Annotated in this window: 52 protein-coding genes (1 of these 52 cut by a window edge); 23 read left to right on the plus strand and 29 right to left on the minus strand. The window is 71.4% G+C overall.

From position 1 onward, the window contains the following. The 8 genes from QCZ28_RS09720 to QCZ28_RS09755 all read right to left on the minus strand — a co-directional run. On the minus strand, nt 1–752 hold the 5' portion of the coding sequence (locus QCZ28_RS09720) for a class I SAM-dependent methyltransferase (protein ID WP_279516272.1). The gene continues 7 nt to the left of window position 1, outside the view; only the first 752 of its 759 coding nucleotides appear in the window; its start codon is at nt 750–752; its stop codon lies off the left edge, out of view. A 74-nt stretch (nt 753–826) separates the two neighbouring features. Beyond that, entirely contained in the window at nt 827–1,021 is a 195-nt protein-coding gene (locus QCZ28_RS09725) for a helix-hairpin-helix domain-containing protein (protein WP_279516273.1), read from the minus strand. Between the two features lie 136 nt (nt 1,022–1,157). Continuing rightward, nucleotides 1,158–1,643 carry a DUF2231 domain-containing protein gene (locus QCZ28_RS09730; protein ID WP_030332709.1) on the minus strand — a complete coding sequence of 162 codons (486 nt, stop codon included), beginning with the start codon at nt 1,641–1,643 and terminating at the stop codon, nt 1,158–1,160. A gap of 342 nt (nt 1,644–1,985) precedes the next feature. Then, nucleotides 1,986–2,726: a GAF and ANTAR domain-containing protein gene (locus QCZ28_RS09735; protein WP_279516274.1), complete on the minus strand. Its 741-nt coding sequence runs from the start codon at nt 2,724–2,726 to the stop codon at nt 1,986–1,988. A 182-nt stretch (nt 2,727–2,908) separates the two neighbouring features. Beyond that, the gene (gene secA2, locus QCZ28_RS09740) at nt 2,909–5,200 is read right to left on the minus strand and encodes an accessory Sec system translocase SecA2 (protein ID WP_279516275.1); all 2,292 of its coding nucleotides are present in this window, start codon (nt 5,198–5,200) and stop codon (nt 2,909–2,911) included. Between the two features lie 75 nt (nt 5,201–5,275). After that, on the minus strand, nt 5,276–7,081 hold the full coding sequence (locus tag QCZ28_RS09745; protein WP_279516276.1) for an ABC transporter ATP-binding protein: 1,806 nt from the start codon (nt 7,079–7,081) through the stop codon (nt 5,276–5,278). A 55-nt stretch (nt 7,082–7,136) separates the two neighbouring features. Beyond that, on the minus strand, nt 7,137–8,225 hold the full coding sequence (locus QCZ28_RS09750; protein WP_279516277.1) for a zinc-binding alcohol dehydrogenase: 1,089 nt from the start codon (nt 8,223–8,225) through the stop codon (nt 7,137–7,139). Continuing rightward, on the minus strand, nt 8,218–9,228 hold the full coding sequence (locus QCZ28_RS09755; RefSeq protein WP_279516278.1) for a Gfo/Idh/MocA family oxidoreductase: 1,011 nt from the start codon (nt 9,226–9,228) through the stop codon (nt 8,218–8,220). The genes QCZ28_RS09750 and QCZ28_RS09755 overlap by 8 nt, the downstream gene beginning before the upstream one ends. 227 nt (nt 9,229–9,455) lie before the next feature. Here QCZ28_RS09755 and QCZ28_RS09760 point away from each other — a divergent pair, with 227 nt between their 5' ends. From QCZ28_RS09760 to ctaD, 5 genes are all read left to right on the plus strand, one after another. Continuing rightward, complete coding sequence (locus QCZ28_RS09760) at nt 9,456–10,436, plus strand: glucosyl-3-phosphoglycerate synthase (RefSeq protein ID WP_279516396.1); 981 nt, start codon at nt 9,456–9,458, stop codon at nt 10,434–10,436. 80 nt (nt 10,437–10,516) lie between these two features. Then, nucleotides 10,517–11,656 (plus strand): glycosyltransferase, encoded by a 1,140-nt coding sequence (locus QCZ28_RS09765; RefSeq protein WP_279516397.1) that lies wholly within the window; start codon nt 10,517–10,519, stop codon nt 11,654–11,656. A 112-nt stretch (nt 11,657–11,768) separates the two neighbouring features. Further along, entirely contained in the window at nt 11,769–12,212 is a 444-nt protein-coding gene (locus QCZ28_RS09770; RefSeq protein ID WP_279516398.1) for a DUF4383 domain-containing protein, read from the plus strand. 130 nt (nt 12,213–12,342) lie between these two features. Then, nucleotides 12,343–13,071, plus strand: a complete 729-nt coding sequence (locus QCZ28_RS09775) for an ATP-binding protein (protein ID WP_279516279.1) — start codon at nt 12,343–12,345, stop codon at nt 13,069–13,071. A 125-nt stretch (nt 13,072–13,196) separates the two neighbouring features. Next, the gene (gene ctaD / locus QCZ28_RS09780; RefSeq protein WP_279516280.1) at nt 13,197–15,188 is read left to right on the plus strand and encodes a cytochrome c oxidase subunit I; all 1,992 of its coding nucleotides are present in this window, start codon (nt 13,197–13,199) and stop codon (nt 15,186–15,188) included. Nucleotides 15,189–15,269: 81 nt separating this feature from the next. On the opposite strand, the gene QCZ28_RS09785 is transcribed toward ctaD, so the two are convergent. Together QCZ28_RS09785 and QCZ28_RS09790 are read right to left on the minus strand one after the other, a co-directional pair. Further along, nucleotides 15,270–16,412, minus strand: coding sequence for a SigB/SigF/SigG family RNA polymerase sigma factor (locus tag QCZ28_RS09785; protein WP_279516281.1), 1,143 nt, complete (start codon nt 16,410–16,412; stop codon nt 15,270–15,272). Nucleotides 16,413–16,634: 222 nt separating this feature from the next. Next, nucleotides 16,635–18,077, minus strand: coding sequence for a hypothetical protein (locus tag QCZ28_RS09790; RefSeq protein ID WP_279516282.1), 1,443 nt, complete (start codon nt 18,075–18,077; stop codon nt 16,635–16,637). A gap of 145 nt (nt 18,078–18,222) precedes the next feature. On the opposite strand from QCZ28_RS09790, the gene QCZ28_RS09795 reads away from it, so the two are divergent. After that, complete coding sequence (locus QCZ28_RS09795; RefSeq protein WP_279516283.1) at nt 18,223–18,453, plus strand: CDGSH iron-sulfur domain-containing protein; 231 nt, start codon at nt 18,223–18,225, stop codon at nt 18,451–18,453. A 176-nt stretch (nt 18,454–18,629) separates the two neighbouring features. Here QCZ28_RS09795 and QCZ28_RS09800 read toward each other — a convergent pair whose 3' ends face one another. The 3 genes from QCZ28_RS09800 to QCZ28_RS09810 are packed head-to-tail and all read right to left on the minus strand — an operon-like array spanning nt 18,630 to nt 22,648. Further along, on the minus strand, nt 18,630–19,727 hold the full coding sequence (locus tag QCZ28_RS09800) for an iron-containing redox enzyme family protein (protein WP_279516284.1): 1,098 nt from the start codon (nt 19,725–19,727) through the stop codon (nt 18,630–18,632). 49 nt (nt 19,728–19,776) lie between these two features. Then, nucleotides 19,777–21,531, minus strand: coding sequence for a thiamine pyrophosphate-binding protein (locus tag QCZ28_RS09805; protein WP_279516285.1), 1,755 nt, complete (start codon nt 21,529–21,531; stop codon nt 19,777–19,779). After that, the gene (locus tag QCZ28_RS09810; protein ID WP_279516286.1) at nt 21,524–22,648 is read right to left on the minus strand and encodes a Vms1/Ankzf1 family peptidyl-tRNA hydrolase; all 1,125 of its coding nucleotides are present in this window, start codon (nt 22,646–22,648) and stop codon (nt 21,524–21,526) included. Before QCZ28_RS09810 ends, QCZ28_RS09805 begins: the two co-directional genes overlap by 8 nt. A 142-nt stretch (nt 22,649–22,790) precedes the next feature. On the opposite strand from QCZ28_RS09810, the gene QCZ28_RS09815 reads away from it, so the two are divergent. Further along, nucleotides 22,791–23,339: a hypothetical protein gene (locus tag QCZ28_RS09815; protein WP_279516399.1), complete on the plus strand. Its 549-nt coding sequence runs from the start codon at nt 22,791–22,793 to the stop codon at nt 23,337–23,339. A 34-nt stretch (nt 23,340–23,373) separates the two neighbouring features. On the opposite strand, the gene QCZ28_RS09820 is transcribed toward QCZ28_RS09815, so the two are convergent. Then, nucleotides 23,374–23,712: a DUF3817 domain-containing protein gene (locus tag QCZ28_RS09820; protein ID WP_279516400.1), complete on the minus strand. Its 339-nt coding sequence runs from the start codon at nt 23,710–23,712 to the stop codon at nt 23,374–23,376. 152 nt (nt 23,713–23,864) lie between these two features. Here QCZ28_RS09820 and QCZ28_RS09825 point away from each other — a divergent pair, with 152 nt between their 5' ends. Next, nucleotides 23,865–25,343 carry a glutamate--cysteine ligase gene (locus tag QCZ28_RS09825; RefSeq protein ID WP_279516287.1) on the plus strand — a complete coding sequence of 493 codons (1,479 nt, stop codon included), beginning with the start codon at nt 23,865–23,867 and terminating at the stop codon, nt 25,341–25,343. Nucleotides 25,344–25,373: 30 nt separating this feature from the next. On the opposite strand, the gene QCZ28_RS09830 is transcribed toward QCZ28_RS09825, so the two are convergent. Continuing rightward, on the minus strand, nt 25,374–25,760 hold the full coding sequence (locus QCZ28_RS09830; protein ID WP_279516288.1) for a DUF2267 domain-containing protein: 387 nt from the start codon (nt 25,758–25,760) through the stop codon (nt 25,374–25,376). A gap of 396 nt (nt 25,761–26,156) precedes the next feature. On the opposite strand from QCZ28_RS09830, the gene QCZ28_RS09835 reads away from it, so the two are divergent. After that, the gene (locus tag QCZ28_RS09835) at nt 26,157–27,176 is read left to right on the plus strand and encodes an LD-carboxypeptidase (protein WP_279516289.1); all 1,020 of its coding nucleotides are present in this window, start codon (nt 26,157–26,159) and stop codon (nt 27,174–27,176) included. Here QCZ28_RS09835 and QCZ28_RS09840 read toward each other — a convergent pair. From QCZ28_RS09840 to QCZ28_RS09850, 3 genes are all read right to left on the minus strand, one after another. Next, nucleotides 27,173–27,748, minus strand: a complete 576-nt coding sequence (locus tag QCZ28_RS09840) for a GNAT family protein (protein ID WP_279516290.1) — start codon at nt 27,746–27,748, stop codon at nt 27,173–27,175. The genes QCZ28_RS09835 and QCZ28_RS09840 overlap by 4 nt on opposite strands. A 322-nt stretch (nt 27,749–28,070) precedes the next feature. Next, the gene (locus tag QCZ28_RS09845) at nt 28,071–29,243 is read right to left on the minus strand and encodes a glutathione-dependent formaldehyde dehydrogenase (RefSeq protein WP_279516291.1); all 1,173 of its coding nucleotides are present in this window, start codon (nt 29,241–29,243) and stop codon (nt 28,071–28,073) included. 27 nt (nt 29,244–29,270) lie between these two features. Then, nucleotides 29,271–30,221: an SRPBCC family protein gene (locus QCZ28_RS09850; RefSeq protein ID WP_279516292.1), complete on the minus strand. Its 951-nt coding sequence runs from the start codon at nt 30,219–30,221 to the stop codon at nt 29,271–29,273. Nucleotides 30,222–30,461: 240 nt separating this feature from the next. Between QCZ28_RS09850 and QCZ28_RS09855 the strand changes: the two genes are divergently transcribed. The 5 genes from QCZ28_RS09855 to QCZ28_RS09875 all read left to right on the plus strand — a co-directional run bounded on the left by QCZ28_RS09855 (nt 30,462) and on the right by QCZ28_RS09875 (nt 35,774). Then, nucleotides 30,462–31,472 carry a carboxypeptidase-like regulatory domain-containing protein gene (locus QCZ28_RS09855; RefSeq protein ID WP_279516293.1) on the plus strand — a complete coding sequence of 337 codons (1,011 nt, stop codon included), beginning with the start codon at nt 30,462–30,464 and terminating at the stop codon, nt 31,470–31,472. A gap of 72 nt (nt 31,473–31,544) precedes the next feature. Next, nucleotides 31,545–32,081 (plus strand): sigma-70 family RNA polymerase sigma factor, encoded by a 537-nt coding sequence (locus tag QCZ28_RS09860; protein ID WP_279516294.1) that lies wholly within the window; start codon nt 31,545–31,547, stop codon nt 32,079–32,081. Further along, nucleotides 32,068–33,276, plus strand: a complete 1,209-nt coding sequence (locus QCZ28_RS09865; protein WP_279516295.1) for a hypothetical protein — start codon at nt 32,068–32,070, stop codon at nt 33,274–33,276. Before QCZ28_RS09860 ends, QCZ28_RS09865 begins: the two co-directional genes overlap by 14 nt. A gap of 80 nt (nt 33,277–33,356) precedes the next feature. Continuing rightward, nucleotides 33,357–33,719: an SCP2 sterol-binding domain-containing protein gene (locus QCZ28_RS09870; RefSeq protein ID WP_279516296.1), complete on the plus strand. Its 363-nt coding sequence runs from the start codon at nt 33,357–33,359 to the stop codon at nt 33,717–33,719. 12 nt (nt 33,720–33,731) lie between these two features. Then, nucleotides 33,732–35,774: a glycogen debranching N-terminal domain-containing protein gene (locus QCZ28_RS09875; RefSeq protein ID WP_279516401.1), complete on the plus strand. Its 2,043-nt coding sequence runs from the start codon at nt 33,732–33,734 to the stop codon at nt 35,772–35,774. Between the two features lie 8 nt (nt 35,775–35,782). Here QCZ28_RS09875 and QCZ28_RS09880 read toward each other — a convergent pair whose 3' ends face one another. Continuing rightward, nucleotides 35,783–36,736, minus strand: a complete 954-nt coding sequence (locus tag QCZ28_RS09880) for a helix-turn-helix domain-containing protein (protein WP_279516297.1) — start codon at nt 36,734–36,736, stop codon at nt 35,783–35,785. A gap of 93 nt (nt 36,737–36,829) precedes the next feature. Between QCZ28_RS09880 and QCZ28_RS09885 the strand changes: the two genes are divergently transcribed. Next, nucleotides 36,830–37,858, plus strand: coding sequence for a saccharopine dehydrogenase NADP-binding domain-containing protein (locus QCZ28_RS09885; RefSeq protein WP_279516298.1), 1,029 nt, complete (start codon nt 36,830–36,832; stop codon nt 37,856–37,858). A 70-nt stretch (nt 37,859–37,928) separates the two neighbouring features. On the opposite strand, the gene QCZ28_RS09890 is transcribed toward QCZ28_RS09885, so the two are convergent. Then, nucleotides 37,929–38,432, minus strand: a complete 504-nt coding sequence (locus QCZ28_RS09890) for a hypothetical protein (RefSeq protein WP_279516299.1) — start codon at nt 38,430–38,432, stop codon at nt 37,929–37,931. Nucleotides 38,433–38,465: 33 nt separating this feature from the next. Continuing rightward, nucleotides 38,466–39,080 carry a hypothetical protein gene (locus QCZ28_RS09895; RefSeq protein WP_279516300.1) on the minus strand — a complete coding sequence of 205 codons (615 nt, stop codon included), beginning with the start codon at nt 39,078–39,080 and terminating at the stop codon, nt 38,466–38,468. A gap of 210 nt (nt 39,081–39,290) precedes the next feature. On the opposite strand from QCZ28_RS09895, the gene QCZ28_RS09900 reads away from it, so the two are divergent. Beyond that, a complete protein-coding gene (locus QCZ28_RS09900; RefSeq protein WP_279516301.1) occupies nt 39,291–40,382 on the plus strand; it encodes a winged helix DNA-binding domain-containing protein in 1,092 nt (363 codons plus the stop codon). Here the strand turns inward: QCZ28_RS09900 and QCZ28_RS09905 are convergent. Both QCZ28_RS09905 and QCZ28_RS09910 read right to left on the minus strand, forming a co-directional pair. Further along, entirely contained in the window at nt 40,379–41,017 is a 639-nt protein-coding gene (locus QCZ28_RS09905; protein WP_279516302.1) for a TMEM175 family protein, read from the minus strand. The two genes, QCZ28_RS09900 and QCZ28_RS09905, sit on opposite strands and share 4 nt — an antisense overlap. A 20-nt stretch (nt 41,018–41,037) precedes the next feature. After that, nucleotides 41,038–41,805 (minus strand): MBL fold metallo-hydrolase, encoded by a 768-nt coding sequence (locus QCZ28_RS09910; protein WP_279516303.1) that lies wholly within the window; start codon nt 41,803–41,805, stop codon nt 41,038–41,040. A gap of 229 nt (nt 41,806–42,034) precedes the next feature. Here QCZ28_RS09910 and QCZ28_RS09915 point away from each other — a divergent pair, with 229 nt between their 5' ends. Continuing rightward, nucleotides 42,035–42,730, plus strand: coding sequence for a DUF4396 domain-containing protein (locus QCZ28_RS09915; RefSeq protein WP_279516304.1), 696 nt, complete (start codon nt 42,035–42,037; stop codon nt 42,728–42,730). A gap of 169 nt (nt 42,731–42,899) precedes the next feature. After that, nucleotides 42,900–45,518: a rifamycin-inactivating phosphotransferase gene (rph, locus tag QCZ28_RS09920; RefSeq protein WP_279516305.1), complete on the plus strand. Its 2,619-nt coding sequence runs from the start codon at nt 42,900–42,902 to the stop codon at nt 45,516–45,518. Nucleotides 45,519–45,808: 290 nt separating this feature from the next. Here rph and QCZ28_RS09925 read toward each other — a convergent pair whose 3' ends face one another. Then, on the minus strand, nt 45,809–46,723 hold the full coding sequence (locus QCZ28_RS09925) for an SDR family NAD(P)-dependent oxidoreductase (RefSeq protein WP_279516306.1): 915 nt from the start codon (nt 46,721–46,723) through the stop codon (nt 45,809–45,811). Between the two features lie 102 nt (nt 46,724–46,825). Between QCZ28_RS09925 and QCZ28_RS09930 the strand changes: the two genes are divergently transcribed. Continuing rightward, entirely contained in the window at nt 46,826–47,491 is a 666-nt protein-coding gene (locus QCZ28_RS09930) for a TetR family transcriptional regulator (RefSeq protein ID WP_279516307.1), read from the plus strand. Nucleotides 47,492–47,564: 73 nt separating this feature from the next. On the opposite strand, the gene QCZ28_RS09935 is transcribed toward QCZ28_RS09930, so the two are convergent. Both QCZ28_RS09935 and QCZ28_RS09940 read right to left on the minus strand, forming a co-directional pair. Next, nucleotides 47,565–47,906 carry a GlsB/YeaQ/YmgE family stress response membrane protein gene (locus QCZ28_RS09935; RefSeq protein WP_279516308.1) on the minus strand — a complete coding sequence of 114 codons (342 nt, stop codon included), beginning with the start codon at nt 47,904–47,906 and terminating at the stop codon, nt 47,565–47,567. Between the two features lie 97 nt (nt 47,907–48,003). Then, nucleotides 48,004–48,660, minus strand: coding sequence for a methyltransferase domain-containing protein (locus QCZ28_RS09940; RefSeq protein ID WP_279516309.1), 657 nt, complete (start codon nt 48,658–48,660; stop codon nt 48,004–48,006). 61 nt (nt 48,661–48,721) lie between these two features. Here QCZ28_RS09940 and QCZ28_RS09945 point away from each other — a divergent pair, with 61 nt between their 5' ends. From QCZ28_RS09945 to QCZ28_RS09955, 3 genes are all read left to right on the plus strand, one after another. Continuing rightward, the gene (locus tag QCZ28_RS09945) at nt 48,722–49,360 is read left to right on the plus strand and encodes a helix-turn-helix domain containing protein (protein WP_279516310.1); all 639 of its coding nucleotides are present in this window, start codon (nt 48,722–48,724) and stop codon (nt 49,358–49,360) included. A gap of 44 nt (nt 49,361–49,404) precedes the next feature. After that, nucleotides 49,405–49,569 carry a hypothetical protein gene (locus QCZ28_RS09950; RefSeq protein WP_279516311.1) on the plus strand — a complete coding sequence of 55 codons (165 nt, stop codon included), beginning with the start codon at nt 49,405–49,407 and terminating at the stop codon, nt 49,567–49,569. Between the two features lie 142 nt (nt 49,570–49,711). Beyond that, on the plus strand, nt 49,712–50,074 hold the full coding sequence (locus QCZ28_RS09955) for a nuclear transport factor 2 family protein (RefSeq protein WP_279516312.1): 363 nt from the start codon (nt 49,712–49,714) through the stop codon (nt 50,072–50,074). 36 nt (nt 50,075–50,110) lie between these two features. On the opposite strand, the gene QCZ28_RS09960 is transcribed toward QCZ28_RS09955, so the two are convergent. The 3 genes from QCZ28_RS09960 to QCZ28_RS09970 all read right to left on the minus strand — a co-directional run bounded on the left by QCZ28_RS09960 (nt 50,111) and on the right by QCZ28_RS09970 (nt 52,807). Continuing rightward, nucleotides 50,111–51,343, minus strand: coding sequence for a helix-turn-helix domain-containing protein (locus QCZ28_RS09960; RefSeq protein WP_279516313.1), 1,233 nt, complete (start codon nt 51,341–51,343; stop codon nt 50,111–50,113). After that, a complete protein-coding gene (locus QCZ28_RS09965; protein ID WP_279516314.1) occupies nt 51,330–51,491 on the minus strand; it encodes a hypothetical protein in 162 nt (53 codons plus the stop codon). Before QCZ28_RS09965 ends, QCZ28_RS09960 begins: the two co-directional genes overlap by 14 nt. A 125-nt stretch (nt 51,492–51,616) precedes the next feature. After that, entirely contained in the window at nt 51,617–52,807 is a 1,191-nt protein-coding gene (locus QCZ28_RS09970; protein ID WP_279516315.1) for a helix-turn-helix domain-containing protein, read from the minus strand. 687 nt (nt 52,808–53,494) lie between these two features. On the opposite strand from QCZ28_RS09970, the gene QCZ28_RS09975 reads away from it, so the two are divergent. Continuing rightward, nucleotides 53,495–55,195, plus strand: a complete 1,701-nt coding sequence (locus QCZ28_RS09975) for an AIPR family protein (protein ID WP_279516316.1) — start codon at nt 53,495–53,497, stop codon at nt 55,193–55,195. The last annotated feature ends 201 nt before the right edge of the window (nt 55,196–55,396 follow it).

Genomic DNA, 55,396 nt, shown 5'->3' on the forward strand with positions numbered 1-55,396 from the left:
CGGGTGGCCTCGATGAGGAAACGGTGGGCGTGGGCGACGAAGGGGCCCTCGTCGACTATGCGGCGGTGCAGGTTGGCCAGGGGTGCGCGGTAGCGGTCGACAGTGAACCCGGGCACCGTCCAGATCACCTTGCGCAGGAACCAGACCACCGCGCCGATGTCGGCGAAGGTCGCCCGCAGGGTGGCCCGCCGCAGGTCGACCACCCGCAGGCCAGCGGCCTCGGCAGCGGCGGCCGCCTGCTCGGGGTGGCGCTGCGTCGGCGGCGGCAACGGCCCGAGCATCGCCTCACTCAGCTCCCGCATGGTGCCGGCCCCGATCTGCTGCGACAGGAACGTTCCGCCCGGCCGCAGCACCCGGGCCGTCTGCACCCAGTCGGTACGCACCGGATGCCGACTGACCACCAGGTCGAACGAGGCGTCGCGAAACGGCAGCGGCCCCTCCGGCGCGACCGCCACCACCGACGCACCGATCCGACGCAGGGTCCCTCGGGCGACCTCGACGTTCGGCGGCCACGCCTCGGTCGCCGTCAGCAGCTTCGGTCGACGCGGCACCTCGGCGAGCACCTCCCCGCCGCCGGTGTCCACGTCCAGTGCCGCATCGGCGTACGCCATCCGGTCGGCGACGAGCCGGGCGTACCCCCACGGTGGACGTTCCTCGGTGGCCCGGCCGGCCAGCCAACCGAAGCCCCAACCATCGACGGGCGCCGCGGCGGCCTCCGCTATCAGGTCCTCGGCGTCACGCTCGACAGTCATGGCGCTCAGCCTCGCGGCCGGTCACCCGGGCGGCAACCCATTTGCCGCCGGCCGGGCGGGGCGTCGGCGGTGGCTCAGCCGAGACCGAGCTCGTGCTCTTCGAGGGCGGCCTGCAGGATGTCGAGCGCCTTCGGACCCATGCCGTGCAGCCTGGCCAGATCCGCCCGGGGTACGCCCGCGAGCTGACGCAACGCGGTGTAGCCGGCGCCGTGCAGAGCCCGGGTGGCCGGCGCACCGATCTTCGGCAGCGTGTCCAGCGAGGAGGTCATCGGCGGATGGTAGACCGCCGACCGCCCGGATGCTCGACCCCGGTGCGGGCGACTCGACGCCATGCGGGCAACTCGACGCCATGCGGGTGATCAGCGGCCCGGCTCACGCGCCCGGCGGTCCTGGCAGGCGGTCGGGTCAGGGGCGGGCGATCTCGCCGGTGGAGCCGGCGAGCGCGTCCAGGCCGCCAGCCTCGACACGGCCGCTGTCGAACTGACGCATCAGCCGGGCGCCCAGGTGCACGCCGACCCCGCCGACGGCCAACGCGACCAGCTCGGTGACCAGGATCGCGACCGACGCGCCGCGCTGCGGGGAATGTGACCGGACCAGGCAGGTGAGCAGGAACATGGCGGCCATCACCGCGTTCACCAGGTTGAACGCGACGGCGGTGCGGCGGGTACGGTCACCCGGCACGTCCCACAGGTCGACCATGCCGGCCACGGCGGTCAGCGCGGCAGCGACGAGCGCGGCGATGCCCGTCCAGTAGCCGACCTCGCCGAAGAACGCGGGCCCGCCGACGACGTCGGTGAGGTCGAAGACGGTGGCACTGACGAACAGCCCGAGCGGGAACGTCACCAGCATCGGTTGGATCGGATGCCCCTGCACCCGCAGCCGGCTCTGCATCGGTCCTCCCCCGGGTCGGCGCAGCTCACCTGACCAGAGTGCTACCCGGGGTCGGTCGAGACGAAACGAAACGGTCCGACTCGCCGCTGACCGGACGAACGGACACCACCCGCCCTGATCCACTCGCGTTTCAGGAAACCGCGCCATCCGGGCGGCCGGGACACCCCGCCATCCGGACTGATCCACTCGGCTTTCAGGAAACCGCGCCGTCCCACCGGCCCGGACACCCCGACTTTAAGAAACGCGAGTCGATCACGCGGGGACCGCGCGGAACGCGGGGACCGCGCGGAACGCGGGGACCGCGCGGAACGCGGGGACCGCGCGGGACGGCGGGCGGGGTGGTCAGGTGTCGCGTGAGCGGGAGACCGTCCGGACCAGCCGTTCGGCCACCTCACGCAGCGGTATGTCCAGTGATGACGCGGCCGTCCGCAGCACGTCGAGGGCCTCGGCTGGCGGGCAACCGCGCTGCGTCATGATCACGCCGACGGCCTGGCCGACCACTCCGTCCTGCAGGAGCGAGGCGTCCCGTTCGCTGGCGAGGGTGAGCTGCCGGCTGCGGTCGCGGACGGCGGCGAGCAGCAGTCCGGCGTGTTCGGCGAGCAGCATCGCGGTCAACTGGTGTTGCGGGGTCAACATGTCCGGCGCGGCGGCGTACAGGTTGATCGCGCCGATGACCTGGTCGTCGATGTCGACCGGCGCGGAGATCACCCCGCGTACGCCGAGGTCGCGGGCGCGCGCCGTCCAGGCCGGCCAGCGGGGCTCACCGTCCAGGTCGGCGGCGAGGATCATCTCGCGGCGGCGGATCGCGCTCATCGCCGGCGAATCCGGATCGTGTCGCAGGTCGTCGAGCCCGGCCAGTCCTTCGTCGGAGGCGGCCACCCCGGCCGGCTCGCCGGCCCGCAGCGCGGTGAACCCGCACCAGCGCACCCCGGCGACGGCGTCCCGGGTGACCCGGACCAGGGCCAGCAGAGCCTCATCAAAGTCGGTCAGGGCGATCAGCCCGGCGGTCAGCTCCCGTAACAGCGCGGCTGCTTCCAGGACGCCGAGGGTCTGCACCACCGGTTCCCGCGTGTCGAGGTTCACCGGTGTGCAGCCTCCGTGCCGTCTCGCGCCTGCCCGGCACGCATCGTCACCTGTGTCATCGTCTGCTCTCTCCCGACTCGACCGACCAGCCCTACTACCCTAGGAAACCTGGGTCGAAACGGCGTAAATCGGGGCCCCTGCCGCGCCTGAAGGCGCAACAGGGGCCCCGGACGTCCGGTAACTCAGCGCGAGGTGCCGCTGAGCCGCCGACCGATCGACGCGATCAGGCGGTCCAGCTCCGACCCGAACGGGTTGTCGTGCACCAGGTACGTCCACGTGGCGGTGGGCCGGACCAGGGTGCCGTCGTCGGGCTGCCAGTCCTCATCGAATTCGGTCTCGTTGAAGGTGGCGATGGTGCGGGCCTCGATCTCCGGGATCAGGTCGTTGAACGCGGGCACCGCCGCCCGGTGGAACTCGTCCAGCGGGTCGAGCCGGCCCAGGGCGCGCAGGTGCACGCCCTCACGGACCTCCGACAGCTCGGCCAGGTGCTCGGCCCAGAGCCGGTCGAGGTGGTAGAGCGCGATCGACCGCGCGGCACGGGCGAGCAGGTCCTCGTCCATCTCGCCGGCCTTCTCGGGCTCCTTCTCGAGCAGCATCACCGCTGCCACGTCGCTGGTCAGCAGTCGCTCCCGGCGCGCGGCGAGGGCCTTGCGCTGCTGCTCGATCACCACGCTGTATCGCCAGGTGTTGCGGTGGATCTCGTGGTTGACGCCCTCGGCGACCCGCTGGGCGTGCTCCACCGCGTAGTCGACCTGGTCGTCGGTCACCAGGCCGTCGGCGTTCATCCGCGGCGAGGCCGGCACCGAGTCGGCGGCGTGCCGGACCACGAGGTCGTCCTCCAGGCTGACGAAGAAGACCGAGCCACCTGGGTCGCCCTGCCGGCCGGCCCGGCCGCGCAGCTGGTCGTCCACCCGGCGGCTGTCGTGCCGGCCGCTGCCGATCACGTAGAGCCCGCCCAGCTCGACGACCCGTTCCTGGTCGCTCTGGTCGCTGCCGCCGAGCCGGATGTCGACGCCCCGGCCGGCCATCTGGGTGGAGACGGTGACCGCGCCGTACGCGCCGGCCTCGGCGATGATCGCCGCCTCCTCGTCGTCGTTCTTGGCGTTCAGCACGACGCAGGGCACCCCGGCGGCGTTCAGCCCGGCGGCCAGCCCTTCGGACTCCTTGACGTCCAGGGTGCCGACCAGCACCGGCCGCCCCTTGGCGTGCGCGCGCTGGATCTCGTCGACGAGCGCCTCGTCCTTCTCGGCCCGGGTGGCGTAGATGCGGTCCGGCTCGTCCTCACGGATACACGGGGTGTTCGGCGGGATCACCGCGACCTCGAGGTTGAAGAACTCCCGCAGCTGGTCGCCGACGTGCACGGCGGTGGCGGTCATCCCGCACACCTTCGGGTAGAGCGCGATGTACGCCTGCATGGCGATGGTGCCGAGCACCTCGCCCTCGGCGGTGGCGTCCAGCCCCTCCTTGGCCTCGACAGCGGCCTGGAGGCCGTCCGGCCAGCGGCGGCGCTGGGCCACCCGGCCGCGCATCTCGTCGACCAGCTCGACGGTGCCGTCCCGGACGATGTAGTCCACGTCGCGGTGCAGCAGGGCGTGCGCGTGCAGCGCCACGTTGACAGCGGAGAGCTGCGCGACGTGCTCCTCGTCGTACAGGTCGATGCCGAGCTTGGCCTCGATGGCGGCGAGGCCGGCGGAGGTGAACGCCACGCTCCGCCCGTCCTCGGCGACCGTGTAGTGCTTGCCCTTGCGCAGGCCACGGACCAGCGCGGCGGCGGCGTGCACCGGGTCCTGCTCGCCCGGCACCGCGCCGGCCAGGACCATCGGCACCCGGGCCTCGTCGATCATGATCGAGTCGGCCTCGTCGACGATGGCGGTGCTCAGCGCGGGCTGCACCCGGTCTTCCACGTCGGTGACCAGCTGGTCGCGCAGGTAGTCGAAGCCCGCCTCGCTGACCGACACGTAGGTGACGTCGCAGGCGTACGCGTCGCGCCGCTCCTGCGGGGTGGACGCCTCGTTGACCCAGCCGACGGTGAGGCCGAGCAGGGTGTAGACCGGCTCCATCCACTGGGCGTCGCGGCGGGCCAGGTAGTCGTTGATGGTGAGCACGTGCACCGGGCCGTTGCCGAGCCGCACGTGCCCGTACGCGGCGATCGTGGCGGTCAGTGTCTTGCCCTCACCGGTGGCCATTTCGGCGACCTTGCCGGAGAGCAGCGACATCGCGCCGAGCAGCTGCACGTCGTACGGCCGCTGGTCGAGGCCACGGCGGGCGGCCTCGCGGCCGACGGCGCAGATCTCCTCGTAGTCGGCGGCGACGCCCGCGGCCTGGGTCAGCTCGGCGTCGTCGAGCGCGGCGAGGTCAGCCTCGCGCGCCTCGATCGCCGGGAGCAGTTTCTCCAGCGGAGCAAGATCCACGGTCGAGCCGGGGCGCTGGAGGAACCGCCGGAACTTGCTCTTGAACCGTTGAGACACACCCATGAGCGGCAACGGTACGCGATTCGGGGCACCGTGTGCGGCCCGGCCGCCCGGCAAGTCGGCGCCACCGGGGCGGAGTCAGCCGACCAGCAGCTGGTGGCTGGCGAGCTCCCGGTACAGCGGGTCGGTGGCGGTCAGTTCGGCGTGGGTGCCGACGGCCACCACCCGGCCGCCGTCGAGGACGACGATCTGGTCGGCGTCGACCACCGTGGCGAGCCGGTGCGCCACGATCAACAGCGTCCGGCGGACGGCCACCGCGTCGATGGCGCGGCGCAGCGCGACCTCGTTGCGGGAGTCGAGGTTGCTGGTCGGCTCGTCCAGCAGCAGCACCGGCGGGCCGGCGAGCAGCGCGCGGGCGATGGCCAGTCGCTGCCGTTCACCCCCGGAGAGCAGGACGCCGCCCTCCCCCACCTGCACGTCGAGGCCCTGCGGGGTGCGCTGCGCCAGGTGGCCCAGGTTGACAGCGTCGAGGACCTCGCGCAGCCGGTCGTCGGCGGCGTCCGGGGTGGTGATCAGCAGGTTCTCCCGCAACGTGCCGGCCAGCACGGGGGCCTCCTGCTCGACGTAGCCGAGCCGGGCCCGCAGCGCGTCGCGGGGCAGGTCCCGCACGTCGGTGCCGTCGAGTCGGATCGCACCGGCGCTGACCTCGTAGAACCGCTCGACCAGGGCCAGCAGGGTGGACTTCCCGGCGCCGGAGGGGCCGACCAGGGCGGTCCGGGTGCCGGCGGGCACCGCGAAGGTGACCTCGTGCAGCACCGTCTCGCCACCCGGGTAGCCGAAGCCCACCCGGTCGAACTCGATCATCGGGGTCGGGCGGCGCGGGGTCGCCGTCGCGGTGGCGGGCGCCGGCCGGTCGCCCGCGCCCTCGGCGGGCACGGCGAGGATCTCCTCGATCCGCTGCAGGGCGCCCAGGCCGGACTGCAACTGGGTGTACGCCCGCAGCACCTGGCCCAGCGGCAGCGCGAGCAGGAACAGGTACATGACGAACGCGACCAGGTCACCGACGGAGATCGCCCCGGCGGCGACCCGCGCCCCTCCGATGCCGAGCACCAGCAGAAACGCGCCCTGCACGGTGACCGAGCCGATCGGGCCGACCAGCGCCTGCACCCGGGCCACCCGCAGCCCCGCCGTGTACGCCTCCCGGGCGCTGCCGGTGACGGTCTGCGTCTCCCGGGTCTCGGCGCGGCTGGCCCGGATGGTCCGCGCCGCCGAGATGGCCCGTTCCACCGCCGAGGTCATCTCACCGATCCGCTCCTGGGCGGTCCGGGCCAGCGCCCGGACCCGGCGGGCGAAGGTGGCGGCGAAGGCCAGCCCCAGCACCACCCCGAGCAGTGTGACGCCGAACAGCAGCGGGTCGAGCAGCACCATGGCCGTGCCGGCGCCGACCACCGTCACCGCCCCGGTGACCGTCTCGAAGAGCCCGGAGGTGACGACGGCGCGCAGCAGCGTGGTGTCCGAGCCGACCCGGGAGAGCAGGTCGCCGGTGCGCCGGCGGTCGTACTCGGCGATGGGCAGCCGCAGCAGGTGACCGGCCAGCCGGCGCCGGGTGCCCAGCACCAGCCCTTCGGCGGTGCGTTGCAGCAGGTAGTCGCGCAGCCCGCCGATCGCCGCGGCGAGCACCACGAGGGCCACCAGCACCGCCACCAGCTCGGACACCCCCTGCTCGGCGCCGATCCGGTCGAGCACGGACCGGGTGAGCAGCGGCTGCGCCAGCGACGCCGCCGCGCCGGCCAGCGACAGGGCGCCCACCACGACCAGGGTGCCGCGGTGCTCCCGCAGGTACGGCAGCAGCGCGCCCAGGCCGACCGGCCGACCAGCGGCGGCCCCGCCGCCCGGCCGGTCTGTCGCGGTGCCGCCGGCCGGCCGGTGCGTCGAGGTGCTCATGGCGGGAACGGTAGTCCGCCGTGTCACCACGGCGGGCGCGCTCCGGCCCGGCGGGTCAGGTGGCGAGCACCACCTGGAGTTCCTGGCGGCGACGGTCGGCCAGGTCGGTGAGGAGGGCGGGGGCCTCGTCGAACGGCACCACCGCCGAGACGAGGTGCTTGCGGATCGTGTCGCCGTACGCCCGGAGCAGGTCGATGGTCTCGGCGGAGAGCCGTTCGCGGTCCCAGGTGGGTGCGAGCCCGCGTGGCACCCGGCCGATCTGGGCGCAGCGCAGCGACAACCCGTTGTGGTGAAACTCCTCACCGAGGCGCACCGCGTCCGCGCCGCCCTGGTAGAAGGCGAGGTCGATCACCGTGCCCTGGGGGCGCAGCAGGCGCAGGGCGAGGTGCAACGCCCACGCCTGCCCCCGGCACTGGAACACCACGTCGGCGCCCCGGTCGCCTGCGGTGTGCGCCCACCGGGTCTTGAGCACGACCGCCGGGTCGTCCGCGTCCGGGTCGAGGGTTTCCAGGCCGAGGGCCTCGGCGACCTGACGGCGGTGCGGGGTCGGGTCGAGCACCACCACCGACGCGGCGCCGTTGCGCCGGGCGAACAACGCCGTCAGCAATCCCACGACACCGGCGCCGATGACGGCGACCCGTCGGCCGCGTACCCCGTCGCCGAGAGCCCGGACGTCGGTGCCGTGCAGGTCGGCGGCGGCGTGCAGCAGACCGTTGGCGCAGATCGGGCCCATGTGCGCGACGTACACGCCGAGCAGTGGGTCCAGGTCGTCGGGCAGCGCCACGAACCGTTCGGCGACCGGGTCGGCCAGCCAACCGGTGCGGTGCCCGTACGTCATGGCACCGACAGTGCCCACCGCGACGGCCGGGGTTTCGCTCTCCACCACCCGGCCGACCTGCATGTAGCCCAGTCGCGTCACCGGGTAGGGGGTGCTGGCCGGGCCCGGCTGGAACAGCCCCAGGTCGGCGTTCCAGGTGACGTTCAGGTAGGGGTTCGTGCCCTTGACGTAGCTCAGCTCGGTGCCGGCGGAGACACCGCTGAACAGCGTCTCGACCCGGAACGCGCCGGGACGCAGCGGCGCGGCGTCCTGTTCGACCAGATCGACCTGGCCGGGACCGGTGACCACCACGACCTTGTCACGCATCGACGGTCACCCCGCTGGCGAGCACCGTCGGCGCGGTCGCGGTGGCGAGCCGCACGGTCGTGCCGGTACGGGCCGAGTCGGCCACCGCGAGGGCCAGACGTTGGGTCGCGAGGGCCTCGGCGTACGGGACGCGCACGTCGTCGCCGATGCCGCGGACGGCGTCGACGAAGGCGCGGTCCACCGCCACCCGGGCGGCTTCCGGGTCGGCGGGGAGGTGTCGCTCGCCGTCGGCGTCGCGGATCGACAGCCCGTCCTCGGTGATCGCGAGGGCCAGCCCGTCGGCGAGGATCTCCAGGCCGGCGCGGTGCTTCCAGCCGAGGACGCAGGCGGCGCTGAGCGTGCCGACCGCGCCGTCGGTGAAGCGCAGTGCGGCGGTGGTCACCGAGTCGATGTCGGCGCCGTCGACCGGCGGCGGTGTGCCGTTGCCGTACGCGGTGACCTCGGTGACCTCGCCGGCCAGCACGCGGATCAGGTCGAGCACGTGGGCGGCCTGCTCGACCACCGGGCCGCCGGAGCGGTCCCGCCGCGACCACCACGCCACCGGGGGCACCTTGTCCAGCCAGGTGCCGCTGACCATCCGCACCGGGCGGTCGGCGAGCAGGTCGCGGGCCTGGTCGAGCACGCTCAGGTAGCGCCAGTGGTGACCGACGGCGGTGCGCAGCCCGCGCCGCGCGACCAGGTCGGCGATCCGCTCGGCGGTGTCCAGGTCGACAGCGACGGGCTTCTCCACGAACATCGGCACCCCGGCCTCGATGATCGCCTCCTCGGCGGGGCCGTGCGCGAACGGGGGCACGCAGACGTACACGGCGTCCAGGCCGGTGGCCAGCAGTTCGCCGACGTCGGCGCAGGCCCGCCCGTCGTGCTGGGCGGCCAGCGCGGACGCGGCCTCCGGCGCGACGTCGGTGACGCCGACCAGTTCGACGTCGTCGAACCCGGCCAGCACCCGCGCGTGGCGCTGCGCCACGCCGCCGGCTCCGACCAGACCCACCCGGCATTTCCGCATCCCGACATCCCTTCGAAGACTTTTCAGCTGCGCTGGGAGCAGTCCCCTGGGGTGTGCGCAATCAAACGTTCATCCCCCGGGAACGCGCTGACGTCCCCTCTGTGATCAAGCTGTTGCCAGGAAAGCGGTTAGCGCGTGATGCGGAATGGGAACAACCAAATTCGGTTTTTCCACGCACGAATGGAGGGGTGCCCGTGCGGGATACGACATCGAGCGTGTCACCGGTGGTGGAGGCGTGGGCCACGTACCGGACGACGTCGGCTGCGGACTGGCCGACCCGTCGGCTGATGCGTGCCAAGGGTGAGACCCGGGTCAGCGTGGTGCTGCCGGCGCGCAACGAGGAGGCCACCGTCGGCGCGATCGTGTCGACGATCCGCGAACACCTGATGGATCGGGTCGCCCTGGTCGACGAGCTGATCGTGGTGGATTCCCGCTCGACGGACCGGACCGCGCAGGTGGCCCGCGCCGCCGGCGCGGAGGTGGTCAGCCAGGACGCGATGACCCGCGGGTTGCCCCGGCTCACCGGCAAGGGCGACGCGCTCTGGGCCGGGCTGGCCGCCGCCGAGGGGGACGTGGTGGCGTTCATCGACGCCGACCTGCGGGAGTTCCGGCCGCACTTCGTCAGTGGGCTGCTCGGCCCGCTGTTGACCGACCCGTCGGTCGACTTCGTGAAGGGCTTCTACCACCGGCCCCTGGTGGGCACCGCCAACGTGGAACAGGACGGTGGGGGCCGGGTGACCGAGTTGATGGCCCGTCCGCTGCTCAACCTCTTCTGGCCGGAGCTGTCCGGTTTCGTGCAGCCCCTCGCGGGCGAGTACGCGGGCCGCCGCGACGTGCTGGCCCAGGTGCCGTTCGTCTCCGGGTACGGGGTGGAGACGGCCATGATGATCGACCTGCTCGATCTGGTCGGCCTGGACGCGCTGGCGCAGGTCGACCTCGGTGAGCGCAAGCACCGGCACCAGGACACCGCCGCCCTGGGTCGGATGTCCGCGCAGATCATGCTGACCGCCTGGTCCCGGTTGCAACGGCGCGGCTGGGCCACCCCCGGGTTGGCGCCGGAGGCGTTGCTGACCCAGTTCCGTCGCGGCGGTTCCGACACCCTGCCGAACCTGGACCGCGAGATCGTGGTCAGCGACGTGTCCATCGAGGAACGCCCGCCGTTGGCCGAACTGCGCCACCGGGTTCCCCGCCGGGTGGCCGCCGCGTGAGCGCGAGGAGTGAGCCGGTCCTGCGAGCCCCGCAGTCGCGAGCCCAGGGTCCAGTGAGCGCGCAGGGCCTCACCGTGCTGATGAACGCCGGCCCGTGGCTGTCCGTGCCACCGCCCGGCTACGGCGGCATCGAGAACGTGATCGCCACCCTGGTGCCGGAGCTGCGGCGGCTCGGCGTACGGGTGGTGCTCGCCTCGGTGGGCAGCAGCACGCTGCCGGTCGACGAGCAGGTCTCGGTCTTCGCCGACGGGCAGTTCGCCGCGTTGCAACGGCCGTACAACCAGGTCTGTGGGATCGCCCAGGCGCACCTGGCCGGGGTGGTCCGTGAGCTGCACTCCCGCGACGACATCGACCTGGTGCACGATCATGTCGAGGCGGTCGGGCTGGCCACCCTCGCCGCGATGGGGCCGGCGGGGCCGCCGACCCTGCACACCCTGCACTGGGACCTGGCCAAGCACCCGGCGCTCTACGGCAGCCTGGACGGTGGCGACCGGGTCCGGGTCAACGGCGTCTCCGCGTCGCAGCTGGCTCGCGCCCCGCAAGCGCTGCGGGAGCACTCGGTGGGGCACGTGCACCTGTCCACCCCGCTGGCGGTCGACGCCGACCGGCGACCCCGGCCGCAGAAGGGCGAGCACCTGCTCATCCTGGGTCGGATCAACCCGGGCAAGGGGCAGGACGTGGGTGCCCGGCTCGCGCACCGGGTCGGTCTTCCGCTGGTGCTGGCCGGCCCGGTCGGGCCGTACCATCGGCCGGCCGATCTGGCCGCGGCGGGCGACGAGGCCCGGCAGAACCCGGACGTGCGGTTCTTCCTCGACGAGGTGGCCCCGCACGTCGACGGTGACCTGGTCCGCTGGGTCGGCACCGTGGCCGGCCAGGAGCGCGACGACCTGCTGGCCAGCGCCCGCGCGTCGCTATTCCCGCTGCGGTGGGAGGAGCCGGGCGGCACGGCGGTCGTCGAGTCGCTCGCCCTGGGGACACCGGTGGTGGCGACGGCCCGGGGTTGCCTGCCGGAGCTGATCGAGCACGGTCACACCGGGCTGCTCACCGCCGACGAGGAGGAGTTGGGCGATCTTCTGCTCGCCGCCGAGTTGCTCGACCCGGACGAGTGCCGGCGGGTGGCCGCGCAGCGCTTCACGCCTGCGGTGATGGCGCAGCGCTACGTCGAGCTGTACGAGCGGGTCCGGCAGTCGGCGCGCGCGCCGCGATTGCTGCCGGCCTGACCGACGGCAGCAACCACGGCGCGCGCGGCCAGCCGGTTTGTCGGTAGCGGCAGCGGGTAGCCCGCAGCGCTCATGCCCGCCGTGCGACGAGGAGCCGGGAATGGTCGGACCGATGGCGCACTCCCGGGCCCGGGCCAACCCGGCGGACGGTAAACCGCCGGTACGGCGCGCGGCGGCGACGGTGGGGGTGCTGTTCCTGCTGATCGGCGTGCTCGGGTTCGTGCCGGGGATCACCAGTGGCATGGACGCGCTGCGCTTCGCCGGGCACGGTTCCGGCGCGTACCTGTTCGGCGTCTTCCAGGTGTCGGTGCTGCACAACCTGGTGCACCTGGCGTTCGGGGTGGCGGGTCTGCTGCTGGCGCGGACGGTCACCGGTGCCCGGGCGTTCCTGATCGGCGGCGGCGCGGTGCTCCTGGTGCTCTGGCTCTACGGGCTGGTGGTGGACCAGGACACCGGGGCGAACGTGCTACCGGTCAACGACGCCGACGGCTGGCTGCACCTGGGCCTCGGCGTGGTCATGATCGCGTCCGGTGCGCTGACCGGTCGGCCTCGCTGACCGGTCGGCCTCGTCGCTGACCGGCCGGTTGCGGCGCGTGACCTGTCTCGCCTCCGACGTCGGTCCGGTTTGACCGGGAACGGCGTCGGGTAGTTGGCAGATCCCGACCCAGCAGCGAATTGAGGCGCCGATGTCGAGCGGGATCACCTGCGAGGTGCGCACCACGGCACCGGTGGCGGTCGTCCGGCTCACCGGCCCGTTGCACCTCGGCACGATGCGTTCGGTGCATCAGGCGCTCAGCGACGCGCTCGTCGACCAGCCGGAGGCGCTGGTGGTCGACATGGCCGGGGTGACCGTCGAGGACCGGCTGGCGCTGTCGGTGTTCGCCGCGACCGCCCGGCGGGCCGAGGAGTGGCCGGCCGTGCCGGTGCTGCTCTGTGCCCCGTCGCCGGTGGCGGCGCGGTGGCTGGCCGAGTCGAGCACCTGCCGGGTGCTCCCGGTGTCAGCGGACTGTGCGGAGGCGACCCGGTTGGCCGACGCGTCGTCCGCGCTGCGGATACGGGCCCGGCTGGAGCCGGTGGCCGAGGCCTGCCGGCGGGCCCGGGAGTTGGTCACCGACGCGTGCGCGCGGTGGAACCTGCCCGACGCGTCCGGCCCGGCCGCGTTGGTGCTCAGCGAGCTGGTCGGCAACGTGGTCCGGCACGCCGGCACGCCCATGCAGGTGACGGTGACCCTGCGCCGACCGTACCTGCACCTGGCGGTGGTGGACGGCAGCAGCGCCCAGGCGCGGGCGGGCGGCACGGACCTGCGCGCCGAGGGCGGGCGCGGGCTGATGCTGGTCCGGGAGCTGGCCCAGCGGTGGGGCAGCGTGCCGGCCGGTCAGGGCAAGGCCGTCTGGGCGATGCTGCCGGCGACCTGACGGTTCGAGGCGCTTGCGCCCGGTACCAGCGTTCTGACCGAATTTAGCGCTCTGGCCTGGTTACATGGTGCGAGGGTCGGGTAGGCACGCCCGTCCTTTCTGCCGTCACGACGGGGTGAGCAGCCATGCCCAAGCGGGTAACCACGGAACCCGGTCGCGATCGGGGCCCGGCGATCCTGGCACCGGCCCGGTTCGGAGGGTTCCCGGGGCCGGTACGGACACCGATCCCCGGCAACACCTTGATCAAGTTCCTGGCCACCACCGACCACAAGCAGATCGGCCTGCTGTATCTGCTGACCTCCTTCGCCTTCTTCGTACTGGCCGGTCTGGAGGCGATGGTGATGCGGGCCGAACTGGCCCGCCCCGGGATGCAGTTCCTCTCCCCCGAGCAGTACAACCAGCTCTTCACCTCGCACGGCGCGGTGATGCTGCTGCTGTTCGCCACCCCGGCGGCCTTCGGTTTCGCCAACTACATCGTGCCGATCCAGATCGGCGCGCCGGACGTGTCGTTCCCCCGCCTCAACGCGCTGGCCTACTGGCTGTACCTGTTCGGCGGGCTGATGGTGGTCGGCGGGCTGATCACACCGCAGGGCTCGGCCGACTTCGGCTGGACCGCCTACACGCCACTGAGCAGCGTCGAGAACTCCCCCGGGGTGGGCGCAAACATGTGGGTGCTCGGCCTGGTCGTCTCCGGGCTCGGCACCATCCTCGGCGCGGTCAACCTGATCACCACGATCCTCACCCTGCGCGCGCCCGGCATGACCATGTTCCGGATGCCGATCTTCACCTGGAACATGCTGTTCACCAGCGTGCTGGTGATCCTCGTCTTCCCGCTGCTGGCCGCCGCGCTGCTGGCGCTCTCCGCCGACCGGTTGCTCAACGCGCACGTGTACGACGCGGCCACCGGCGGCCCGATGCTCTGGCAGCACCTGTTCTGGTTCTTCGGCCACCCCGAGGTCTACATCATCGCGTTGCCGTTCTTCGGCATCATCACCGAGATCATTCCGGTGTTCTCCCGCAAGCCGCTGTTCGGCTACACCGGGATCGTGCTGGCCACCATCGCGATCACCGTGCTGTCGATGACGGTGTGGGCGCACCACATGTTCGCCACCGGCCAGGTGCTGCTGCCGTTCTTCAGCATTCTGAGTTACCTGATCGCGGTGCCGACCGGTGTGAAGTTCTTCAACTGGATCGGCACCATGTGGAAGGGGCAGCTCACCTTCGAGACACCGATGCTGTTCGCCATCGGCTTCCTGGTCACCTTCCTGCTCGGCGGGCTCACCGGGGTGCTGCTGGCCAGCCCGCCGGTCGACTGGCACACCCACGACAGCTACTTCGTGGTGGCGCACTTCCACTACGTGGTGTTCGGCACCGTGGTCTTCGCCCTCTTCGCCGGCTACTACTTCTGGTGGCCGAAGATGACCGGGCGGCTGCTCGACGAACGACTCGGCAAGGCGCATTTCTGGACCATGTTCATCGGCTTCCACGGCACCTTCCTGGTGCACCACTGGCTGGGCAACGAAGGCATGCCGCGCCGGTACGCCGACTACCTGCCGACCGACGGATTCACCACCCTGAACACGATCTCCACCATCTTCTCGTTCATCCTCGGCCTGTCCACCCTCTTCTTCATCTACAACGCCTGGAAGTCCTGGCGGTACGGGGCGATGGTGACGGTGGACGACCCGTGGGGCTTCGGCAACTCCCTGGAATGGGCCACCAGTTGCCCGCCGCCGCTGCGCAACTTCGACCGGATGCCCCGGATCCGCTCCGAGCGCCCCGCCTTCGACCTGAAGTACGGTCCGCTCGTCGCCGATCTGGGCCGCGACCTGCCGCAACGCACCACGAAACCGCCACAGCACTTCGCCGAGGAGCTGCGGTTGGAACACCACGTCCCGGAGTCGCCGGCCGCCGAGGGCGCGCACGGCGCTCGCGAAGCCGTCGAATACCAGCCGGCGCCGCGCTCCGGCGCGCGGCCGGTGGACGTGCCGGAGCCCGAGGGCGTCCGCCGGCCGAGCTTCGAGCAGAGCGACCCGCCGCAGGACGCCGAGGACGCGCCGAAGCCGCACGAGCGCTGGCGGCACCCGCACAGCGACGGCACCCCCGAAGAGCACTGACCGGGGGGTACGCGAACAGGGAGGGCCGACACCCAGCCGGGTGTCGGCCCTCCGCCTGTGCGGGTACCTGGTGCGGTGTGGTCAGTCCCGGGCCGGCGCCAGGCCGGCGGCGGTGAGCGACCGGCGTACCGCGGGCTGGACCCGGGTCAGCCGCAGCGGCACCCCGGTCCGCTCCGCAGCGTCGCGCCCGGCCATCAGCGCGGCGATCCCACCGGCGTCGAAGCCGCCCGCGCCGACCAGGTCGACGACCACCTCGCTGGGCTGACCGGTGACCGCCTCCAGCATGGCCCGACGCAACTGGTCCGCGCCGTCGCGGTCGATCTCGCCGCCCACCTCGACGACCACCGAGTCGCCGTTCTGCTTGACCGAGATCCGGGTCTTGCCCGGGTCGGGTTCGGCGGCGCCGTTCTGCCACGGCGGCGGCGCGTCGGCGAGCATCGCCTGGCGCAGCCAGGTGAGCGCCCGCGACAGCAGCCGGGACACGTGCATCTGCGAGATGCCGAACCGGGCGGCGATCTCCGCCTGGGTCTGGTTGCCGTAGAAGCGCATCGCGAGGATCCGCCGTTCCCGCCAGGGCAGTCGGTGCAGCAGGCCGCTCACCGTCACCCGGTCGTCGACCGACTCCAACGCGTTGTCCGACTCGCCGACCAGGTCGCCGAACTCGGCGGAGCTCTCCCCACCCACCGGGGCGTTGAGGGAGGCCGGACTGTACCCGGCCGCCGACTCCAGGGCGGCGAGGATCTCCTCCTCCGGGGTCTCCAGCCGGGCCGACAGCTCGGCCACCGACGGGGCTCGGGACAGCTCACTGGTGAGCGCGGCGGTGGCCTGCCCCACCTCGAGGATCAGGTCCCGCAGCCGGCGGGGCACGTGCACGCCCCAGGTGCGGTCCCGGAAGTGCCGTTTGATCTCGCCCACGATGGTGATCGCGGCGTACGCGGTGAACGAGCCCCGTTCCGGGTCATAGCGGTCGACGGCGTTGACCAGCCCCAGCCGGGCCACCTGCTCCAGGTCTTCCAGCGGCTCTCCGCGCCCCCGGTAGCGGCGGGCCAACCGCCCGGCGAACGGCAGCGCGAAGCGCACCAGGTCGTCCCGAGCCTCCCCCCGCCGCTCCGGCGGCAGCCCGGCGATCCGGGCCGCGTACGCCATCGCCGCCGCGTCGAGATCCTCCAGACCTCGATCGGTGGGTGGTGGTGTGGTCGTGGTCGTGCTCGTCTGTCCGAACATCCGCGCCTCCCTCAGGAAGGTCCCCCGCCCGGATCGGGAAACCGGTCGTGCGCGTGGTCGAGCCACGCACCGGGCCGGAAAGTGGGTCAGTGACTGGGATGCCAGCGGGCGACACCGCCTCTACGCGGCGCAATCAGGCCGTCGCAGCCAGCGATGTTCCCGCTCCGTAGGTACTCAATCACGGGACCCCGGGTTCGCGAGGATGTTTCGGCGTCCTCCGTCTCAGGAGACCAACAACCCCTGGTGGCCGCCGCTGTCGCGGAGCACTGCCAACGCCTCGGCGACCCCCAGAGGGGGCGGCGCGGGCAGGTCGTACGGCTGGGCCCGCAGCACCTCGGTGGCCCGGCGGGTGGGCACCGAGGTGACCGGGTAGCCCCGGGCGGTGGTGCGGTCCAACGCCCGACGCCGCCGGCCGAACCCGGCGACGGCCAGCCACTGCGGCAGCCCGGCCAGCGCGGGCGAGCGCACCCCGGGCGGCTCGGGCAGCACGTCCACCGAGCTGAACGCCTCGCTGCCGGCCAACCACCACTCGGCCTCGTCGACGCTGCGGCGGGTGGCGTTCTCGCACCAGTACGGCACCAGCCCCGCCCGCACCACCTGCCACGGGTCGAGCAGCCGGCCGCACTCCACCACCAACCGGTCACCGGTCTTGCCGGCGCGCCGCAGCCACCGCCGGTACAGGTCGGCCACGCCCGCGCTCAGCGCCGCCGGCCGGGGCACCAGCACCCGGTGCAGCGGGTGCTGGTGCTGGGCGGTCCAGTCCCGCGCGGCCAGCTCGAAGCCCGGGTCGACGCCGTGCTCAGCGTCCGCCGACGGTACGGACACCTCCGGTGGCTCCCACCGGGTCGCGTCGCCGCCGACGGAGCGCAGCACCTGCCGCAGGGCGTGGCTGTCCGGGTGGAAGTCCACCGGGTCCAGCCCGCTGCCCGGGCAGCCGACCTGGAAGCTGTGCCCCGGGGCGCGCTCCAGCGCCGGCCAGGTGCGCGCGTCGCGGACGAGCAGCACCGGCGCACCCGGCATCAACCGGTCGGCCAGAAACGTCGCGTACGCGGCCGGTAGGGCCCGCCACGCGGCGGTCAGCGACACGGTCGCCCCGGTCAGCGCGCCACGGCTGGCCGGGCAGTGCACCTGACGCAGGTGCAGGTCGGCGTTGCCGGCCAGCAACCGGGTGGCGAGTGCCGCGCCGTGCTCCGCGGCGTCCGCCGGGCGGTCCACCCCACCCTCGGACCAGTGCACCGTCATCTCGAAGCCCGCGGGCAGCCACGGCACGCCGAGAGCCACCGCGAGGTGCGCCACCGCGCCGTGCGGGGAGCCGATCAGCACCCCGGGGTAGCGCCGCCGGGGGTACTGGTCGACGAACCAGCGGGCCACCCGGGCGGCATCCACCTCGTCGGTCTGGGCCACGGTCAGCGCGACCCGGCCGGCGGCGCGGGTGGCGGCCGCGCGGCGTACCGGTTCGGGGGCGCCGGGGAAGCGCGACGTCGGCCCGGTGTGCCCGAGGTCGGCGCAGTCGACCCCGCGCAGCGCCCGCGCGGTGGCGGCGACCAGCACCCGGGCGCAACTGCCCGCTGCCACGACCCGGTCGCCGGCGAGACCGGCGCCATCGGCCGTGAGCCCCTTGTGCACCTTGTGCACCGGCCCCACCTTGCCTCGTTCGCTCACCACGCGGCCCGGCTTCCCGTCCCGATGGGGTTCAAACGGGGCATCACCCACCCGGCGGCACATTCCGCTGGTCAGCGGGGTGCCCCGGTCATCACCGGCGTTCGGTCGCGCGGGTTTCGGCAGGGTCAGGGCGGGCACTTCCGGGGCCATGCGCACCGACGACACCAGCGAGCCCGCCGCCGCCACGATCACCCCGTACGAGGACGGACCGCTGCTGGTCCGTGGCGACTTCGCGCTGGTCACCCCTGACGGCGAGCGCATCGACGCGCGGCGCGGCACGGTGGCACTGTGCCGGTGCGGCAAGTCGGCGCTCAAGCCGTTCTGCGACGGCACCCACAAGGCGATCAACTTCCGGGCGGGCACCACCCGCGAGCGCTGATCCACGTCGTCGCGTCACGCCGCGCAGGCGCACGGACGAGCCACACCAGAGTCACGCCGCCTTTGCTCTGCACTCGCCCACGCGCCAGTTACGCAGCGTGCGTGGTGCGCGGGCGGGTGCAGAGCAAAGGACGGATTCCGCGCGGCAGGCCCCACCCCGACAGCCGGCGGTGTGGATCAGACGAGCGCGGGCGGAGACGGCGGGGCCACCGCGGGCAACGCGACGAGCGACACCGTGGGCGGCAGGTCCGGCGGGGCTGGTGTCCGCAGCGAACTGCGGTCGGCGGCCCAACTGCCCAGCAGGTGCGCGGCGAACAGCCGGTCCACCGCCAGCCCGGCCGCCGCGCCGAAGAGCACGTCGCAGGCGAGGGCCGGCTCCAGGCGGACCAGGCCACCGCACATGTCGTGCGCGGCGATCTGCTCGTGCACCGCGTCGGCCTCGACATGCTCGTCGTAGAAGCGGGTGGCCACCTCGTCGAAGCCGAGCCGGCGCAGCCCGTTGCCGTAGCGGCGGTTGGGCAGCGAGGAGGTCATCTCGAACGCGGCCAGGTGCCCGAGCAGCGCGCCGCGCAACCGTCGGTGCAGCCCGAACAGCGACATCACGTTGTTGGTCGCCAACGTCACCGCCGGCACCACGTCGACGTGGGCGCCGTAACCGGTGTCCAGGCCCAGCCGGTCGAGGGTACGCCGGAACAGCTCGGCGTGCATCAGGTCCAGCCGCCCGTTGCCGTACTCGTCGGTCTGGATCTCCACGAGCGCGGCCTTGGCCGGACCGCCGAGGCGGGGCAGCGCCCAACTGTGCGGGTCCGCCTCGCGCAGGTGGTAGACGGAGCGGTGGGCGACGAACTCGCGGAACTGGGCGAGGTCGGCGCGTCGTTGCAGCCAGGCGGCGAGCGCCGGGCCGTCGTCGGCCGCGACCAGCTCGGTCAGGCCGGCCGCCACCCCGGCGGCGGGCACCGACGGCGCCCCGACCAGCCGGCGCAGCGCCGCCTCGAAGACCCGTTCGCAGCGGGCCCGCAACGCCAACAGTGTCGGCTGCCACTCCCACGACTCGTCCACCCCGAGCCAACCCCGGTAGTGCAGTTCGTAGCAGAGGAACAGCGTCAGCTGAAGGTCCTCGTCGACGATCGGGTCCGCCGCGTCGAGGCCGACGCCGAGATCGGTCGGCAGGTCGTGCGGCGGACGCCGCAGCGCCTCGATGACCGCCGTGGAGAGCGGGCCCCGCGCCCTCGGCAGGGTCGCGGGACCGTAGCGGCGGTCGGCGGGTACGGACATCGGACCTCCAGCGTCGTCGGGCCGCTACTGATGCCCTGGTCCGGAGTCGCTAAACGAGATCATCCGCGGTCACCGTGACCTCCACCTGCTCGCGGACCTTCCGGGCCGCGGCGCCCTCGGCGTACAGGCCGCGCAGGTCGGCGAACGCCGGCTCCGGCGGCGCCAGCGACACCGCCGGGTCGACGACCGCCTCCAGTACGCAGGGGCGGTCCGCGGCCAGGGCCTCGTCCCAGGCCGCGCCGACCAGCTCCGGACGGTCCACCCGCACCCCGTGCAGCCCCAACAGCCGGGCCCAGCCGGCGTACGGCACGTCGGGCCGGCGGTGGGTCGGGTCGGACGACGGCTCCCGCCCGCCACCCATCCCGTTCTGGTCCCGGTTGTTGAGCACCAGCACCACCAGCCGGGGGTCGCTCCACCGCTGCCAGAGGTGCGACACGGTGATCAGCTCGGCGAGCCCGTTGAGCTGCATCGCCCCGTCGCCGACCAGCGCCACCACCGGCTGGTCCGGGGCGGCGAGCTTGGCCGCCACCGCGTACGGCAGCGCGCAGCCCATCGACCCGAGGGTGCCGCACAGCTGCGCGTTGACCCCGGGTGGCAGGGTGAGGTGCCGGGCGTACCAGTAGAGGACTGAGCCGACGTCGACAGCCACCGCGCCGGTGCCGGGCAGCCGGGCGGACAACTCCTGCAGGACGAGCTGCGGGTTGACCGGGTCCGCGGCGGCGGCGGCCCGCTCGGCGGCGGCCTCCCGCCACCGGTCCACCGAACTCTCCACAGTGGCCCGCCACCGCTGCTCGGGCCGACCGCGCACCCGGCTCAGCAGCGCCCGTAGGGTCTCGGCGGCGTCACCGACCAGCGGTACGTCGGCCGGGTACCGGGTGCCGATCCGGCGGCCGTCGATGTCGATCTGCACCGTGCGCGCCTGCTCCGGCATCGGGAAGTAGTCGGTCCACGGGTCGTTGGTGCCGACCATCAGCAGGGTGTCGCAGCCACCCATCAGCTCGGCCGCCGCCGGTGTGCCGACCTCGCCGAGCACCCCGGTGTGAAACGGCAACCGCTCGTCGAGCACCGGCTTGCCCAGCAGTGAGGTGGCCACCCCGGCGCCGAGCCGGTCGGCCATCTCGATGATCTCGGCGGCGGCGTCCCGACCACCCTGGCCCACCAGGATCGCGGTCCGCTGGCCGCCGCTGAGCAGTTGCGCGGCCGCGTCCAGGTCCGCCTCGTGCGGCAGGACCCGGGCCAACGGCTCGCCGGGGGTCGCCGTGATCACCCCGGCGCCGTACGACTGCGGGTCGGGTACCAGCGCCTCCTGCAACTGCCGGGGCAGCACCACGCAGGTCGGGCTGCGGGTCGCCGCCGCCGTCCGGAACGCCTGGTCCAGCAGCGCCCCCACCTCCTCGGGGCGGCGACCGTACCGGACGAACTGGTTGCACACGTCAGCGAAGAGCCGACTCAGCCCGATCTCCTGGTGCGCCCCGCCGAGCGGCCCGGAGATGTCCTCACCGACGATGGCCACCACCGGCTTGCTGTCCAGCTTGGCGTCGTAGAGGCCGTTGAGCAGCTGGACGGCGCTGGGCCCCTGGGTGGCGAGGCAGACCCCGATGCCGCCGGTGAACTTGGCGTGCCCGGTGGCCATGAACGAGGCGGTCTCCTCGTGCCGGGCCGGGATGAACGCCGGCTCCCCGCCGGTGCGGTCCAGCGCGTCGACCAGCGGGGCGATCGCCTCCCCCGGGTACCCGAAGGCGCGGGGCACCCGCCAGGCCAGGAGCCGCTCGACCACCACGTCGGCCACCGAGCGGTCAGCCATTGCCGCGCCCCGGTGTGCCGGGGTCGACGTAGCGCAGTACCGCGCCCACGCCGTCGGTCAGGTCCGGCGCCTCGTCCGCGCCGAGCACGGTCAGCGCCGCGTCGGTGCCGACGAGCGCCCGGACCAGCGCCGCGTCGGCGCGTACCCGCTGCGGGTCGGCCACCGACATGGCGGCCAACTGCCCCGGGTCGACGGCGATCTCGGTGGGTTCCGCCCCGATCCACAGCTCACCGTTGGCCGACGGGTCGTCCACGATGAGCATCATGTCCACCTGGTTGCGTTGCAGGGCCGAGACGACCGCGTCGAGGCCGCCGCCGACGTCCTCCTGTACGCCGAACTTGTCCAGCGCGGCGCTGATCCGCTGGTCGGCGATCTCCGCGATGGTCTGCACGGTGAGGTCGTCCAGCATCGTCTGGTCGGCGCCGCCGGCCCGGGACCCGGCATCGGTGCGTACCACCAGGTCCTGCCAGCGCTCCGGCATCTGGGCGGCGATCATGCCGGTGGCCCGGACGTCGCCGGCCACCACCACCACGTCCGCGCCGACCCGGTCAGCCAGTTGCACTGTCGCCGCGGTGACGTCGCCGGCGTTCTGGTGCCACGCCTCCATGGCCGCCCGCTGATAGCGCGACTGGGACCAGCCACCGGGCTTCGCCCGCCGCAGCGGGTACTCGTCCCGGCCGGCGACGTGCGCCCGCCGGGGCACCCCGCCGGCGCTGACCGCCATCGCGTCGGCGCCGACCCGGTCGGCGACCACCCGCACCCAGGCCACCTGCTCGCCGCGCTGGGCGAGCAGCGGCATCACGTGCGGCAGCGGGCCGACGTGGGCCAGGTCGCGCAGTGGTGGCGCGGACAGGTACTCGGAGAGCACCACCCGGCCGTGACTGGCGAAGACCGCCAGGCCGTAGTCCCCGACCATCGGGTCGTGACCTCGGATCACCCGGTCCAGCGCGGCGATGCTCGCCTCGTCCGCCCCCTGTTCGGCCAGGCGGCGTTCCAGGGCACGCCAGCGCAGATCCAGGGCGGGGTGGGCGTCCTCCGTGTCCGCGGAGGCGTCCAGATACACCGAGCACCACGGCCCGGGACGGTCGTAGAGCGGGCGCAGGAAGGACAGCTGCATGCTCGACCCCTTTCCAGCTCGGCCCCCCGCTTACCCGGGTCGTCGGGGATGTCACCTCGCGGTCGTGAGCCCGTGACCAGGTTTCATTCACGTCGTTCAACCGAAGACGTCGATACGATCTGTGAACACACGCGAACTCTCGGTGGTGGAAATGGACAGCGGACTCGATTCCCGACGGATCGTGTACCCGACGGAACGAATCGTCACCGGGCGGCTGATCCGCCTGCTCGACGGCTACACCCGGGAGGTACGCATCGGTCAGCCGGTGCTGGTGGCGGTGCTCGCCGCGGCGGCCTTCGCCCGGCTGCCCGCCCTGTTGCTGCGCTCGCTCTTCTCCTTCGGCGGCGGCGGCACCCGGCGCCGCTGGAAGGAGCTGAAGCAGGGCCCGGAATACCTGGTCACACCGGTGCGGCTGCGCAACACCGCCGGCCAGCTCTGCGAGGTGGAGCTGCACGGTCACCTGCCGCAGAGTGCCCTGCACCCGGCGGACCAGGTGCAGCTCACGGTGCGCCCGCAACGCGACCCGGAGCTGCCGCCCCGGATCGAACGGATCGTCAACCTCACCACCGGGCAGCTGCTGACCCCGCGTACCGCGACGCTCTGGTCGCACCTCGGGCCACCGCTGCTGTTGCAGGCGTTGGTGGGCTCGCTGCTGCTGGCCGGCGTGGTGGCCTGCTCCGCGCTGACCTGATCGGTCCCGGCGGGCTCGTCCGCCGGTCGGTGGTTCAGCCGACGGGGGCGGGCTCGCGGACCGGCTGCCGGTCGACGCCGAGCATCGCGCGGCGACGGGCCCAGCGTTCGAAGGCCAGGGTGGCGAACGGCGGCACCGCGCTGGCCAGGGCCACCGCCGTGGCCAGCAGGCTCCACCGGTGCAGCCGGGCCACGGCGAGCACCAGCAGGACGTACGCGACGAACAGGCCGCCGTGGATCGGCCCGAAGATCTTGACGCCCAGCTCATTGTCGGTCGGGCCGTACTTGACCAGCATGCCGACCAGCAGGGCCAGCCAGGAGCAGGCCTCGGCGATCGCCGCCGCGACGAACAGCCGGGTCACCTTCTCGCGCATTCGCACGCCACCACCTCTCGGGGCGCAATGCTATCGGTCGGCCCTGGTCGGGGTGGCGGGGCGGGCGACTGGGTAGGAAAGGACCATCGGGTCTTCCCCTGCCCGCCGATCAGTGCGAGGTTAGGGGGACCAGCGGTGACGGGGTGGTGACCATGGGCGAGGACGTCGGCGTGCGAACCTTCAGTCGGGAGGATCGGGCCCGCTATCGCGACAAGGTCCGCCGCTGTCTGGACGTCTTCGCCGAGATGCTGCGCGAGTCCCGTTTCGACCTCGACCGGCCGATGACCGGCGTCGAGATCGAGCTGAATCTGGTCGACGAGGCGTCGAACCCGGCGATGCGCAACGCCGACGTGCTGGCGGCCATCGCCGATGAGAGCTTCCAGACCGAGCTGGGCCAGTTCAACATCGAGATCAACGTGCCGCCGCGCCGGCTGACCGGCACCGGCACCGCCGACTTCGAGGAGTACGTGCGGGCCAGCCTCAACGCCGCCGAGGTGAAGGCCCGGGCGATCGGCGCGCACATGGTCATGATCGGCATCCTGCCGACGTTGCGCCCCGAGCACCTGACCGCCGAGACGCTGTCGGCCAATCCGCGCTACAAGCTGCTCAACGAGCAGATCTTCGCGGCCCGCGGTGAGGATCTGCCGATCGCCATCAGTGGGGTGGAACGCCTGGCGGTCACCGCCGACACGATCACCCCGGAGGCGGCCTGCACCAGCACCCAGTTCCACCTGCAGGTCAGTCCGGCCCAGTTCGCCGACTACTGGAACGCCGCGCAGGCGGTGGCCGGCATCCAGGTCGCTGTCGGCGCGAACTCGCCCCTGTTCTTCGGCCGGGAGCTGTGGCGCGAGACCCGCATTCCGCTGTTCCAGCAGGCCACCGACACCCGGTCGGAAGAGATCAAAGCCCAGGGGGTACGCCCCCGCGTCTGGTTCGGCGAACGCTGGATCACCAGCGTCTTCGACCTGTTCGAGGAGAACGTGCGCTACTTCCCGGCGCTGCTTCCGGTCTGCGACCCGGAGGACCCGGCACAGGCGCTCGCGGCCGGCGAGGTGCCCAATCTGGCCGAGCTGCGCCTGCACAACGGCACCGTCTACCGGTGGAACCGCCCGGTGTACGACGTGTCGCGTGGTCGTCCGCACCTGCGGGTGGAGAATCGGGTGCTGCCCGCCGGGCCGACCGTGCTGGACACCGTCGCCAACGGCGCCTTCTACTTCGGGTTGGTGCGCGCCCTGGCCGAATCGGACCGGCCACTGTGGTCGCAGATGTCGTTCAGCGCCGCCGAGGAGAACTTCACCAGTTGCGCCCGGCACGGCATCGACGCGCAGGTCTTCTGGCCCGGTCTGGGCTACCTGCCGGTCACCGAGCTGGTGCTGCGCCGGTTGCTGCCGATGGCGCATCACGGCCTGGACCGGTGGGGGCTCGACCCGGGCGAGCGCGACCGACTGCTCGGCATCATCGAGCAGCGCTGCCTGACCGGCCGCAACGGGGCGACCTGGCAGGTGGAGACACTGCACCGGCTGGAGACCGCCGACCACCTGGACCGGCCGGCGGCGCTGCGCGAGGTGGTCCGGCACTACGTGGACCTGATGCACAGCAACCGGCCGGTGCACGAGTGGCCGATCCCGTGAGCGCCCCGGGTGGCCCGATCGGCGCGGAGCTCAGCCGCGCGGGGTGGGAACGCCGAACAGATCGGTGATGCCGCCGGGAAGCTGGGCGAACAGGTCGTGTCGCTCGTCGTCATTCAGCGCATCGGCGACGGTCCGCAACACCGCCTGGGCGTGCTGGCGCACCTCGTCCGCGTTCGCGACCTGCTCCCGGTCGCCGACGTGCTTGAGAAACTCACCGACGTCCCACCGGCGACCCTGCGGATTGCGGGTGACGGACGCGTCCAGCCCGTCCGGCAGCTGGGCCGCCAGGTTGTCGGCCTCCTGGCCGGCGAGCCGTTCACCGAGCACCGACAGGACGGCCTGGATGGACCGCACGGCCTCGTTCTCACCGAGACCCGCGCGCTGTCGTACCGTGGCGATCATCTGCTCGTACTCCATGCCCCGCTCCTTCGGTCTCGTCGGCATGCCGTCAGGCGCGCCTGCGGACGAACGCGGCGAGTTCCCACGCTCTCCGGCCACAAACGGGTCACGCGCGGACCCGGACTTCCCGCCGTCGACGCGCGAGCCCTCGCAGACCGCCGCGAACCGGACGGGTCACCCGGTCACCGGCTGAGCCACGTCGGGCGGTGCGGGAAGCCCTCGATTCGGGGGCACCGCGCGCCCGCTGGGGTGAACGAGGTCCCTTGTGGACCCCACATCGCATTGATGACTGCCGTAGGCTGGGGCGGCTCGCACATCGTCTGATCACGATGAGGGGACGCGCCGGTGACCGCTTCTGGAACAGACCCAGCCACGATCCAGGGGCCCGCTCGGGTGCCCCTGTCCCGTCGACGAATGCTGCGGATGGGAGCGGCGGCGGCCGGCGGCGCGGCGCTCGGCGGCTCGGCGGAGGCCGCGTCCGCGCAGGCCACGCCGGGTGGTGCGAAGCGCGTCCTGCGGGCGCCGGTGCTGTCACCCGGTGACCGGGTCCGGGTCGTGTCGCCCGGCGGCACCCCCGACCCCACCGCCATGGCCCGCGGCATCGAGATCCTGCGCGGCTGGGGCCTGGAGGTCGAGCTGGGCGCGAACGTGTTCGCCAGGTACGGCTACCTGGCCGGCACCGACGCGCAGCGGCTCGCCGACCTGAACGCCGCGCTCAACGACCCGGGGGTTCGTGCTGTCTTCGCCGCCCGTGGCGGGTACGGCACCCAGCGGATCGTCGACCAGATCGACGTCTCCGGTCTGCGCCGGGACCCCCGGGTGGTCGTCGGCTTCAGCGACATCACCAGCATTCAGGGCAAGCTCTGGCGCGAGATCGGCCTGGTCACCTTCTACGGCCCCATGGTCAACTGGAACGACGCCCGCACCGGCCCCGACTCGGCCGAGGCGCTGCGCAGGGCGGTGATGACCACCGATCCCGTCACGATCACCAGGGATCCGGCCGAGACGGCAGCCCCCGTCCTGGCGCCCGGGCGGGCGTCCGGTCCCCTGCTCGGCGGCTGCCTGACGTTGATCTCCACCTCGCTCGGCGCGGAGGACGCCCCGAGGTTCGACGACGCGATCCTGTTCTTCGAGGACGTGGACGAGGCTCCGTACAGCATCGACAGGATGGTGACCGAGCTGCGCCGGGTGGGTGTGCTGTCCCGGGTCGCCGGGGTGGCCATCGGTCAGATCACCAACAGCGTCGGTGGTCCGGGTGAGTGGGACGCGGCGGGGGTGCTGAAGGACCGCCTGTACGACCTCGGCGTGCCGGTCCTGGGCGGGTTACGGCTGGGACACGGCAACGGGCAGCTCACCGTTCCGCTCGGCGCGCGGGCCACCATCGACGCCGAGGCCGGGACCTTGACGGTGCAGCCGGGAGTCCGCCCGCGTTAGCCTCCGGTCGCCGCGTCCCAGGGGGAAGGGTCGTCGCGCAACCGGCTGTAGAGGTACCCGTCGCGCCACCGGCCGGCCCGGAACTCGCTGGCCCGCACGATTCCCTCCAACTGGAAGCCGGCCTTCTCCAGCGCCCGCTGCTCGGCCACGTTCTCCGGGTGGGTGCCGGCCTGGATGCGCTGCGCCGGGGTGTGCTGGAAGAGGTAGTCGCAGAGCAACGCCTGCGCGCGCCAGCCGATGCCCCGCCCCCGCCATGGTGGCAGCAGGACGATGCCGATCGACCAGTACGACGCCCGACCGGCGTAGCGCCCCGCGCTGTAGCTGACGATGCCGGCGGCGGCCCGTTCGTGTTCGACCTCGACGATGAGCCGCCCGTCGTCCTCGCCGAGGTAGCCGTCGACGGCGAACCGCCGCGCCGGCGCGCCGGCGTCCGTGAAGCCGGCCCAGTCCAGACCGATCAGGCCCGGCTCGGTGCGTAACCGTCGGAACATCGCCAGGTCGGGCTCGGCAACCGGCCGCAGGCGGATAGTGAGGTCGGCCGAGGCCGGCAGCGACGTGCCACCACTCTCCATGGCGACACGCTAGCTGCCCGACGTGGTGAGGCGCGCCCCGCGTCTGCGCCGTGTGGACGGAGGGCGACCCGCGGTGGTGGCCGAGATGGTGGCCGGGGCGGTGGCCGGGGCGGTGACCGAGGCGGTGGCCGGGGCGGTGGCCGGGTCCTTTGGAGCTGATTCACTGACGGCATCAGGCGCCCGGAGCGTTACGACAGCACGCATCCGGCCGCTCGTCTCCCCAGGGCAGGAGATCCCAGACCAGCCGGGGCTGATTCGTTTGCGACATCAGCTCCAAAGGCGGTGCGGCACTCCCCCGCCCCGCCGGCACCTCTGCGCCTGGTCAGACCTTGAGCAGCACCTTCGTACAGTCGTCCTGCTTCTTCTGGAAGATCTTGTAGCCCTTCGGGGCGTCGCGCAGCGGCATCCGGTGGCTGACGATGAAGCTCGGGTCGATCTCGCCGCGCTGGATGCGCTCCAGCAGCGGTCGGGTGTAGCGCTGAACGTGGCACTGACCGGTCCGCATGACCAGCGACCGGTTCATGAACGCGCCCATCGGGAACTTGTCGACGAAGCCGCCGTACGCGCCGATGACCGAGACCACCCCTCCGGAGCGGCAGGCCAGGATCGCCTGCCGAAGGGCGAACGGCCGTTCCGTCTCGACCCGCGCGGCCTGCTTGGCCCGGTCGTACGCGTACATGGCGGTGTTGCCGTGGTGGCTCTCCAGGCCCACCGCGTCGATGCACGCGTCGGGGCCCCGGCCGGCGGTCATCGTGTTGAGCGTGTCCAGCACGTCGACGGACTCGTAGTTGATCGTCTCGGCGCCGATGTGCTCCTCGGCCAGCCGCAGCCGGTACGGGAACCGGTCGATGATGATGACCCGCTCCGCGCCGAGCAGCCGGGCGCTGGCCGCGGCGAGCAGCCCGACCGGCCCGGCGCCCCAGACGGCGATCACCTGACCGGGTTTGATGTCGCACATCTCGGCGCCCATGTAGCCGGTGGGAAACACGTCGGCCAGCGTGACCGCCTGGTCGTCGCTGATCTCGTCCGGCACCTTGATCGGGCCGACGTCGGCGAACGGCACCCGGGCGTACTCGGCCTGGCCGCCCGCGTACCCGCCGAGCAGGTGGGAGTAGCCGAAGATGCCGGCCGGCGAGTGCCCCATGATCTTCTCGGCGATGCCGGCGTTCGGGTTGGAGTTCTCGCAGACCGAGTAGAGGCCGCGCTGGCAGGAGGCGCAGTGCCCGCAGGCGATCGGGAAGGGCACCACCACCCGGTCGCCGGGGGCGAGGTTGCGGACCTGCGGGCCCACCTCCACCACCTCGCCCATGAACTCGTGGCCGAGGATGTCGCCCTTGCGCATCGCGGGAATGTAGCCGTGGTAGAGGTGCAGGTCGGAGCCGCAGATCGCGGTGGTGCTGATCCGCACGATCGCGTCCCGGGCGTTCATGATCTTCGGGTCGGGTACGTCGATGACCTTGACGCTGTCGGCGCCCATCCAGGCGGTGGCCTTCATTATCGGTCCCTTTCGGAGCGTGGACGGTCAGCGACGGGACGGCGGCAGCGGCTGGGCGGGACGCTGCATGGCCTGTTGGCGTACGGAGATGCCGTTGGGGCTGCCCTCGGAGCGGACGACCTCGCCGGTCTCCAGCACCTGCTTGAACCGGCGCAGGTCGTCACGGACCTGCTGCTCGGGTTCCTCGCCGAAGAGCTTCGCCACCGCTCGCCCCAGCGCCCCCGCTGGCGGCGCGTAGCGCAGCTCCACCCGCACCTCGGTGCCCCGGTCACCGGGGGCGGGCACGAACCGGACCCGGCCGGCGTTGGGCACCCGGCTTCCCGGCAGCGACCGCCAGGTGATCGACTTGTTCGGCTGGTCGTCGATGATCTCGGCGTCCCACTCGACGCGGTGCCCGGCCGGCCCCCTGGCGATCCAGTGCGAGCGGCGCAGGTCGTCGGCGCGGACGGATTCCAGGTGGGCCATGAACCGGGGCAGGTTCTCCATGTCCCGCCAGAACCGGTACGCCTCGGCGGGCGACCGGTTCACCGTCACCGCGATCTCCATCCGGATCACCCGGGCGCGGGCCCGTCGGGCCCGGCCGGTGCGGACGGCGGCGAGCACGTCCACGGCGGTGATGCCGGCGATGGCGAGGGTGGTCAGCGCGACCCGGCGGCGGCGGTCACCAGCCCGGTCGGCCAGTGCCCGCCCGAGCACTGCGAGGTCCATCGCGTCGCCGGCCACCCGGCTCCAGGCCCAGCCGGCCGGGCGGCGGCCGCTGAGCAGGCCGGCGGCGCTGCCCAACTCCCGCAGGCCGATGGCGGGGAGCACGGACCGGGCGGTCGGGCTGTCGTCCACGCCCGTCATCCGCGCGAGAGGTCCGGGCGCGGCCAGGGCGCCCACGCCCAGGGCCAGGCTCAGCAGGCCGAGCGCGCGCGGCAGCGTCGCCGGCACCGGCCCGTCCAGCTCGGGCAGGAGCACGGTGTCGACACGACTCATGTCCGGTCCTCTCAGGTGGGCGTCGCCGCCGGTCCGTTGCCGGGGGCGGCGGTGGTCCCGCCCCCGTGACGCTATGTCGTACGGATGCCGTACGCGTCGGGTTCGCGGCAGAACGTCCGATCCGGGCGGGCGTGGCCGGTTACCCGGCCAGCGACGGTCGACATGGCGACATTGACCGAAATGGATCGCTGTCAGCGGTTACCGTCGGCCCACCCGTCGCGCCGTCGGAAGGACACCCCCATGAGCCGCGCACTCCTGCGCCAGCTGACCGCCACCGTCGCCGTCGCCCTGCTCGTCACGGAGGCCGCCGCGCCGGCCGCCGCGGCTCCCCCCGGGTCGTCCGCGCCCGGCGGCGTCCGGACGGTGGTGCGCGACGCGGCGACCGGCACGCCGGTCCCCCGGGCCTGCGCCGCGCTCGTCCCGGTGGACGCCGCCGCGTTGGCGGCGGTCACCCTCGGCGGGGACCAGCTCGGGCGGTACGGAGGCTGCGCCGACGAGCAGGGTGTCCTGGTGACCGGCGATGTCGCCCCGGGGCGGTACCGGCTGCTGGTGCGCCCCTACGACACGACGACGCACGGCTGGCAGTGGGTCGGCCGGCACGGCGGCACCGGTGAGCGCGAGCGGGCCCGGGTGGTCCAGGTGCGCGCCGGCGCGGTGACCGCTGTGCCGGACGTCCGACTCGATCCGCCCGGCACCGTCGTCGGGGTGGTGACCGACGCGGCGACGGGCGCGCCGGTCCCCCGCGCCCGGGTCATGGTGGTGCCGTACGTGCCGGATCCGAAGTACGACGACCACGGCCCGATGACCGACGACGACGGCCGCTACACGATCACCGGTCTCGGCCCGTACCACTGGCCGGTCCAGTTCGCCGCCCCCGGCCTGGCGACCGTCTGGTCCGGTGGGGTGGGCAGCCGGCAGCAGGCGCGGCCGGTGCGGGTGCGCGCCCAGCAGACGGCGACCCTGAATCAGGCGCTGCCCGCCGGGACACCGCTCAGTGGGGCGGTACGGGTCGACGAGCTGCTCACCTACGCCCAGGTGATCGCGTTCGACGCGGCCACCGGGGACCTGGCCGGTGTGGCGGACGTGGGCAGCGGTTACGCCCTGCGCCTGCTCCCCGGGCAGCGGGTGAAGCTGCGCTGCGACTGCGCGTACGCCCCGCCGGTGTGGCACCGCGACGCCGCCGGCTTCGACGCCGCGACCGGCGTGCGGATCGGGCGGGCCCCGGTCGTGGTGGACTTCAACCTCGACTGACCCGGATTCTGGCCAGCCACCGGAACCTTCTCCCCGGCCCGTTGGTGGGAGTGGTGGAGAAGGGGGGTGGCGGTGTCCGACGGCGATCTGATCTCCGAGCTGTACGCCGGCTGTTTCCGGCGCCTGGTGGTCCAGCTGTACGCGGTGACCGGCGACCTGACCGAGGCGCAGGAGGCGGTCCAGGAGGCGTTCACCCGTGCGCTGGTGTCGCCGGGGCGGTTCGCCGGGCTGGACAACCCGGAGGCGTGGTTGCGTCGGGTCGCGGTGAACTGGGCCCGCAGCCGGTACCGCCGCCGTCGGGTGCTGGACGGGCTGCTGCGCCGGATCGGCCCGCCGCCGGCCGTCGCCGACCGCTCCCCGGAGCACCTCGCCCTGCTCGCCGCGCTGCGCGTGCTGCCGGAGGGGCAGCGGCAGGCGCTGGCCCTGCACTACCTCGTCGACCTGCCGGTGGACGAGGTCGCCGCCACGCTGGGCGTGTCGTCCGGGACGGTCAAGTCTCGGCTGTCGCGGGGCCGGGTCGCCCTGGCGGCGCTGCTCGCTGACACCGACGACACCACCACGGGGGAAACCGACGCTACCCAAGCTGGGAGGATCGATGTCCGGTCGTGAGTTCTCCGGATTCGACGTTGACACGATCACCGAGGCCGTGTCGCAGCCGCCTCTCGACGAGCTGCACGCCACGGCCCGGTCCCGTCGACGCCGGTCGGTCGGGGTGGTAGCGACCGCGCTGGTCGCACTGGTCGGGCTGGCGGTCGTACCGATGGTGTCCGGGCCGGAGCGGGCCAGGCCGGCCGAACCGCCGCCACCGTCGGGTGGGTCGGTCAGCCAACTCACGCTGACCGGGCCGACCTCCGGGGTCGACGTGCGCCACGACGGCTGCGTGGTGCGCTTCGCGTACACCGGCGACGGCGGCCGCAGCTGGTCGGACTGGGACGCGGCGCGCTTCGAGGGCACCAGGTGCGCGGCCGGCACGGCGGCCGGGACACCTGGCAGTGGCACTGACTTCTCGGTCCTCGGTGAACGGTCCTATCTGGTCACCGACTCGGGGGTGACCCACCTGTCCACCGACTACGGCCGCACCTGGCGCGACGGCAACTCCGCGATCGTCGCCGTGCCGGCGTTCCCGGTGACGGCTCGGCCGGTGCTCTGCGGGTTCGGCTGCGGGCCGGTGGCGGAGCCGCTGGCGGTGGATCCGTCGAGCGGAACGGTGTACCGGCTCACCGCCGCGGCACCGTCGTGGCGTCCACTGTTCAGCCTCTATCCGGCGGCCGACGGCAGCATCTGGGCCACGTACCGGATGGGGGGCGGCCGGGGCTCGACTGTCGCCCGCAGCGCCGACCGCGGCGCGACCTGGACCAGCTGGGAGGCGGGTGACGACGCCGAGGTGATCACGGCGGTCGGGCTGAACGACCGGGAAGGGTACGTGTTGACCGAACCGTCGACCACCGGAGACGGGGTGCGGCTGTTGCGGACCACGGACGGCGCGAAGACCTGGACGGACACCGGTGCCGAGCTGTCGAATCAGATCCACTACGACCTCACGGTGGGGTCGGACGGGTCCCTGCTGGCGGTCACGCCCGGTGGGGGCGCCGAACCCGACCGCCGCGCCCGGCTGCTGGTCAGCCGGGACGACGGGCGGCACTTCACAGTCGCCCGGGAGTACGGCCGACTCGTCGGTTCGGTCAGCGTCGCGCCCGGTTTCGCCTGGCTCTTCGGTAGCGACGACGGCTCGACGGGCGAGCCGGACCACGTCCTGATCACCACGGACGGGAGCACCTGGACGCGCTTCTCACTCGCTCCCTGAGCCACTGGTGCCGCCCGGCGTTAGGTGTTACCCGAACCGGGTAGCCGGCATCGGCTGCAACCAGCGCCCGAGGAGGTGGGATGTCGGAGACCAGCGACTTCTTCGAGCGGTTGGCGGTCGCCGGCCAGGATCCGCGGTTCAGCAAGGTCTGCGGGAGTGTCCGGTTCGACATCCGCGACGGCGGCCGTCTGGAGCAGTGGCTGCTGGACATCGACCACGGTCAGATGCGGGTGATCAAGAGTGGTGGTCCGGCCACCACGGTGGTCAAGGTGTCGGCGCAGGTCGCGGACGCGATGGCGCGGGGCGAGGTGAACGGTCTGGCGGCGATCACCCGGGGCGAGATCGTCGTCGACGGTGATCTCGCTCTGGCGTTGCGCATCGGGCGGCTGTTCCCGCGAACGTCCGGCCCGTCCGGACGCGACGATCCCGACAGTGGGACGTGACCGGTGAGGGACATCGCGGGCACCGTGGCGTGCATCGACGGGAACACCTTCATGGTCTCCGACGCCAGCGGGGACGTGAAGTCGTCCCCGAGCACCCCGGTCGGCCTCTTCGCCGCCGACACGCGCTTCCTGTCCCGCTGGAGGCTCACCGTCGACGGTGAGTGCATGACGGCGCTGTCGGTGGATGACAGCCAGTACTTCGAGGTGACGTTCTTCGCGGTGCCGGGTAGGGCGGTGGACTACGTGGAGGCGGACGTGTCGGCCATCCGGCGCCGGCGCATCGGCCCGGACCTCACCGAATCGGTCACGATCTTCAACTACGGCGAGGAGGACATGACGCTCGACGTGCGCCTGGAGGTGGAAGCGGACTTCGCCGACATTTTCGAGATCAAGTTCGACATCGAGGAGAAGGCGGGCACCTCCTACACCAAGGTCGGTAAGAACGAGTTGCGCCTGGGCTACCGGCGGGGCACCTACCACCGTGAGGTTGTCGTGTCGGCGAGTGAGCCCGCGCAGTTCGACCCGGGCGGCCTTCGGTTCGCGGTCCGGCTACGCCCGGGGCAGCAGTGGTCGACCCGGTTGCAGGCCGTCATGCTGGCGTTGCGTCCGGACGGCGTCGACCTGCGCTCCGCCCTGCGGGTCCAACGGCCGGACGAATCCACCCTGCCCACGAGCATGCGGGACTGGGTCGCGGCGGCCCCGACCCTGGACACCGACAGCGTCGGCCTCCAGCAGGTCTACCACCGCAGCCTGGTGGACCTGGCGGCGCTGCGCTTCGCCCCGCTGTCGCTCGGCGGCGCGAGCGTGCCCGCGGCCGGGTTGCCCTGGTTCATGACCCTGTTCGGTCGCGACAGCCTGTTGACCTGCTTGCAGACCCTGCCGGTCACCCCGTCGCTGACCCCACCGACGTTGCGGATTCTCGCGTCGTTGCAGGGCGCCCGGACCGACGACGTGCTGGAGGAGGACCCGGGCCGGATCCTGCACGAGTTGCGCTACGGGGAGTCGGCCGCGTTCGAGGAGCAGCCGCACTCCCCTTACTACGGCACTGTGGACGCCTCACCGCTGTTCGTGGTGCTGCTCGACGAGTACGAGCGGTGGAGCGGCGACACCGCGCTGGTGCTGGAGTTGGAGCAGGATGCTCGGGCGGCGCTGACCTGGATCGACAGGTACGCGGACCTGACCTCCACCGGCTACGTCTGGTACCAGCGACGTAACCAGGTCACCGGCCTGGACAACCAGTGCTGGAAGGACTCCTGGGACAGCATCTCCTACGCCGACGGGCGGCTGCCGGGCTTCCCGAGGGCCACCTGCGAAACCCAGGGGTACGCCTACGACGCCAAGATCCGAGGGGCGCGGCTGGCCCGGTCCGTATGGGGTGATCCGGCCTACGCCGAACGGCTGGAGAGCGAGGCGGCGGCGCTGTACGAGCGGTTCAACCGGGACTTCTGGCTTGAGGACCGCGGCTTCTACGCCCTCGCGCTCGACCACGATGGCACCGCCGTGGACAGCCTGTCGTCCAACATCGGGCATTTGTTGTGGAGCGGCATCGTGCCACCGGAGCGGGCGCCCCGGGTGGTGGAGCACCTGATGGGTCCGGCGCTGTTCTCCGGTTGGGGTGTGCGGACGTTCGCCGACGGGCAGCGCCGGTACAACCCGCTCGGCTACCACAACGGTACGGTCTGGCCGTTCGACAACTCCTTCATCGCCTGGGGTCTGCGCCGGTACGGGTTCGGCAACGAGGCGGCCCGCATCGCCGAGGGCATCCTGTCCGCGGCCACCTACTTCGAGGGTCGGCTGCCCGAGGCGTTCGGCGGGTTCGACCGTGACACCACCAAGTTCCCGATCCGGTACCCGACGGCCGGCAGTCCGCAGGCGTGGTCCAGCGGGGCGACCATGCTGCTTCTCCGCACCATGCTCGGTATCAACCCGCACGAGGACCACCTGGCCGTGGACCCGGCGTTGCCCGCCACCTTCGGGCGGATCGCGCTACTGGACATCCCCGGCCGTTGGGGCAGGCGCGACGCGTTCGCCCGGCAACGCCCCGACCAGAGCTGACGGAACGGTCAGCCGACGCCCGGCCCGGTGGCCCGGAAGGTGCGCCGGTACGCGTCCGGCGGTACGCCGACGGTGCGGTGGAAGTGTCGACGCAGCGTCGCGGCGGTGCCCATGCCGGCCGCCTCGGCGACGGCGTCGATGCTGTCGTCGGTCTGCTCCAGCAACTCCTGGGCGCGACGGATCCGCTGCGTCGACAGCCACAGAAGTGGGGTGGTGCCGGTGGCCGACCGGAAGTGGCGGGCCAGGTTGCGGGAGCTCATGTTCGCCTGCCGGGCCAGGTCCTCGACGGTCAGCGGCTGGTCCAGGCGCGCCAGGGCCCAGGGGAACAGGTTGGCCAGCGGGTGGTCGTCACGGGCCGGCACCGGGGTGGTGACGTACTGGGCCTGACCACCGGCGCGGTGCGGTGGCACGACCAGGCGGCGGGCGACGGCGTTGGCGACGGTCGAGCCGTGGTCGCGGCGGATCAGGTGCAGGCACAGGTCGATCGCGGCAGCCTTGCCGGCGGAGGCGAGCACGGAGCCGTTGTCGACGTAGAGCACGTCCGGGTCGACCCGTACCCGGGGATAGCGGGCGGTCAGCGCCTCGGTGTGCGCCCAGTGCGTGGTGGCCCGCAGCCCGTCGAGCACCCCGGCGGCGGCCAGCACGAACGCGCCGGTGCACAGGGAGACCATCCGGGCGCCGGCCCGGTGGGCCGCGCGGACGGCGTCGAGCAGGTCGGGGGGTACGTCCGCGTCGACGTCCTCGATCGACGGGACGATCACGGTGTCGGCTCGGGCCAGGCGGTCCAACCCGCCGTCGGGCGCCACCAGGAAGCGGCCGACCCGGACCGGGGCGGGGCCGCAGATCGTCACGTCGTACCAGGGGTCGGCCAGGCCGGAGGGGTCGTGGGCGAAGACCTCGCAGGCCAGGGCCAGCTCGAAGTGCAGCATCCCGTCGGTGGCGGCGATCGCGACAAGGGCCATGTCCGAAACTGTACGGGGGTTGGCGTTCCCGACACTGGTCGGCCGCCGACCACTGCGGGACGCTGGGTCCAGTCGATCTTCGAGGGGGCAGCGATGGGTTACCAGGTGGCGGTGTTCGGGGCGTACGGGCACACCGGGCGGTTCGTGATGGCGGAGCTGCGCGAGCACGGGTTCGGTGCGGTGCCGGTGGGCCGCGACCCGCGCCAGTTGGCGGCGTTCGGGCTCGGCTACCGGGTGGCGTCGGTCGACGATCCGGCCTCGCTCGACGTGGCGTTGACCGGCGTGGACGCGGTCATCAACTGCGCCGGCCCGTTCGCGTCGACCGCCGCCGGGGTGATCGAGGCCGCGTTGCGCGCCGGGATCCCGTACGTGGACGTTGCGGCCGAGATCGAGGCCAACCTCGACACATTCACGCACTTCACCGAGCGCGCCCGGACGGCGGGTGTCGCGGTGGTCCCGGCGATGGCCTTCTTCGGCGGGCTCGGTGACCTGCTCGCGACGACGGCGATGGGCGACTGGACGTCGGCCGACGAGGCGCACGTCGCGTACGGACTGAGCAGCTGGCACCCGACGGCCGGGACGGTGGCCGCGGGCGTCGTCTCCCGCGAGCGCCGCTCCGGCCGCCGGGTCCGCTACACCGGGGGCCGGTTGGAGTACCACTCCGGCGGGGAGCTGCCAAGGGTGGACTGGGACTTCCCCGCGCCGCTGGGCCGGCGCACCGTCCTCGGGGAGTTCACCATGGCCGACGTCGTCACCATCCCCCGTCACCTGGTCATTCCCGAGGTCCGAACCTACATGACCGTCGATGCCACCACCGATCTGGCTGCCGCGGCGGCGCCGGTCGCTGTCGACGGGCTGGGTCGGTCGGCGCAGACGTTCACTGTCGACGTCATCGTGCGCCGCGGCGACGCGCGCCGCCGCGTCGTGGCCAGTGGTCGGGACATCTACGCCGTCAGTGCGCCCCTGGCCGTGGAGGCGGTCCGGCGCATCCTCGATGGTCAGACGAGGGCGAGCGGGGTCGCCTCCGCCGGTGAGATGTTCGACGCTCCCGACTTCCTGCGCGCGCTGTCGCCGACCATCCGCGTCGAGCCGGTCAGTGACCAAGCCCCCGCCCGCGGCTGACCATCGTCCCCGTTGTCGACGGACGGCCCCCGCTCAGGCGTGGGGGCCGTCCGTCATCGTGTTACGTCAGTCAGAGGATCACATTGACTCCGGCGGCCTTGCACGCGGTGCTGATGTCCTTGCCGGCCTTCTCGAACGCCGGGTTGTCGGCGGCGGTCGCCGGGTCCGCCGCGGCGGCGGCCTTCGCGGCCTCGGCGCCGAACGCCCGCAGGGCATCGGCCAGCTTGCCGTCGCCGGTGGCGGCCGCGCTCACCTTCTGCTCCAGCTCGGTCAGGATCTTCTTGAAGTCCGCCGCCGACGCGTCGCCGGTGGTGGCGACCTTCACCAACTCGGCCCGCATCTCGTCGTTGGCCTTCTTCACCGACTCGCAGACCTGCTTGTCGTTGGCGCCGCCCGCCGCGGCGGACGAGGCCGGCGTGGCGGCGGCGGAGGTGGCCGCCGAGGACGGAGCGGCGGACGTCGGGGCGGGGGTGGCGGATCCGGCGTTCGTCGCCTTGTCGCCGTCGCCGCAGGCGGCGAGCGCCGTGGTGGCGGCAAGGATCAACAGGGCGGTGGTCAGACGAGATGGCTTCACGGACGCGCACGATAGCCGATGTCCCATCGGTGATCAATTCGCCCGCGACCCTCGTGGTGCGACACGTCCAGCAGGTCGGGTACGGCGGTAGTAGGACCAGCCGGCCACCGGCAACGCGAACGTCCAGGCCAGCAGAAGCGGGAGACCGATCAGGACACCGGTCGGGGTGAAGATGTCCTCCCCGCCGGGTTCCGACAGGTCAGCGGCGAACTGCCAGGGCAGCGTCACCGAATAGCCGATCATCAGGGCGGCGCCGAGCACCGTCGGGGTCAGCGGCACCCACGGCGGAACCCGACGTCCGCGCAGCCGCGGCACCCACCGGGGGAAGACCACACCCCAGTCCTTGATGAGTCCCAGCGCCAGAACCCCGCCGAGTCCGGCGAGGACGCACAGCAGACCCAGGTAGAACGCGCCGGCCGGCAGGCCCAGGAACCCGTCGACGGGGTGCTCCCCCACCCCGGGCCCGCGACCGTGGTACCACTCGCGGAACCGGTCGGGATCGGCGAACATCGGGATGCCCAGGATCCACGGCACGTGCAGCGGGATGAACCCCAGCACGGGGGCCATCCAGGCCACGTGACCGGCCCGGCGGGCCCAGGTCGGTGGCGGCTGGGCGGGCGCGGGCGGCGTGGTCGGGTGTGGAGTCACGGCGTCGTCTCCCTGTCGGTGGCGGGGGCGTTGGCACCTCCGAGATCACCGTGGCCGAACGGGGCGACGAACGGATCGCCGCGCGGAGGGAGCCCTCTCCCCCGGCCCGGGGACGCTGTCTGTCCGGTGCCGACAGCATGTCCCGACGATGCGCACGCCGGGCTGCGCGCCCCGACGCATCGCAGGCGCCACCGCAACTACTGTGCAGACATGGTCGATCGGCACCAGGTGATGAACTTCCGGGTCCGGGCCCAGCAGCTCGACCGGGATGAGGGCACGCTCGCCGACACCGCCGTCCTGGACATCGGGGTGCAGAACACCGGCCCGGACGGCGCCCGGTGGGCGTTGGCGGTGCGCGGGGTGGACGTGACCGCGCTGTCCGACCGGGACGTGGTCCTGCTGTGGACCGTGCGGGGCGCGCCGCACCTCTACCGCCGCGCGGACATCGCGCAGGTGGCGGCCGCGGTCGAGCCCTTCTCCGAGGCCGACGCGGGCAAGCGCGTCTACGACGCCGCGAGGCCGTTGAAGGCCGCCGGCATCGACACGCTCGGGGCCCTGGACGAGATCGCCGCCCGGATGCGGGCCATCGTCAGCACGCCGACGGTGAAGGGGGACGTCTCCGGCCGCCTGGCCGCGGCGCTGCCCGAGCCGTATCTGCGGTTCTGCCGGCCGTGCGACGCCACGCACCTCTACGAGATGCCGTTCCGGCTCGCCGCCGTGCGGGCCGGACTGGAGTTGCGGCTCGACACCTCACCGCCGGTCCTGCAGCGCATCACCAGGTTCCGCAAGGCAGCCGCCGCGGGTGACCGGTCCGACCTCATCCGGGCGTACCTGCGTCTGCTCGGCCCGGCCACCCCGAAACAGGTGGCCGACTATCTCGACGCCCCGCTGAGGGACGTGAAGGCACGCTGGCCCGACGACGTGATCGAGGTGACCGTCGGCGGCGAGGTGCGCTCCCTGCTGGCCGCGGACGAGGAGGCGCTGGGGTCGGCCGACGGCACCGGGACCCGTCTGCTCGGCCCGTACGACCTGTTCCTGCAGGCCAAGGACCGGGCGACGCTGGTGCCGGACACCGCCCACGCCAAACAGTTGTGGCCGGTGCTGGGTCGCCCGGGCGCGGTCCTGGTCGACGGCGAACTGGTCGGCACCTGGCGGCCCCGTAAGTCCGGCACAACGTTCACGGTCGCCGTCCAGCCGTGGCGCCGCCTGTCGCACGCCACCCGTAAGGCCGTCACCGGGCAGGCCGAACGCCTCGCCGCGTACCGCGCCGTCTCCCTCAGCGGGGTCGAGTTCGGCAGCTAAGATGCGCGGTCGTCCTCGCCGTACTCGCCTCGGATGGGCAGGTAGTAGGTGGGCAGGAAGCCGGCGATGATGACGACGCCGGCGATCGGCGCGAACGCGCCGACGAGGACGCCGGATCCGATCCAGGCCAGCGCGAGCAGGAATCGGCGGCCGATGGCACGGGCACCGCAGGGGCCGAGGCCGGGGTCCAGCAGTCCGGCGCGGCGCAGGTGAGCCCAAATGATGTTGAACAGGGCCGCCGCCGTCCACAGTGTGCCCCCGTAGACGACGACCGCCGCGCGCAGCCCCTGCTCTGCCCGCAACGCGTCGGCCAGCAGTGAGGTGGAGAACGGCAGGAACGCGATGACCATCAGGAGCAGCGTGTTGAGGAACAGGACGCCTCGGTCGACGTGCCAGACCCGGTCGAACATCACGTGGTGGTTGACCCACACCTGCCCGATGAGCAGGAAGCTCAGCGTGTACGCCAGGTACGACGGCCACAGCGCCCTGAGCCCTTGGACGAGGTGCTCGAAGTCGTGCGGCGGTTGGATCTCCAGCACGAGAAGTGTCACGGCGATCGCGAAGACGCCGTCGCTGAAGGTCAGTAACCGGCCCGAACCGCGGGTAAGCCGTGGAATTTCCCTTTTGGGGGGCACGGCGCAAATTATGCTATAGATCAGCTTTTCCCGTCGGCGGAGCCGGCCGTCCTGCGCAGATAGGCCTCGGCCAACTGGCGCAGGCGCGTCCCGTCGAAGCTGTCCCCGTGGCCCGGATGGACAACGGCCACGTCGAGGTCGACGAGGAACCGCATGCTGCGCCGGTACGCGGCCACATCGGAGTTCGGCAGATCGTCGATCAGGGCACCCTCGTAGACGATGTCGCCGGAGTACAGGGAGCCGGTGCGCTCCTCCAACAGGGCGATGCTTCCCGGTGTGTGGCCGGGGAGGTGCAGCACGGTCAGCACCCGCCCGCCGAGGTCGACCCGGTCGCCGTCGTTCAGCAGCCGGTGCACGGTCATGGGTTCGATGCGGTACGTGGCCGGGTCGTAGCCCGGATCGGGCAGGGCATCGATCATCAGCTCGGGGACGGCCTCTCCCGCCGGGTCGATGCCGAGCTTGTCGAAGAGTTCCGCGCCGTACAGGCTCGCCGGCACCCCTTCGACCAGGAGCCCCGCCTCGGCGGGGTGGGCGGCCCGGTCACCGAACTCGGCCGCCGCTCCGACGTGATCGAGGTGGGCGTGGGTGAGCACGACCAGCGGATCACGCGCGAACAGGCCCGGAATCGCCTCCCGCAGCGCGACGACACCGAGCCCGGCGTCGATCACGATGTCCCGGTCGGTGCCGCGCAACCACCAGAAGTTCGCCGACAACAGCTCGTTGACGTGCGGTTCCGAGATCCGGGTGACGGTGCTGTCCACGTCCGTCCGGGTGTGCCAGTCGACCATGGCGGCCAGTCTGCCAGCGCGACGACGGCTCCTCGACCCTCCCCTTTCGACCTGCTGGGTCCCGGGAAGACCCGGCCCGCTGGCCCGGCGGGAAACACCCGATCTTCCGGCCTGTACGGGTGCGGCGTGACAGACTGCGAGGTGCCCTCGGCGGCCGACGCCGGCCAGCGAATCCCCCTTCACGTTCGGTTCCGGGAGGCCCTGGGAACGGAGTGCGGAGGGGGCGGGGATGCAACCGACGTGGCTCGTGGCGCTCTCGTGGGCGTCCCTCACGGTCGGCGTGGTCAGCTTCGCGATCGTCCTCGCGGACACCTACCTGCGCGGGCACCGTCAGCCGGTCAGGGTCATGGAGATCGTCTGGCTGGTGACCGTCCTCTATGTCGGCCTGGCCGCCGTCCGCCTCTACTGGAACTGGGGCAGGCCCGAGGCGTTCGCTCAGCGACGGCGGGAGGATCAACCGCGACGGCCCCGCCGGGGCATCGTCGTCACCCACGTGTCCCGCTGCGGCGCCCACTGCGCCCTCGGCTTCGTCGTCGCCGAGGTCGCCCTGTTCGCGGTGAGATTCGACCCGGCGAAGGACCCGCTCTGGGTCGGCTACGCCGGCGACTATCTGGCGGCGGTGACGATAGCTGTGCTCTTCCGGTATTTCGCCGGGCCGGGGCGCGGCCTCGCGAAGGTCGGGAACGCGCTGTCGAGCGTGGGCAGGATCGAGCTGCTGACCATCACCGTGTTCGAGGCGGCGTTGTTCGCGTGGCTGACGGTCGCGCATCACATGTTCTTTCCGGAGCCACCACTGCGACCCGACACCCCGACGTTCTGGTTCCTCGGTCAGCTCGGGCTGATAGCCGGCTTCGTCGCGGCCTGGCCCACCGCCTCCTGGCAGATCGGCCGACGACTGCGCATCGAGCCGCGCCCCGACGAGTGAACGCCACGATCGGCCGCCCAAACAACAAACGGCAAGGAGATCACACTCCCTGCCACTTCTAACGTATATCGCACCTGGGGGCTTGCCGCAAGACCCCGGTCGTGGCGCAGAATCGGCGGCCGGACCAGCACGAACGAGGTGACGGGGGCGCGACGTGGGTGTGTTGTCGATGGACGAGGGCAGCGGCGACCGGGTACCGCTGGTGGATCTTCGAGAGGTGGACGAGACGCAGGTGTCGGTCGTCGGCGGCAAGGCGGCGCACCTGGGCGCGTTGGCCCGGGTCGACGGCATCCGGGTGCCCGCCGGGTTCTGCGTGACGACAGCCGCCTTCCGGCAGGTCATGGCGCAGGTGCCGGCGGTCGACGACCGGCTCGATGAATTGTCGCGGCTGAGCCCGGACGACGTGGCGGCGATTCGTACGCTCAGCGCGGCGATCCGCCGCAGCATCGAGGAGACCGCGATCCCGGGCGACCTGGCCGCCGCGATCACCGGCGCGCTCGCCCGGTTCGGCGAGGAGGCCGCCTACGCCGTGCGCTCCAGCGCCACGGCGGAGGACACACCGACGGCGTCCTTCGCCGGGCAGCAGGACACCTACCTGAACGTGGTGGGGCCGGCGGCCATTCTGCGGCACGTCAGCCGGTGCTGGGCGTCGCTGTTCACCGAGCGGGCCGTCATCTACCGCCTGCGCAACGGCGTCGACCACCGGACGGTTCAGATGGCTGTCGTCGTACAGAAGATGGTTTTTCCGGATGCGGCGGGCATCCTCTTCACGGCGGACCCGGTGACGGGCAACCGGAAGGTCGCGACGGTGGACGCCAGCTTCGGCCTCGGCGAGGCCCTGGTGTCCGGCCTGGTGAACCCGGACGTCTTCCGGGTGCGCGACGGGGAGGTGGTGGCCGAGTCGGTCGCCGTCAAGCAGCGTGCCGTCGCTGCCGTGCCCGGCGGCGGAACGCGGGAGGTGGCGATCGAGGCGCAGCGGCGGGGCCAGCCGGCGCTGACGCAGGAGCAGGTCCTCCGGCTGGTGCAACTTGGGCGACGGATCGAGGCGCACTTCGGCCGTCCGCAGGACATCGAGTGGTGCCTGGTCGACGACGACTTCCAGATCGTGCAGAGCCGGCCGATCACCACGCTGTTCCCCGTTCCCGCTGCCGACGACCAGGACAACCACGTCTACCTCTCGGTCGGTCACCAGCAGATGATGACCGACGCCATGCGACCCCTGGGGCTGTCTATGTGGCAGTTGACGGCCATCGCCCAGATGCGGGAGGCCGGCGGAAGGTTGTTCGTCGACGCCAGCGGGCTGCTGGCCTCGCCGGCGAGCCGCACCGGTTTCCTGGAGATGATCGGGAAGTCCGATCCGCTGACGAAGGACGCGTTGCAGACGCTCCTCGACCGGCCCGGCTTCATCCCGACCACGCTCCCGAGCGGCGACGGTGCCGGTCCGGCCAGGCTGCCGGGCGGCGGTGCGTCGGTCGAGACCGATCCGGCGATCGTGCCCGAGCTGATCGCGCGCAGTGAGGCGTCCATCGCCACCCTGCGGCGCGACATCGCGACAGTGACCGGTACGGCGCTGTTCGACTTCCTGCTGGAGGCCTTCCAGGAACACAAGCGGGTCCTCGCCGATCCGCTGAACATGCAGGCGATCATGGCGGGCATGGAGGCCACCTGGTGGCTCAACGACCGGCTGCACGAATGGCTGGGCGAGAAGAACGCGGCGGACACCCTCACCCTCTCCGCCCCCGGCAACATCACCTCAGAGATGGGGTTGGCGTTGCTGGACGTCGCCGACGTGATCCGTCCGCACCCGGAGGTGGTGGCGTTCCTGCAGGGCGTCACGGACGACGACTTCCTCGACGAGCTGCCGAAGGTCGCCGGCGGGGCCGAGGCGCGCGCCGCCATCGAGGCGTACCTCGACCGGTACGGGATGCGCTGCGTCGGCGAGATCGACATCACCCGGCCGCGGTGGAGCGAACGCCCGAGCACCCTCGTGCCGGTGCTCCTCGACAACGTCAAGCTCTTCGAGCCGGGCGCGGCCCGGCGGCGCTTCGAGCAGGGCCGGCAGCAGGCACAGCGCAAGGCGCAGGAGGTGGTGACGCGACTGCGGACGCTGCCGGACGGGGAGCAGAAGGCCGCCGAGACCGAACGGATGATCGACCGGGTGCGGACGTTCATCGGCTACCGGGAGTACCCGAAGTACGACATCATCAGCCGCTACTTCATCTACAAGCAGGCCCTGCTGGCAGAGGCCGAGCGGCTGGTGCGGGCCGGCGTCCTCACCGCTACCGAAGACGCCTTCTACCTCACCTTCGAGGAGTTCCACGAGGTCGTCCGGTCGCAGCGGGTGGACGTCGAGCTGATCCGGCGACGGCGGGACGAGTTCCGGGCGGACCAGGCGCTCACCCCTCCCCGGGTGCTCACCTCCGACGGCGAGATGATCACCGGATCGTACCGACGCGACGACGTGCCGGCCGGCGCGCTGGTCGGTGTGCCGGTGTCCGCCGGGACGGTCGACGGGCGCGCCCGCGTCATCCTGGACATGGCGCAGGCTGATCTCGAAGCGGGTGACATCCTCGTCACGACCCACACCGACCCCAGCTGGACGCCCCTGTTCGTCGGCATCGCCGGCCTGGTGACGGAGGTCGGCGGGTTGATGACGCACGGCGCGGTGATCGCACGGGAGTACGGCCTGCCGGCGGTCGTCAGCGTGCTCGACGCGACCCGGCTGATCAAGGATGGGCAGCGGATCCGCGTGCACGGCAGCGACGGGTACGTCGAGATCCTGTCCTGACCGACGACGCCGGAGGAACGACACATGGCTGCCCCCGTTTCGGCGTCTGGCGACCGTGACGGCCGCCGCGTCGACCTGTGCAGCCGCGGCAAGGCCTTGCGGCTGCCGTACGCCGTCTGGTGGCGGCGGATCTCCGCGTGGTGGTCGGCGGACGCACCACCGGACCGGACGCTACGGGCCGGCGGGCACCGCGTCGGTCGGTCCCTGTCGAGCTGAATCGTCTGTGATATCAGCTCCACAGGGACCGACTTACCTGGACGGCGGAACTCTTGCCAGCCCCCTTGGCACGGTCAGGCGGGGGCGACTGCAAGGTCCAGCGGGAACCGCACGCCGGTGAGGTCCTCCGAGACGGCCCAGAGTCGTTGCTGCACGGCCAGGTCGTAGGACGCGGGGCTGGAGGTGACCAGCCTCGGGTTGCCGCGCGCCTCGCCGAGGCCGTCGGGGCCGTAGTACTGCCCGCCGAGGACGGACGGGTCGGTGGCGGCCCGCAGTGTGGGCAGCGCGCCTGCCGTCGCGGACTGGGTGATCACCGGCGCGAGCAGGGTGATCGGTCGGCGGACGACCGCCGGGGCGTTGCGGACCAGTTCGGTGTTGGAGACGCCGGGGTGTGCGGCCACCGCCACGGTGGTGCCGTGCGCGGCGAGCCGGCGCTGCAACTCGTAGGTGAACATCAGGTTGGCGAGCTTCGACTGGCCGTAGGCGGCGACGCGGCTGTAGGAACGCTGCCACTGCAGGTCGTCGAATCCGATGGCGGCGCGGATGCGGTGGCCGACGCTGCTGACCGTGACCACGCGGGAGCCGGGCACCGGCAGCAGCAGGTCGAGCAGCAGGCCGGTGAGGGCGAAGTGGCCCAGGTGGTTGGTGCCGAACTGCAGTTCGAAGCCGTCTGTGGTGGTCTGCTTCGGGGTGTACATCACCCCGGCGTTGTTGATCAGCAGGTCGATCCGTGGGTGGGTGGCGTGCAGGCCGGCGGCGGCGGCGCGCACCGATTCCAGCGAGGTCAGGTCCAGTTCCCGTACGGAGACGTCGCCGTTGATCCGGGCGGCGGCCTGTTCGCCCTTCGTGGTGTCGCGTACGGCCAGCACGACGGACGCGCCGCGTTCGGCGAGCAGCCGGGCGGTCTCGAAGCCCAGCCCGGTGTTGGCTCCGGTGACCACTGCCACCCGGCCGTCCTGGCGCGGAATCTGCTGCTCGGTCCACTTCATCTCAGGCTCCCCAATGTACCGCCGGTAACTTATGCCTGAAACGGTAAGGTACCGCCGGTACGCTGTCAAGGGACCGGCGGTACCTAAGTTAGGGTTGGCGTCATGACGTTCCAGCGGGCGCGCAGTGCGGAGCAGCGTGAGGTCCGGCGCCGGGCGATCCTGGAGACCACCTCGGCGATGCTCGACGAGATGCCGGTGGCCGAGGTGACCCTCAACGAGCTGAGCCGGCGGGTCGGCCTGGCCAAGACGGCGGTGCTGCGCTATTTCGAGTCCCGCGAGGCGGTGCTGCTCGACCTGATGGACGACCGGACGGCGACCTGGCTGGCCGAGCTGGAGCGGGAGTTGGCCGACGGTGTCGACAGCAGCCGGTCCGCGCCGGAACGGGCCGAGCAGATGGCCGACGTGCTCAGCCGGTCACTCGCCGCCCAGCGGGTGCTCTGTGATCTCTTCGGCGCGCAGGGCGGGGTGCTGGAGCACAACGTCTCCGTCGAAGCGGTCCGCCGGCACAAGCGGGCCTCGCTGGGCAACCTCGCGGTGATGGCCGACCTCATCCGACAGCACCTGCCCGAGGTCGGCGACCGCGCCGAGCTGTTCTGCCTGCACGCCCTGATCATGGGTGGCGCGCTGGCCGCCTACGCCGCGCCGCCGCCGAGCCTGCTCGCCGTCTACGAGTCCGAGCCGGCGCTGGCGGTCCACCACGTCGACCTGCGGACCGCCCTACGGCTCGCGATCATCACGTCGCTCGTGGGCATGCTGCCGCGCTCCTGAGCGCCCACCCCGCCCGGCGAGATCAACTCGGGTTCCCCGACGTGGGCGGTTGGCTGCCTGGCCGGACGAGCCGTCAGCTCCTGGCCTTGCTGCGACGGGTCCGGCGACGAGGGGTGTCGTCGCCGCCGGCAAGCCGGGTGAAGGTGAGCATGTTCGCCAGCGCCACCGCGATGACCGCGACGCCGACCTGGATCGCGAGCACGATCCAGTCCCAGCGCAGCACCCACACCCGCATGCTGGCTTCGTCGTCGACATGGAGCGCCTTGGCGACCACTGTGCCCAGCACCGCCGAGCCGACGCCGATGACGAACGTGGCGACGACGCCGATCCGTTGCCTCCCCGGCAGGATGAGTCGTCCGAGCAGGCCGACGAGGGCACCGATGAGCACCGCGCCGAGATAGCCGTATACCAGCATTGCCGTCTCTCCCTCCAGCAGTGCAGAGATACATGCCCGATTCTCACGTTCCCGGAAACCCCTCCGGCTCCATGCCCAGCGACCCGGTCGGACGGTGCTAGGCGTCGCGGCGCAGCGTGAACCAGAAGGTCGGCACCGAGTTGGTGCCGGGCGTGACGTCGATGAGTGCCCAGCCGGGGAACCTGGCGCGGAGTTCGTCGGCGGTGACGCCCGCCGCCCACGACGTGATCTCGGAGACCGGATTGTCGAGTGTCTCGGGGCCGTACCCGAACATCAGCAACAGCGCTCCGGGCGCGGCGCGGTGGGTGAGCCCAGCGGCGTAGGCGTCGCGGCGGTGCAGTGGAATTCCGCAGTAGCAGCTCAGGTCGAAGAACAGGTCGAACGGGCCCGGCACGTCCAGGTCGTCGAGGCGGGTGGCGTCTCCGTGCCGCACCCGTACCGCCACTCCCGCCGCCGCGGCCTTCTGCCTGGCCTGGTCGACGGCGCTGTCGATCAGATCGACGGCGGCCACCTCCCAGCCGTGCCGTGCGAGGTAGATGGCGTTGGTCCCGGTGCCGCAGCCGAGTTCGAGGGCCCGGCCGGGCGGCAGCGCGCCGCGCCCCTCAATCAGGTCCACCAACTCGGGTGGCGTCACGCCGGTGTCCCACGGCGGCTTGCCGGTGCGGTAGTAGTCCTCCAGGGCGCGGTGAACGGCCTCCTCCTCCGGGTCTCGCTGCGTCATGGCCGGGTTCTGGCTGTCGTTGAGCTGGGTCATTGTCTCCTCCATAAATTTAGAGTTAAACTCTAGTGGCTTACTCTAAAGATAGACTCGCACTATGGAGAAGGTCAAGCGGCCGGACAAGCGGGCCGAGCGCTCACAACGCACCCGCGAGAAGGTCATCGAGGCAGCCCGCGAGCTGTTCGTCGCGCAGGGTTACGGGGCGACGAGCCTGCAGGAGGTCGCGGACCGGGCGGGCGTGGCCGTCCAGACGGTCTACTTCGTCTTCCGCAACAAGCGCACGCTGTTCAAGGACGTCGTCGACACGTCCATCGCCGGGGACACCGCGCCGGTCGCCACCATGGACCGTGAGTGGTTTCGCGCCGCGTGCGCCGACCCCACCGCAGCGGGGCAACTGCGCGGGCACGTGCACGGCGCCAGCGAGATCCTGGGCCGGGTCGCCCCGATCATGCCGCTGATCGCCGCCGCCGCAGCCACCGACCCGGAGATCGCCGCACAGTGGCCGGACGACGCCGATCCGCGTTACACAGTGCAGTACGCAGCAGCCGAAGCCCTGGTGGGCAAGCCCGACGCCCGCCCCGGCCTCTCCGTCGAGATGGCGGCGGACCTGCTGTACGGCGTACTCAGCCCGGAGCTCTACCTGATCTTCGTCCGCGACCGCGACTGGTCACCGGACGCATGGGAGGAGTGGGCCCGCGCCACCCTGACCTCCCAACTCTGCGCCGACCACGGCTGAGCGGACGGACGTCACTGGCCCTGTCCCTGTACGCGCTCGCGCTGATGCGGCCCGGCGCCCTCGACGCGGAACTGGCCGGCGTCGACATCGACCTGGAGCTGCGTCGTTACACGGTGCTCCAGCTCTGGGTGGTCGTGCCGCTCTCGCTCGTCGTTCTCGCCATCCGCGACGCACTCGCCCAACATAGGGCGCGGCCGACAGCCCCGTGAACGCCGGACAGGCCGGCGGACGCGGGGTTGGTGGGAGATCGGCGCTGCGCGCCGCCGCCCGCAGGTCCCCCACCCACCGACCACATTCTGCTGACCGCGAAGTGACTTCCAGGAGGCCTGGTCCACCAACCATGCTGGCTCGATGAATTCGCCGGAACTCGCAACGTCGGAGAGGCTGCTCACGAACCTCTACGCGGCATTCAACGAGCGTGACATCCCCGCACTGCTGGCCGCCATGACGCCGGATGTGTCGTGGCCAAATGGCTGGGAGGGAGGCCTCGTTCACGGCCGCGACGAGGTGAGTGCCTACTGGCGCAGGCAATGGGACCAGATCGAACCGACCGTCCTGCCGACCGCGTTCGCCACGGAGGCCGACGGGCGAATCGTCGTCACCGTCCACCAGGTCGTCCGCGACAAGACCGGAGCGAAAATCGCGGATCACACCGTCACGCATGTCTACCGATTCCAGGACGGGTTGGTGGCAGAAATGGAAATCCGAGCGTAAAGACGTCCGCACCTGCCGGCGCGGTGCCAGCGGTGGTCAGCGGGTGAGGCCGACCAGCGTCGCCAGTCGCGCCACGCCGGCCGGCGCCGGGTGACCCCGGGCGACCTCGGCGATGAGGGTACGCGCCAGAGGCCGGCACCGAACCTCGGCCGGCGCGACGCTGTCCGCGTCGACAAGCGCCCGCGCCGCCCCGCGCAGGTCACCTATTTGGAGGTACGCCCGAGCGGCGTCCACGAGGTACGCACCCCGATACTCGGCCGGCAACCGCCGCCACCCCTCCCGCCGCAGCACGATCGCGTGCCGCCGCACCGCCTCAACGGCGTCCCCTCGCACGGCAGCCACCACCACCCGCGCCAACTCGACGGCGACCGGCCCGAAGCTGGTGCGGTACGTGTCGTCGTACCCCCGCAGGCCGGCGGCGATCCCCGCAGCCCGGCCAATCAGCTCGTCGGCGCGACGGTCCTCACGGCACCCAGCAGCGGCCAACGCAGCCTGCAGAAGCAACGCCCCACCCACCGCCCGCTCCCCCGCCGGCCGCACCCCCGCTCCCCGTTGATCATGAGGTTGCCGGGCGCTTTGATCTCCATCAAACCCGCCAACCTCATGATCACCGGGACGGGATGGGGGTGGGAGGAGGCGGTTGGCTGCGGTTTGGGCTGCGGTCAGGGCCAGGGGGTCGCGGTTGGCGGCACGTAGTGCCTGGGCTACCGCGATCGTCGCTGTTGCCGCTAACGTCGGGTCGTCGCCGGCGGCGGCCATCGCGCGGTCGGCGGCCAGCCAGGCGAGGTCAGCCTCACCGAGCTTCACCAGCAGCGACGAGGTGATCCGGTACGCCTGCACCAGCAGCTCCGGTGACCGCGCGCCCTGGGCGGCGTCGAGCAGACCCGGCAACAGGCGCACCAACTGCCCGTAGTGCGCATGCTGGTAGGCCAACCACGCGTACCCGACCTGCCGTTTCAGCTCCTCCGTCTGTAGTGGAGCCTGCTTGGTGTCGTAGCGGGCGAGCGCCGCCCGGATGTCGTCCACCCCGTCCGGCGTGCCCGCCGGAGTGCTCGGCGGCCGGCCGAGCAGCACCTCCGGGTCGACCCGCAGGACGTGGGCCACCTCCTGAATCACCGAGTACCGGTCCAGGGGGCGGGCACCCCGCTCGATCTTGTCCACCCAGCTCTTCGACCTGCGCAGCCGATCGGCGAGCATCTGCTGCGTCATCGACCGCCGTACCCGCCAGCTCGCCACCCGGCGACCGATCGGGAGGTCATCGTTGGTCACGCCGCCACCGCCGGTCCGGGACCGCGCGGGTCGTGTCATCAACGGGTACGCGCTCCGCCTCGGCCTGGGCCAGGAGGCGCTGCTTCGCGGCCTCCCGCTCGGCGGCCTCACTGTTGTGCTCCGGAGCGTTGTCGTCCTGACCGCTCAATCCCCGCCTCCTCCGGTGGAGGCCCAGCAGCTCAGGATCGACCGTTGCCGCGCTGGACCATCAGGACGTGCTCACGTCCCAAACCGGACAGTACGGCGGATTGGTGATGCCCTGATTACTGGCAGTTATGCGGCCAGGTTGATGCCTATGCGACCGGCGAGCAGGCGCAAGTCCTCGGGGATGGCGCGGCGCTGGGCACGCTGAGCGAGGGTCACCACGGCGTCGCGGGCGAGAGGGTTGATGGCGAAAGGGATCGGCGCTGCGCGCTCGGCCTGCACGAACGCGGCGAGAGCTTCGGCGTCCCGACGGCCGCCGTCCGCCAGCGCTCGTCCGATGTCGAGCCAGTAGGACAGTTGGCGGTTCGATGCCTTGAGCACCTGCGGTCGGATCGTCCGGGACAGCTCGATCACCTTGCCGGACTCGCCCTGCTCGGCGGCGATGGACATCTTCCAGAGCCCGACGTTGGTCGGCCCGAAGCAGCATCCGTTGAAGCCGCCTCCGTCGGCTGGATCGCCCAGACTCGCCGCCTCTCGCGAGGCTTCGACGAGGTGGTCACGAGCGACGTCCGGGCGAGCGTCCACGGCGGAGGCCAGCGCGGCCATTAGGTGAAGTTGACCAAGGATTTGCCGCACCCGGACGTCGGACGCGTCTCCCTGAAGCTCCATCAACGACCGGTCAGCGACCCTGGCTGCCAGGCGTGCGGACTCGATCGGCAGGCTCTGCGCGTAGATGAACTGTGACGCGCCAATCCACGCTCGATCCTCGACATTCGCAGCAGCGGAAACCGATACGCGGGCGGCGTTGAGGGCCAAGTGGCGGTAGCCGAGGTGCCGAAGGCACGTGGAGGCCAGGTAGGCGACCTGGGCGAGCGTCGTCCCACCCATGGCGGCGGCTTCGAGCAGTAGACCCGGAAGGAGACGGGCCAATGCCGGGTAGTTGCACGCATTGCGAAGTTGGTCGGCGCGGGCGATCTCGGCGCTCAGCCGATCCGGTGTGTAGGTTGACGAGCGGCGCTCGCCGTCCTCGATCTCAATCAGGGCCGACCAGATCGCCGGCACGCACTCGGCGGCGCTCTCCCGGGCTGGATCGCCGGACTCCGTGCCCTGGCCGAGCAGGTCGGCGACCGTGACCTGGAGTGCAGCGGCAAGAGCAACCAGAGTGGAACGCCGGTCGATGGTCTTCCGACCCGACTCGACCTGCGACACGTACGACTGGGTGACGCCAGCGAGTCCGGCGAGGACGGCCTGTGTCATGCCGCCACGGCGCATCCGCCAGTACCGGATCCTGGCACCAATGGTGTCTGGCTTCTTCACCACGCCTTCGCCCACTCCCAGCTAGAGGACTGGGATAGCGGCCATGGGCCTCCACCCCGCACGTGGACGGTACACCCGCAGAGCGTCGCGGCGGTGACGCCGAGTTCCACAAAACACCCGCGCTGCGCCTCAAATCACCCAGCCATCCAGAAGGCTAGCTTCTCTTCGCTGGTAGGCCCGGACGCACTGCGCCTCGTACCACAACCTCGCGCTTTCCGCCAAAGCGACCACCTTAATGACCGACCATGCCCGAAGCCCGATCCACCTATCGCGGCTACTGGTTCCCGCTGGCTCGATAAGCGGGCGAACGTGGATACTCGCAGGCGTCTGCGCCCATGAGTTCCTGCGGCGAGCACACTTCTCGGTCCAAGCTGCGATCTGCTTTGTCGGGAAAGCGTCAGATGGCGTCCTCCCACGCAGGAAGGTTAGTGCCATCTAGGTCTTGTCCGGACAACTCCTATTGGTCACAACGCCGACAGCCTCGCTGTCAACGCAGCAGCGCAGAGGCTCCGCAGGGGTTCATGATCAGGCAGTTGCCGTTAAGCAGGTCAAGCCGTGGCGTGGCGCCCTTGCCGCCTCAGACACAGCAAGTTCGGAACATGGGTTCAATCTGCTCTTGCGCCGAGGCCAACGATCCTGGCAAATTACAAGCTCGCAGGACCCGCCCAAGCCGCAGCGGAAGGTCGACGCATGAGCAAGTTGCACGTTCGCCACATTCGTGAGGCACTAGAGCGTTCCTATGCTGGACTAATCGACTTCTCGGACGTGGGTGATGCGTCGGAGGCGCACAAGTCCAAGCTATTCCTTACCCGCGCATTGGCCGCGTTCGCCATTCAGCGCCTTACAAATCTAACACCGAACGAAGCGGCCAAGACGGTAGTAGACGGAAGTAACGACAACGGCATCGATGCCATTTTTATCGACCGGACAAACTCTCGCGTATTCCTAGTGCAGTCGAAGTGGGACGGCAATGGGACAGGGACTATCGGATTGGGAGAATCGAGGAACTTTATTGCCGGCTTTCGCGATCTCACCAACGAGCGCTTTGACCGTTTCAATCCGAGGATACAGGCCATTCAGTCCGAGCTTTCCGAGGCACTCAGCGATTACGACATTAGGTTTACACTAGCTGTTGCAACAACCGGATCAACTGAGCTAGCGAAGCCGGTTCAAGAAGTATATGAAGACTTCTTGCAGGAAATGAATTACGGGAATGAGACTTACGCGGAAACTGAGATAATTGGCCTCCAAGATCTACATGCGGCGGTTGCTCAGGGCACGTCGGGCAGCAGTATCGACCTTGACTTGACTCTCGAAAGCTGGGGAACCATAAGTGAGCCATATGAGGCCTATTACGGAATTGTTGGGGCTTCAGTAATAGGCGAGTGGTATGAGCGATACGGGGATCGTCTCTTCGCGAAGAACCTCCGCAACGCACTGGGGAACACGCTAGTTAACTCGAACTTGATAGATACGCTCACATCGGAGACCGATCATTTCTGGTACTTCAACAACGGCGTTACAGTGTTATGCGACAGGGTTCGAAAAAACCAACGAGGAGCAAATACGCGAAACTTCGGCCACTTTTCGTTAACCGGGGCAAGCGTGGTGAATGGCGCACAAACTGTGGCGAGCATTAGCAATGCGTTGCGCAGGACGAGCGAGAAGGTAGAAGGTGCGAGAGTCTGGGTCAGGTTTATCTCGCTGGAGGGCTGTCCGCCAGACTTTGCAACAGCGGTTACCAGAGCAACGAACACTCAGAACACCGTCGAGAGCAGAGACTTTGTGGCGCTGGACCCTGAGCAGGGTCGCCTCCGAACCGAAATGCTTCTGTCGCTTCAAAAAACTTATGCCATCAAAAGGGGGGATCAACCGCCCACTCTTGCAACTGGCTGCACTATAACTGACGCCACGGTTGCGCTCGCCTGCGCTTCGCGGGACCCGAACCTAGCCGTGCAGGCAAAAAGCACAATTGGTCGACTGTGGGAATCAACCGAAAAGCCTCCTTACTCTGTACTTTTTAATCCTAGCGTGACCGCTTACAAGGTTTGGCGAGCCGTCGGAGTTCTTCGAGCAGTGGATGCTTCATTGTCGAAAGAAAGGCAGATTCGAGACGGGCGAGCGCGGGCGATCGCTGTTCAAGGAAATCGAATAGTCGCGCATCTGGTTTTCCGCCAGATCGACATGTCTCGCATTGATAGCCCCGACGAAAATTGGGCCAAGCAGTTGGAAGCCGTGCCCGACCTAACCAGCACGGTACTCAATTTGCTAACGCAACATGTCGAGGATGCATACGGCAATAACTACATCACCAGCCTGTTCAAGAATGCGACTCGATGCCGGGATCTTGTAGATCGCGTGCGCAATGATTTAGTCAGCTCAACCATCTGAGATTGGGACGAGGGCCAAGCCCGACAGCACTCCACCTACCAGCAGCACCGACCGTACCACCGTGCAATGTCGACGCCTGCAAACCGCCCAGTCAGCCACGGTGGGCGTGCCAACCCTCGCATTAGCCGACCTGGTTCCCGTGCTGCGTGGGACAAAGTGCAGCACGGGACCGACGGATAGCACTCGCCGTTCAGGGCGCCG

This window comes from Micromonospora sp. DH14 (assembly GCF_029809455.1).
In the GTDB taxonomy this organism is placed as follows: domain Bacteria; phylum Actinomycetota; class Actinomycetes; order Mycobacteriales; family Micromonosporaceae; genus Micromonospora; species Micromonospora parva.

What these genes read in the sequence shown, in the direction of transcription:
- QCZ28_RS09725 (WP_279516273.1), bottom strand. Translation starts at nt 1,021, where the DNA reads ATGACCTCCTCGCTGGACACGCTGCCGAAGATCGGTGCGCCGGCCACC.
- QCZ28_RS09730 (WP_030332709.1), bottom strand. Translation starts at nt 1,643, where the DNA reads ATGCAGAGCCGGCTGCGGGTGCAGGGGCATCCGATCCAACCGATGCTG.
- secA2 (WP_279516275.1), bottom strand. Translation starts at nt 5,200, where the DNA reads ATGGGTGTGTCTCAACGGTTCAAGAGCAAGTTCCGGCGGTTCCTCCAG.
- QCZ28_RS09745 (WP_279516276.1), bottom strand. Translation starts at nt 7,081, where the DNA reads ATGAGCACCTCGACGCACCGGCCGGCCGGCGGCACCGCGACAGACCGG.
- QCZ28_RS09750 (WP_279516277.1), bottom strand. Translation starts at nt 8,225, where the DNA reads ATGCGTGACAAGGTCGTGGTGGTCACCGGTCCCGGCCAGGTCGATCTG.
- QCZ28_RS09755 (WP_279516278.1), bottom strand. Translation starts at nt 9,228, where the DNA reads ATGCGGAAATGCCGGGTGGGTCTGGTCGGAGCCGGCGGCGTGGCGCAG.
- QCZ28_RS09765 (WP_279516397.1), top strand. Translation starts at nt 10,517, where the DNA reads ATGAACGCCGGCCCGTGGCTGTCCGTGCCACCGCCCGGCTACGGCGGC.
- QCZ28_RS09770 (WP_279516398.1), top strand. Translation starts at nt 11,769, where the DNA reads ATGGCGCACTCCCGGGCCCGGGCCAACCCGGCGGACGGTAAACCGCCG.
- QCZ28_RS09775 (WP_279516279.1), top strand. Translation starts at nt 12,343, where the DNA reads ATGTCGAGCGGGATCACCTGCGAGGTGCGCACCACGGCACCGGTGGCG.
- ctaD (WP_279516280.1), top strand. Translation starts at nt 13,197, where the DNA reads ATGCCCAAGCGGGTAACCACGGAACCCGGTCGCGATCGGGGCCCGGCG.
- QCZ28_RS09785 (WP_279516281.1), bottom strand. Translation starts at nt 16,412, where the DNA reads ATGTTCGGACAGACGAGCACGACCACGACCACACCACCACCCACCGAT.
- QCZ28_RS09795 (WP_279516283.1), top strand. Translation starts at nt 18,223, where the DNA reads ATGCGCACCGACGACACCAGCGAGCCCGCCGCCGCCACGATCACCCCG.
- QCZ28_RS09800 (WP_279516284.1), bottom strand. Translation starts at nt 19,727, where the DNA reads ATGTCCGTACCCGCCGACCGCCGCTACGGTCCCGCGACCCTGCCGAGG.
- QCZ28_RS09805 (WP_279516285.1), bottom strand. Translation starts at nt 21,531, where the DNA reads ATGGCTGACCGCTCGGTGGCCGACGTGGTGGTCGAGCGGCTCCTGGCC.
- QCZ28_RS09810 (WP_279516286.1), bottom strand. Translation starts at nt 22,648, where the DNA reads ATGCAGCTGTCCTTCCTGCGCCCGCTCTACGACCGTCCCGGGCCGTGG.
- QCZ28_RS09820 (WP_279516400.1), bottom strand. Translation starts at nt 23,712, where the DNA reads ATGCGCGAGAAGGTGACCCGGCTGTTCGTCGCGGCGGCGATCGCCGAG.
- QCZ28_RS09825 (WP_279516287.1), top strand. Translation starts at nt 23,865, where the DNA reads ATGGGCGAGGACGTCGGCGTGCGAACCTTCAGTCGGGAGGATCGGGCC.
- QCZ28_RS09830 (WP_279516288.1), bottom strand. Translation starts at nt 25,760, where the DNA reads ATGGAGTACGAGCAGATGATCGCCACGGTACGACAGCGCGCGGGTCTC.
- QCZ28_RS09835 (WP_279516289.1), top strand. Translation starts at nt 26,157, where the DNA reads ATGCTGCGGATGGGAGCGGCGGCGGCCGGCGGCGCGGCGCTCGGCGGC.
- QCZ28_RS09840 (WP_279516290.1), bottom strand. Translation starts at nt 27,748, where the DNA reads ATGGAGAGTGGTGGCACGTCGCTGCCGGCCTCGGCCGACCTCACTATC.
- QCZ28_RS09845 (WP_279516291.1), bottom strand. Translation starts at nt 29,243, where the DNA reads ATGAAGGCCACCGCCTGGATGGGCGCCGACAGCGTCAAGGTCATCGAC.
- QCZ28_RS09850 (WP_279516292.1), bottom strand. Translation starts at nt 30,221, where the DNA reads ATGAGTCGTGTCGACACCGTGCTCCTGCCCGAGCTGGACGGGCCGGTG.
- QCZ28_RS09855 (WP_279516293.1), top strand. Translation starts at nt 30,462, where the DNA reads ATGAGCCGCGCACTCCTGCGCCAGCTGACCGCCACCGTCGCCGTCGCC.
- QCZ28_RS09865 (WP_279516295.1), top strand. Translation starts at nt 32,068, where the DNA reads ATGTCCGGTCGTGAGTTCTCCGGATTCGACGTTGACACGATCACCGAG.
- QCZ28_RS09870 (WP_279516296.1), top strand. Translation starts at nt 33,357, where the DNA reads ATGTCGGAGACCAGCGACTTCTTCGAGCGGTTGGCGGTCGCCGGCCAG.
- QCZ28_RS09880 (WP_279516297.1), bottom strand. Translation starts at nt 36,736, where the DNA reads ATGGCCCTTGTCGCGATCGCCGCCACCGACGGGATGCTGCACTTCGAG.
- QCZ28_RS09885 (WP_279516298.1), top strand. Translation starts at nt 36,830, where the DNA reads ATGGGTTACCAGGTGGCGGTGTTCGGGGCGTACGGGCACACCGGGCGG.
- QCZ28_RS09900 (WP_279516301.1), top strand. Translation starts at nt 39,291, where the DNA reads ATGGTCGATCGGCACCAGGTGATGAACTTCCGGGTCCGGGCCCAGCAG.
- QCZ28_RS09910 (WP_279516303.1), bottom strand. Translation starts at nt 41,805, where the DNA reads ATGGTCGACTGGCACACCCGGACGGACGTGGACAGCACCGTCACCCGG.
- QCZ28_RS09915 (WP_279516304.1), top strand. Translation starts at nt 42,035, where the DNA reads ATGCAACCGACGTGGCTCGTGGCGCTCTCGTGGGCGTCCCTCACGGTC.
- rph (WP_279516305.1), top strand. Translation starts at nt 42,900, where the DNA reads ATGGACGAGGGCAGCGGCGACCGGGTACCGCTGGTGGATCTTCGAGAG.
- QCZ28_RS09925 (WP_279516306.1), bottom strand. Translation starts at nt 46,723, where the DNA reads ATGAAGTGGACCGAGCAGCAGATTCCGCGCCAGGACGGCCGGGTGGCA.
- QCZ28_RS09930 (WP_279516307.1), top strand. Translation starts at nt 46,826, where the DNA reads ATGACGTTCCAGCGGGCGCGCAGTGCGGAGCAGCGTGAGGTCCGGCGC.
- QCZ28_RS09935 (WP_279516308.1), bottom strand. Translation starts at nt 47,906, where the DNA reads ATGCTGGTATACGGCTATCTCGGCGCGGTGCTCATCGGTGCCCTCGTC.
- QCZ28_RS09940 (WP_279516309.1), bottom strand. Translation starts at nt 48,660, where the DNA reads ATGACCCAGCTCAACGACAGCCAGAACCCGGCCATGACGCAGCGAGAC.
- QCZ28_RS09945 (WP_279516310.1), top strand. Translation starts at nt 48,722, where the DNA reads ATGGAGAAGGTCAAGCGGCCGGACAAGCGGGCCGAGCGCTCACAACGC.
- QCZ28_RS09950 (WP_279516311.1), top strand. Translation starts at nt 49,405, where the DNA reads ATGCGGCCCGGCGCCCTCGACGCGGAACTGGCCGGCGTCGACATCGAC.
- QCZ28_RS09955 (WP_279516312.1), top strand. Translation starts at nt 49,712, where the DNA reads ATGAATTCGCCGGAACTCGCAACGTCGGAGAGGCTGCTCACGAACCTC.
- QCZ28_RS09975 (WP_279516316.1), top strand. Translation starts at nt 53,495, where the DNA reads ATGAGCAAGTTGCACGTTCGCCACATTCGTGAGGCACTAGAGCGTTCC.